This is a genomic window from Actinopolymorpha sp. B17G11 (genome assembly GCF_040196095.1).
Taxonomy (GTDB): Bacteria; Actinomycetota; Actinomycetes; order Propionibacteriales; family Actinopolymorphaceae; genus Thermasporomyces.
In genome coordinates this window covers 173014-230684 of the sequence record NZ_JBEFTW010000007.1, presented here as the reverse complement: position 1 = coordinate 230684, position 57671 = coordinate 173014, and the positions used below count along the sequence as shown (strand labels likewise).

Genomic DNA, 57671 nt, shown 5'->3' with positions numbered 1-57671 from the left:
TCGTACGTACGACCGGGTGGTACGCGCGAGGCGACGAAGGCGTCGGCCTCGCCGAGCCCCGCCTGCTCGCGCAACTCGGCGTACGCCCCACCCATGTAGTAGGACGTGCCGCACCCGACGGCGGCGAGCCGACCCTGCGCCGCGGACACGGTTTCCGCAATCGTCGGGACCAGGGCCGCGGCCGTCTTCCAGGCGGCGGGCTGGTCTTCCAGCTCGGCCTGCGTCAGTGTGCCGAGGCCATCGGTCGCAGCGCCATGGGTGGTGGGGCCATGGGTGGTGGGGCCATGGGTGGTGGGGCCATGGGTGGCAGGGCCCCCGGTCACGCGGCCAGCGGTGTCGGTCACAGGGCCACTTCCGTCGTCAGCCGGGCGAGCGCTTCGGCGAGCTCGCGTTCATCAGGTTGGGCGGCGGTGCCGCCGCTCGCGCGTGCCGACAGCGACCCGCACGCGGCGCCGGCTGCCAGGCACTCCGGCAGGGAGCGTCCGGACAACGCGCCGTGAATGAATCCGGCGTCGAACGAATCGCCGGCGCCCGTCGTGTCCACGACCCCGACTCCGAGGGCCGGGACCGACCAGGTGTCGTCGGCCCGCCCCGCCCGGACGGCCAGGGCGCCCTTCGCGCCGCGTTTGACGACGACCGTGGAGTCCGGACGCATCTGCCGGCCGAGCGCGACGGCCGCATGCGCGGCGGCCTGGCCGCCGGTGAGTGCCGCGGCCTCCTGCTCGTTCACGAAGATGATGTCGGCGTGGGGGAGCAGCGGCAGCAGATCGCTCCAGCGACCCGTCGGATCCCAGTTGGGATCGAACGACGTCGACAGTCCCGCGGCGCGCGCGTCGTCGAAGAGCCGGGGCAATTCGGGTCGGAGGTCGCGCTGAAGGAAGACACTGCCGACATGCAGGTGCCGCGCGCCCCGGAGCAGCGCGTCGGGCACGTGGTCGCGGCGGGTCGCGCCGATGCTGCCCGGGAAGGTCAGCAGGGCACGATCATGGCCAGGGTTGAGGATCACGGTCACCCCGGTGGGAATCGACGGGTCGACGACGACCGCCGAGGTGTCAACCTGCCGTTGCCGGAGTGCGTCGCGGACCGCCGTACCGAAGAGGTCGTCGCCGATCACGCCGACCATTGCGGTGGTGTGCCCGAGCCGTCGTACGCCGCACGCGAAGATCGCCGACGACGAACCAAGGGTGACGCGGCAGTCGTCGACGAGCTGCTCGTGCTGGCCGAAGGTGGGGACTGCCCCGGCGCCGGAGACGACGATGTCGACGTTGAGTTCGCCGACGACGAGCACCTCCGCTTTGACCGTCCCCGCTGCGCCGGCCGCGGCTGAGCCCGTCGCGGCACCCCCAGGTGCGGCACGTCCTGTTGCGGGTTGGCCGGTCACAGGGACGTCCCGGCGGCGGGGGCGAGGAGGGTGGCGCGGAACCGGTACCGGTCGCCGCGGTAGATGATGCCGCCGAGCTCGATCACCCGGCCGTCGGCGGCGAAGGTCACTTGCCTGGTGGAGAGCAGGGGCTGGCCGGGCTCGAGGTCGAGGAGTCGGGCCTGCTCGGCGTCGGCGGGCAGTGCCTCGATGCTGTAGTCGGCCCGCTGGGGAGCGACGCCCGCGTCGGTGAGCACGGCGTAGAGCGATCCGCGGGAGTAGTCGTGTGCGGCTAGGCCGGGGGCGATCGCCAGGGGCACCCGGCTGCGGTCGAGCGCGACGGGCAGGTCGTCGAGCATGCGCAGGCGGCGTAGGTCGAGGACGTCCGCCCCTGGCGCCACCCCCAACTGCTGGGCCTCGTCGAGGTCGGCGGGGCGCACTTCCTGGGACAGCACCTTGGACGACGGCGTCAACCGCTGCGCCCGCGCCATGGCGGAGAAGCTCATCAACACGTTGGCGGGTTCACCCACCGGCTCGACCGCGACGTACCAGCCGCGGCCGTGGGACGGCGCCAGCAGGCCGTCGTCGGCGAGTTGCACGAGCGCGCGGCGAAGCGTTACCCGGCTCACGTTGAGGCGCGTACACAGGTCGCGCTCGCTCGGCAGCCGGGTGCCGCGTGGATAGATGCCCGCCGCGACGTCGCCGGCAAGCTGTTGGCGCACGCGTTCGTGCAACGGGACCAACGTCTCGACCATGACCGCACCCTACAGCACCACCGAATACCAGTAGCAGGCCCGAATGGTGGACCACTTCTACCAAGAGGTCTCTTGTGGTATTGTCCAGCCGCGCTGGACGGATCGATTGTCGCCTCTCCACCCGACGAGCGCAGCCGACAGGCGAAGGACCGAGGAGCCCCTCGAAATGACCAAGGTCGACGTGGACAGGTACCTCCGAGACGGTTATCTCCTCAGCCGCTCGGTGCTGGACTCGGCACGAGTGGAGGTCCTGCGGGAGGAAGCCCGCCGGCTCCTCGACCTCTGCACGCGAGAGTCGACGCAGTACGCCGCGCGGATCGAGTGGGAGGTCGACCACCTCGCCGAGACCGACCAGACCGGCATGCAGGGCGTGATCCGCAAGCTCGAGCCGGTGTCGGACCTCAGCCCGATGTTCGCCGACCTTGCCCGCGACCCGCACATCACGACGTCGGCGGCGCGGATCTTCGGCGAGCCGGTCGAGTTGTTCGAGGACAAGCTCAACCTCAAGCTCCCGGGCGGTTCGCCCTATCCGTGGCACCAGGACTGGAGCTGCTGCTGGCGCGCGCACACCGACGAGCTCGTCACCTGCTTCGTCTATCTCGACGACGCGGACGAGACCAACGGGTGCCTGCAGGTGGTGCCCGGCAGCCATCGTGGAAAGCCGACGCATCCGTTCAAGGCCGGCGGGCACTTCGAGGTCGATCCCGGTGTCGTCCCGCAGGACCAGATCCGGCCGGTGCCGCTCCGGGCCGGCGACATGATCGCGTTCGATCCCTATCTCCTGCATTACTCCGACCTCAACCGGAGCCGGGAGCCGAGGATGGCCATCATCTACACCTTCAACCCGGCCCGGCTCGGCCAGATCAACGAGCAGCGGTTCCCACCGTTGCCATCCACCGGACGCAGGTGACGCCTCCGCACCACCGGTCCGCATCGTCGCCCACTGGTGCCCACTGGAGCACGCTCACCGGGATCAAGTGAGGGGTTGTTTATGACACAGGTCAAGGTGGTGCTCATCGGGGCGGGCAGCACGGTGTTCACCCCGGGGTTGCTGGCCGATCTGGCGGCGTCGCGGGTCTTCGACGGCGCGGCGGTGCATCTCGTCGACCTCAACGAGGACGCCGCCGTGACGATGGCACGGCTGGGTCGGCGGATCGCCGGTGAGCGCGGGTCCGGCATGACCGTCGAGGCTCATGTCGGCCGCCGGGAAGCCCTTCCCGGGGCGACGCTGGTCGCGACGACGATCGCGGTGGGGGGCGCCGGCGGGTGGCGCGCCGATCTGGATGTACCCCTGAAACATGGAGTACGCCAGACCGTCGGTGACACGGTGGGGCCTGGCGGGGTGCTGCGGGCGCTGCGGCAGGTTCCCGAACTGGTCGCGATTGGTCGGGACGTCGCCGAGCTCGCGCAGGACGCGTGGCTCGTCAACTACGCCAACCCGTTGACCGCCAACGTCCGCGCCATCAGTGGCTGGGCGCACGAGCGGGTCATCGGTCTGTGTCACGGCACGATGCACACGCGGTCGATGCTCAGCTCGGTGCTGGGTGTGCCGAGAAAGGAGCTGACCACGGTGTTCGCGGGCGTCAATCACCTGTGCTGGTTGCTCCAGCTACGCCACCGCGGCGTCGACGTCTATCCGAAACTGCGTTCACTGGTAGCCGAGGCGACGGTTCCGGGCAACCACTCGAACAGCCCACTGAGCGAGCCGGTCTCCGCCGACCTGATGGACCTCTTCGGGCTCTATCCCGCACCCGGGGACCGGCATGTGGCGGAGTTCTTCGCGTGGTACCTCGGCGGTGCGCCGGACGGGGCGGATCTCCCGTGGGGACTGCAACCCGGCCTTGACGCCACCCACCACTACATCGATGCGAAGTCGGACCTGTGGGACAAGCTGCACGCGCAGGCGTCGGGCACCGAACCACTCGACGCCGCGCCGGAAGGCCAGGAGGCCGAACGTCTGGTGGCGATCGCCGAGGCTCTGCTCACCGGCACCGACCTCGTCGAGCTCGCGGTCAACGTCCCCAACCGCGGCAAGATCTCGAACCTCCCCGACGAGGCGGTCGTCGAGGTACCCGCCGTGATCGGCGGAGCGGGCGTCACCGGCCTCGCGGTGGGAGACCTTCCCCCCGCGCTCGCCGCCGTCCTGTCGGCCCGCGCCTTGCAGCAGGAGTTGACGGTGCAGGCGGCGATGAGCGGCTCACGCCACCTAGCTCTCCAGGCGCTGGCGACCGATCCGCTCGTCCCCAGCCCTGAGGTCGCGCGGTCGATCCTCGACGACGCCGTCGTCGCTCACGCGCCCCTGCTCGACGCGTACGGCCCGACTCGAACCGCCTGACTCGAACCGCCCGACTCGAACCGCCCGACACGAACCGGCCCACTACCTGCGGGGCGTGCCGGTTCCGCGCTTCCACAGCGGAGCGATCTGCGCCTCGGTCGCGCTCTGTTGGGTGGCCGCGCTCAATGCCTCGATCGGCCCAGCCCAGTGCAGGCCGTACTGGTCGAAACGGTTGCGGTCCTTCTCGTACGCCGTCTCCGCCTGCTGGTCGAGGTAGACCTGGTACGGCCGGCCGCGTAGCTCGGCGTTGAGCTCGCCGAGGTTGCGGACGTAAACGCCCTTGAACGTCGGACCGTCGGCACCACAACCGTTCGCCTCGCACGGCTCGGTGAGAACTCCTGCGGGGTGGAGATAGTCGCTGTGGGTGGACGCGTCGGCGAGAACCTTCGCCTGGGTGAGGTACGAACGGTCACCCGTCGCCCAGGACAGCTCCGTCAAGGCGCCAAGGATGATGCCCTGGTTGTAGGTCCAGGTGACGTCACCGTTGTTCTGGCAGGTGGCGCCGTCGAGGCCGTCGTTGATGAGGTTCTCCTCGTTGATCATCCCGCTGGCCTCGAACCACTCCCAGTTCTCCAGCGCCTGAGCGAGGTACTCCGTATCGCCGGGGATCCGGTTGTGCAGGCTGGCCGCGACCTTGATGAAGAGCTCGTTGGTGACCGCGTTCTTGTAACGCTGGTTGATGTTCCACACCACACCGCCGCCGCAGATCTCGTCCCGACTCGCCCACATGTAGTCGGCGTCGAACTTCGCCGTCTCGAGATAGCGCGGATCGCCGGTCAGGTCGTACGCACGGATCCACGCCAACGCCCACCAACCGGTGTCGTCGATGTAGTCGTTGGTGAAGTTGCCGCCCTGGGCGTCGATGTTCTTCTCGTAGGTGTTGGCGATGATCCAGTCGTAGCTCCGGTCGCCGGTGGCCAGTTGGTAGTCGAGCACGGCGGTGAGGGCGTTGGCGGAGTTCCACCAGCCGGTCGTCTTCCACAGGCCGGTGTCGGCGTTGTAGAGCTTGACGAGTGCGGCGATCGCGCGCTTGCTCGGAGTGCCCTTGGTGCTGGGCTTCTCGACGCCGATCCACGCCGTGCAGACGATGTCGTCCCGGTTGCCGGCCTTGCCGCAGGCGCGCAGCACCCCCTTGGTGCCATCGGCGGCGTTGATGTCGTACGCCTCAGTGGACGTTCCGCGTGTCCCGTCAGGGATCGTGGTGTAGCCAAGCCGCTCGTCGGCGATGGTCTCGCCGCCGTCGTATGACCGGTCCAGCCACACCTCGTCAGTGGGATCGCCGTTGTTGATGGTGGCCCAGCCCAGCGCGTCCCGGTCGGAGATGTGCAACTCGATCGAACGCCCGAAGATGGTGTTTCCGTCGGCCAGCCGGTCCTCGGTGGGTGCTGCGGCCGCGGTGCCCGCGGTCGATGTGCCGGCGGTCGATGTGCCGGCGGTCGACGTGCCGGCGGTCGATGTGCCGGTCATCATGCCCACCCCCAGGGCGAACGCGCCGGCCGCTGTCAGCAGCCGTACCCCAGAGCGGGTTCGCATCGTCGTTGTCATGGAGCCTCCACCTGCGTCGCGTCCGCCCACGGGACTGACTGCTGAACGTTTCGGGCGGAGACAGCCAACAAGATCGGCTTGATGCATGGGAACGAATCCACCCAGGATGACCGTGGCCGGCCAGCGTCGGCCTACTGCTGCCACATCCACGTGTCGGCGGTGAACGCGGACTTCCTGTCCGTGTGGACAATGCCGCCGAACGCGACGAGGCGGTCGCCCACCCATACGGCGGCGGGGTCTTCGGCAGCGCCCCGGACCGGTTGCGGTAGACGGATCCACCGGCCGTCCTTCCCGGCTCCTGGGTCGAGGACGAATCCGCGCACGATCGCGAGTTCCGGCCCACCGGTCGCCGGACCCTGCCACAGATCGTCGGTGGGTTCCGCCGGCACGGCGGGCAGCGGGCGCCACTGCCTTGCCCGCGGGTCGAAGATGCCACCCTCGGGGTAGACGCGGCCGTAGTTACCGGTCTGTCCGCCGTCGGCGCCACCGATGGACGGGTCGACGAGCAAGCCGTCGGTGTGTGACCAGTACCAGCCGCCGATGATCTCCGAGTCGGGCAGCCGCCGCCATGTCTGCTTCGCGAGGTCGTACTCGGCGGCTTGCACGATGCTGGGCTTGTCCGCCCCAGGGTTCGTCACCAGTTCGTGCGCGAAGAGGACGAGCCGCTCGTCGCCCACCGCCACCATCACCCGGTCGAACGACGGCGCCAACGGATCGGGCGGCAGGTCGCGCCACGTTCCGCCGTCGAGGATCCGATCGGGGACGAGGCCTTGCTCGTGGCTGGTCTCGTATGCAAGGAGCTTTCCGCCGGAGGATGTCAGCGCCGCACCGATGGAGTTCGCCGGGGCGGCGGATTCTCGCCACTGGTCGGTCGCGACGTCATAGCTCAGCAACCGGGCGGGCTTGTCGTAGCCATCGGGGCCGTGATTCTGGGCCAGGACATGCACGACGCCGTCGATGACAACGGCCTGCTCGCCGAGTAGTGGGCGCGGCGCCGGTGCAATCGTCCGCCAGGTACGCGTCGTGAGGTCGAGGGCCGCCCCGTCGCGGGTGATCCGTCCGGGAGCGCAGTCAGCACCCGGCGGACAGGGGGCCGTGTCCTGGCCGCCGATGACGAGCACCTCCGTGCCGCTCGACGCCATCACCGACGACGCGCGCGGGCTCAACGGAGCGTCCGGGAGCCGCTGCCAAAGCGCGCCGGACGTCGTGGTCGTACCTGACCCGGCCGCTATCTGGGTGGCGGGCTCGTCGCCGCAACCGGCAGTTCCCGCGAGTACGACGAACAGTCCGGTGCTGGCTGCAATCCGACAGAAACGGTTACCGACCATGCTGCCTCCCGCGTGAGTGGTCTGCGGCACATGACGCCACGGGATGCGCCGTTGGTTGTCCACCGCCGACCGTGGGTCAGTCGACGGAGAAACGTTCCCAGGCCGACTGCCGGCTGACGCCGAGCGCCTTGCCGATCTCCTCCCAGGACGAGCCGTCCTTGCGGGCGAGGTGGACGGCCTCGCGGAGGGTGCCGTCGAGAGACTTGATGCCCTCGGTGATGCCGGAGATCACCTTCAGCGGTTGAGCTCTCCAGTCACCGGTGATGCCGAGGGTCACCTTGACGTTGAACTTGTCGTCGCCGTCGTCGTCGATGCGTTCCGTGTGCTCGAACATGCCTGTCAGGATGCCCTGACGAGATCGCATGTGTCAAGGGATCCTGACGAGGGCCGCTCCACCACGCCGGCGCAACACGCCGGTACGGATGAAATCCCTTTGCCCCCGGTTAGGCGCGATCCGTAGCGTCTGGACCTTGCCCATGACTCCCTCCACCACTGCCCGTCGTACCGTCCTGCGCTGCCTCTGGCCAGGGCGGCGTCAGGCGTGCGCTCTGGGCGCGGCCATCGTCCTCGCGACCGTGTTGCCGCTCCTGGCGCCCCAACTCACCAAGCGCTTCGTCGACGACGCGATCGCGGGCCATCCCGCGACCCAGCTCACCCTCCTCGCGGTGGGCTACCTCTGCCTCGCGGTTTCGGGCCAGGTGGCGCGGATGCTGACCGCCTGGCTCGCGAGCCGACTCGCGTGGGACGGCACGAACCGGCTGCGGGAGACCCTCGCCGAACACGCGCTCGGCCTCGACATGGCCTACCACGGTCAGCGCACGCCCGGGGAGATGATCGAGCGGGTCGACGGTGACGTGGTCGCGGTGGCCGAGTTCGTTGTCGCGTTCCTGTTGGACATGGTGGCGAGTCTGCTGCTCCTCGTCGGGGTCATCATCATGGTGTTCGCGGTCGACCTGCGGATCGGCGCGGTCCTGCTGGCGTACTGCGCGCTCATGGGTTTTCTCATGATCCGCGCCCAGCGGTGGGCGATCCCGTCCGCGACCAGGGTGCGGGAGAGGTTCGCCGCGCTGTTCGGCAACCTCGAGGAACGCCTCGCCGGCGCGGAGGACATCCGGGCCAACGGCGCGGGCGAGCACGTGGTCAACCGCTTCCACCAGGCGAGCGCCGATGTCTACCGCGCCGACCTGCGAGCCGAACGGATCGGTGGCGGCCTCTTCGCCGGCACGACCGTCGGGTTCGCCGCCGGCACTGCACTCGTGCTGGGGATGGCCGCCTGGACGCAGCGTTCGGGCGCGTTGAGCGTCGGCACGGTGGTGCTGCTGTTGCAGTACACCCAGATGGTGCGGGCGCCGTTCGAACGCATCATCGACCAGCTCCAGCAGTACCAGAAGGCGCTCGCCGCGATTGCCCGGATCGGTGGCCTGCTCGCCGAACCCCGCACCCTGCCCGAGCCGCCCGACCCGCGTCCCCTGCCGGCGAGCGGTCCGCTGAGCGTCGACCTCGACCACGTGAGTTTCGCGTACTCCGACGATGACGAACAGGTGCTGGCCGACGTCAACCTGGCGTTGGCACCCGGCGAGACGCTGGGCCTGGTGGGCCGCACGGGGAGCGGCAAGACGACGATCGCGCGGATGGTGCTCCGGCTCTACGACCCGACCGAGGGTGTCGTCCGCCTGGGTGGCGTCGACCTGCGCGAGACCGACCTCGCCTCTGTGCACCGGCGGGTGTGTGTCGTGACGCAGGACGTGCAGCTCTTCGCGGCGAGCGTTCGGGACAACCTCACGCTGTTCCGCGGCGGTCACTCCGACGACGAGCTGCGGGCCGTCCTCACCGACGTGGGCCTGGGCCGGTGGCTCGCGACGCTGCCGGACGGGCTCGACACGGTGCTCGCCTCGCAGGCGGGTGGGGTGTCGGCGGGGGAGGCGCAGCTGCTGGCCTTCGCCCGGGCGTTCCTCACCGACCCGGGACTCGTCGTGCTCGACGAGGCGTCCAGCCGGCTTGATCCGGCTACCGAACTGCACATCGAGGCGGCCGTCGACCAGCTGTTGACCAACCGGACCGGCGTCCTCATCGCCCACCGGCTGTCGTCACTGTCACGCGTCGACCAGATCGCGGTGGTCGACGACGGTCGGGTGGTGGAGTACGGCCGGCGCGAGGACCTGGCCGCCGATCCCGACAGCCGGTTCGCCCAGCTGCTCGAGGCGGCGGGTGTCCGTCGGGTGCCCGCCGAAGTGGGCAGCGTCGGCTCGCCGACCGGTCGGGTGGTCGATCAGGTGGGTCCAGGCAGCGGAAGGGAGGTACGCAGATGACCGCGCGACGCGACCAGGACGCGCAGGCTGCCCAGTCCTGGTGGACCTCGATGCGGCCGGCGTTCCTGGTGATCGGCCGGATGGTCCGCGTCGATCCCCGTCGTTACCTGATCGGCGCCGTTCTCTGGGCGCTGTTCATCGTCGTACCGCTGCTCACCGGGCTGGTGCTGAAAGGGCTCTTCGACCAACTCAGCGGCCACCAGCCCGCCTCGCTCGAAGCGTCACTGTGGCTGTGTGCCGCGTTCGTGGCCGTCGAGGCGAGTCGGGGCGGGATCTTCTGGGCCGCGCTGAACGTCTGGCCGTACTGGTGGAACGCGGCCGAGACCACCTTGCGTACCAATGCGCTGCGGTCGATCCTCACCGCCCGCGGCCCGGCCGCCAGTCGCCTGCCGCACTCGTCGGGGGAGGCCGTGTCGCGGTTCCGCGACGACGTGCACGACGTGGTGGGTGTCACCGACAACCTCGTCGACCTGCTGGGCGCAGTCCTCTTCGGCATCGGGGCATTGACGATCATGGCGTCGATCGACCCGGTGATCACACTCGTGCTGGTCGTTCCGTTGACCGTCGTGGTGTTCCTGACCCGGGCCCTCAGCACGGTGATCCGGCGGATCCACGCCCGGGCGCGTGAGCTCGGTGCGATCGTCACCGCGTACATCGGTGAGACGTTCGGGGGCGTCCTGGCGATCAAGACCGCCGGCGCCGAGGCGGCGGTGTTGGAGCGCCTGCGGGAACACAACCGGCGCCGCCGCCAGGCCGCCGTCAAGGACCGGTTGGCGATGGACATGCTCGACACGGCGACCGGCGCCACCGTCGAGCTGAGCATCGGCCTGGTGCTCCTCCTCTCCGCTCCGGCCATGCGGCGGGGCGACTTCACCGTCGGCGACTTCGCGCTGTTCACCAGCTACGTCGGCTGGCTGACGTGGCTGCCCCGAGTCATCGGCCGGATGCTCTACAAGGTGCCACAGGCAGCGGTGGGGACCGAGCGGCTGAGTCGGCTGATGGCGACGCACGAGGATCACGACCACCTGTCGCGCCGCGGCCGCGTGTGGTTCGACGAGGATCCCCCGCCGGCGATGACCGCGCTGCCCGAGCGTGCCGACGTGGACCGACTGGAAGTACTCGAGGCCCACGGTCTGTCCGTACGTCATGACGCCAGCGGGCGCGGCGTCCACGCCGTCGACCTGCGGATCGAACAGGGCTCGTTCACGGTGGTCACCGGTGCCGTCGGTGCGGGCAAGACGACGCTGGTCCGCGCACTGCTCGGTCTACTTCCGCTGGACGGCGGGACGGTCACGTGGAACGGGCGGCGCGTCGACGATCCGGGCACCTTCCTCGTGCCGGACCGGGCCGCCTACGCCGGGCAGGTGCCCCGGCTGTTCTCCGAGTCGCTGCGGGAGAACCTCCTCCTGGGGTGGCCTGTCGACGGCGACGTGCTCGACCGGTCGCTTGAGCTGGCGGCGTTCGAGCAGGACCTGGCCGACATGCCATCCGGGCTGGACACCGTGGTGGGTCCGCGCGGTGTCCGCCTCTCTGGTGGGCAGGTACAACGGGCGACGGCGGCACGGGCACTGGTCCGGTCGCCGGACCTGATGGTGGTCGATGACCTGTCGTCGGCCTTGGACGTGGAGACCGAGCAGCTGTTGTGGGACCGGATCGCCGACGCGGCAAAGAACGGGCAGGGACCGTCCACGCTCCTGGTGGTGTCCCACCGGCGGGCGGCACTCGAACGGGCCGACCAGGTGGTGGTGCTCGACCGCGGCGAGGTGGTCGGGTCGGGCGCGCTCGGCGAGTTGCTGCGTACGTGCCCGGAGATGCGGCGGCTCTGGAGCGAGGAACTCGTCGTCGAGGCGGAGGAGCACGCCACCTCCGGGTAGTGGCGCCTGACGCGCCCAGATCCGCCGGACCCGGACGCACCATGATCATGCGTCACAGGTGAGGTCCGTCAGCCGGATGTTCCAGACGCGCGGCTACCCTGCAAGTGCCTGGCGTCGGCGGGCTGTCGACGGGGCTACCAGCAGAGGTCGCGCCCCAGATGGTGGAAGAGCTCCTTGTTGTACGGCGCGAAGTAGGCCTCGAGCCGCTTCCGCGTGGCGGGTGCCATCGCTTCCTTGTACGTTCCCAGGTTCCGATTCCTGACCGATGCCGTGTCGAGGTCATGGTCCGGCAGGCCGACGAATCGTTGCACGTCCCGCGCGACCACGCCGGGGTTGGCGAAGAAGTCTTCGCTCCTGATGACAAGGATCTGGTCAGAACTGAAGTACTTCTGCCACTCCCTGAGCTGGTGGACGTAGATCCCGCGCGCCAGATGGAAGTGGTGGCGGCGCACTCGCCTTCCCCGGGCATCGTCGGCGACCGCCTGCCCCGTGTCGAGAGGATTCGGCTCGCCCTGCCTCTCAGCCGCGATGGCGTCGTCGAAGGAGAGGCTTTCCTCGCCGCGCCTGCTGTGGTGCATGTGGCCCGAGTAGGCCCGGTCGATGGGGTTCCTCAGCATGACGACGAGCTTGGCCCCGGGAACCATCCGCGCGGCGCGCTGCGGAGCGAGGCCGTGGCACAGATAGTAGGGAGTCGCTTCGCCGGTGATCTCCTTCTGGCCGTTCCTGATGTCCGGTTGAGGGAACTGGGACATGTACCAACTCAGGCCCTTGGCGTAGTTGGCGTCGCGGTCGAAGAAGTGGAGCTCCTTGCGCTCCGCGGGTTTGAAGTAGGGATGCCGGCGAAGCAGGTCGTAGAGATACGTCGTGCCGCACCGCTGTGCCCCGATGATGATGAAGTCGGGGACGGCGCCACGCGTCCCGGCTGAACTGCGGAGAGTCCGGCGAAGGTCGGCTGCCTCCCGTTTGGCGCGCGCCAACTCCGCTTCGAGCTGGTGGACCTCCTCCTGGGGGAGCGATCCGCGGGTAAGCCCACACTCCAAGCCGACAAATGCTCGGGCCCCGTTTCCAGCCTTGATGGCCTTGTTCAAACTGAGCCTCGGCACCTGCACTCCCAACTCAGCGCGCCTACTTGGGAAGATGTTTGCCGGATTGTTGCAAACTCGTTACCGGTGGGCAAGGGTGGCGGTAGTCCAAGCCGGTGCTTGTCCCACGCCGGTCACCCCGTGCAGTGAGGAATCGGCCGACCATGATCGAGGATCGTCGCGACCTGCGGCAACGTCGACTCACAGTGCTGAACCGGCCAGCCTCTCAGCGCTGCCACGACCGTGCCGCTTCCGGTCAGTTCAGAACTCGATCCCGGCTTGTTTCGCTCGATCCGCCCGATCAGGTGGACTTGATCAGGTCCGCGCATCGCTCGCCGATCATCATCGTCGTGATGTTCGGGTTCACCGTCGTGAGCTCCGGCATCACCGAGGCGTCGGCGACCCGCAGGCCCGCCACACCCTTCACCCGCAGCGACGGGTCGATCGGTGACAGGTCGTCGTCGGCCGCTCCCATCCGGACCGTGCCCGCCGGGTGGTAGACGGTGTTGTGCGTACGCCTGACGTAGTCCGCGATCTCGTCATCGGTCCGTACGCCCGGCCCCGGGTAGAGCTCCCGCCCGGCCCAGTCCGCCATGGCCGGCTGGCCGACGATCCGCCGGGCGAGCCGGATACCGGCGACCATCACCTCCATGTCGTACGGATCGGTGAAGTAGCGCGGGTCCACCCGCGGCTTGTCGCGGAAGTCGATGCTGCGCAGCCGGACGGTCCCGCGTGACCGGGCGTGGGTGACGTTCGGCGTGAGGCAGAAGCTGTTCTCGGCGGTGGGATATCCCTGCCGCACGGTGTGCATGTCGAACGGCACCGAGCCGTAGTGGAACATCAGGTCGGGCCGGTCGAGGCCGTCTTCCGTCGTGGCGAAGATGCCGATCTCCCACCACTGCGTGGACTCTGTCACCATCGGCTGCCGCGCCTCCCAGCCGATCACCCCTTCGGGATGGTCCTGAAAATGGGAGCCGACACCGGGCGAGTCGACGACGACGTCGATACCCAACTCCCGAAGATGTTCCGCCGGCCCGATGCCGGAGAGCATGAGCAGCTTCGGCGAGTCGATCGCCCCGGTCGAGACCACCACCTCGCGGCGGGCGTAGATCCGGCGAGTGTGGAGGAGATCGGTGTCGAGCACATCGACGCCGACGCACCGACGATCACCCGTGCTGTCGTCAAGGACGAGTTGCTTCGCCCGCAACCCGGTGTGCAGCGCGAAGTTCGGTCGTACGTTCATGATCGGGTGCAGGTACGACACCGACGACGACGCGCGTACGCCGTCCTCACGCACGTTGATCTGGAAGAAGTTGGCGCCGTTGACGACGGTCTCGCCAGCGTTGAAGCGCACCCGCGGGATCCCGGTCTGCTCGCACGCGTCGAGCAGCGCAACGCCGCACGGATCCACGGCAGGGACGGTACGCAGCCGCACCGGCCCGTCCTTCCCGTGGTGGTCGCCGTCGTCGGCGTTGTTCTCCAGCCGCTGATAGAGCGGGTAGGTCTGTGCGGACTCCCAGCCGTCGGCGCCGAACTTCACCGCCCACTCGTCGAGGTCCTCGCGCGGCGCCCAGAACGCGATGCAGGAGTTGTGTGACGAACACCCGCCGAGTACCCGTGCGCGGGCGTGCCGCATGAACGAGTTGCCGTGCTGCTGCGGCTCGATCTGGTAGTCCCAGTCGTACCCGGACTCCAGCAGCGCCATCCACCGGTCGACCCGCAGGATCGCGTCGTCGCCCACGTCGCTGGGACCCGCCTCGATCAGCGCGACGGTGACGTCGGCGTCCTCGCTCAGGCGCGCGGCAACGGCGGCGCCCGCCGAACCGCCGCCCACGACTATGTAGTCGTACTCCTCGCGTGCCGGGTTCACGATCCTCCGAACCAGCCGGTCTCCTGCGGATCGATGTTGTGGTAGATGTGCTTGGCCTCCTGGTATTCGGCGAGCCCGGTCGGCCCCAGCTCGCGCCCGACACCGGACTGCCCGAACCCGCCCCACTCCGCCTGTGGCAGGTAGGGGTGGAAGTCGTTGATCCAGACCGTGCCGTGCCGCAGCCGCCCGGCGACCCGTTGCGCCTTGCCGGCGTCCTGCGTCCACACGGCTGCGGCGAGGCCGTAGTGCGTGTCGTTGCCGATCCTGACGGCTTCGTCCTCGGTGGTGAACGTCTCCACGGTGACGACCGGGCCGAACCCCTCGTCGCGGAGGACGGACATGCCCGACCGCACACCGTCGAGGACCGTGGGTGCGTAGAAGAATCCCTGAGCGAGGTCGCCCTCACCCCACGTGCCGCCACAGCGGAGCACCGCGCCTTCGGCAAGGCCACGTTGCACGTACGCCGTCACCTTGTCGCGATGGGCCGCGGAGATGAGCGGGCCGATCTCGGCGGCCTCGTCGAACGGGCCGCCCATCCGGATCCGCTCCGCGCGGCGGACCAGCTCGTCGACGAAACGGCCGTGCAGCGACTCCTCCACGACGAGCCGCGCGCCGGCCGAACACACCTGCCCCGCATGGACGAACGCCGCGTTCAGTGCATTGTCGACCGCCGCGTCGAAGGCGGCGTCGGCGAAGACGACGTTGGGGTTCTTGCCGCCGAGTTCGAGTGCGACCTTCTTCACGGTGCCGGCGGCCGCGGCGGCGATCCGCCTACCCGTCTCCAGGCCACCGGTGAACGACACGAGGTCGACGCCAGGATGCTCGGCGAGCGGGGCACCCGCGACCGAGCCGGCCCCGAGCACGAGGTTGGCGACACCGGCCGGCAACCCGACCTCGCGGAGCACGTCCATGAGCAGCATTGCCGTGTGCGGCGTCAGCTCGCTCGGCTTGAGCACGAACGTGTTGCCCGCTGCCAGCGCCGGTGCGACCTTCCACGCGGCCTGGAGCAACGGATAGTTCCATGGGGTGATCAGGCCGCACACGCCGACCGGTTCGTAGCTGATCCGGCTCACGACCGTGGGGCTTCCGGCATCGACCAGCCGACCCGCCTCGGTCCCGGCGAGCTTGCCGAAGTACCTGAAGCAGTTGGCGATGTCGTCCATGTCGATCCGGCTCTCGACCAGCCGCTTGCCGGTGTCGAGGGACTCGGCGCGGGCGAACTCCTCCTTGCGGTCGCGGATCCTCCCGGCGACGGCGAGAAGCAGGTCGCCGCGGGTCCCGGCCGGAGTCCGCGGCCAGGCGCCACGGTCGAACGCATGGCGCGCGGCCGCGATCGCCCGTCCGACATCGGCGACGCCGGCCTCGGCGACCGCACCGACGAGAGACTGGTCCGCGGGGCACCGGATCTCCCTGGCCCCGCCTGCTGCCGCGGAAACCCATTCCCCGTTGACGAACAGGGTCGCGGGCGGGTCGATCACGTCCTTCATGTGGGGATACCTGCCGACTCCTCGCCCGGGATCGCGGTGCTGCTGGCAGGCTACCGGAGCAGCTTCGCGTGACGACCAACTTGCTGAGCGTGCTTGTCGAACTCACCGCGCATCAGGCCGTGCAGGATCTCGCGGACGGCGGAGCCGAACTCGGGGTTGTCGTGTTCGTAGGTCCAGACGAGGTGCCAGACGGTCGTCAAGGCGTACGAACCGAGCAGGAGAGCGAGATCGGCCTCGTCGGGCTGCCGACCGTACCCGTCGAGAAAGGCCTCCCGCAGGTCGGGCCGGGTCCTCCACAGGCCGAAGAAGAGCCGGCCGAGGTCGTTGACCCACACCTCCGGTTGCGCCCACTCGAAGTCGATGAGATGGACGCGGCCCACGTCGACGAGCCAGTTGCGTGGGCTGTAGTCGAAGTGACAGGACACCCGGGGGGGCGCCGGAATCCCTTCCAGGGAACGAAGTGTGGACCGCACGAAGTCCAGTTCGGGCCGGTCGAAGAGTCCGTCCGCGCGGGCGACCCAGGCGTCGAGTTCGGCGAGCTTGTGTGCCACCAGATCGGTCCACGGCGGGAAGGTCTCGATCTCGTGGAAGCGCCGGAGCAGTCGGCCCGCCTGATGGTGGACCTCGACATCTTCACCGGTGAACGCGGCACCCGGGACGGCGGAGATCACCAGGGCCGGGAGATCGTCGGTCGCGGCCCGCAGTCTCGGTGCCCGGTCGCCCAGATGCGGGACCCAGCGTCGGTAGGCCGAGACCTCGCGGGCGTGGACCTCGTGGTGCGGGTTCTGTTTGGCGTACCACGCGGTGCCCTCGCGGTCGCGCAGGCGCAGGACGAGAGCGCCGCCGTGGTCCCAACCGCAGTCCGCTTCGACCGTGCAGGGCCCGAGAACCTGTCGGGCAAAGCTTTCCAGACGCGCGCGCACAGGAGTGTCCTTTCGGGTGCCACAGAGAGAGTCGTCGCCCGAGCGGGCGGAAGGCGGCACTACTACGCGCATGGGACAGGCAGGTTCAGGCATGTGCGTCCGAACAAGATCTGCGGAGAGGCACGCCGATCACGAACGTGAGCGCTGACGCGGATGTGCCGCCTCACCATGGTGGCACACCCGCGCCCGAGCCTCGAGACATAGGCACGACTTCCTGTGCCGGTAAGGCGCGCGGCGGGCGCGGCCGCTTGCTGCAGGCCGGCGTACCGGACCGTGGTGTCAGATCCAGAGGTAGGCGACGGAGGCGACGAGGATGATGGCCAGAGCGATGCTGAGGAGGCGATGTGTCCGGTCGCTCGTGACGAACCGGTTGATGACCGTCCCACCCGCGGCCCACGCCGCCGCCGTCGGGACCACGACGATCATCATCGTGGCGACGACGAGCGCACTCCCGAGCGCGACATGGAGGTCGTCCGGCCGGAACGCGCTGACCGCTGCCAGGACGAAGATCCAGGCCTTGGGATTCGCCCCCTGCAACACCGCTGCCTGGGCGAAGCCGAGCGGCCGCGCGATCTCGGCACGTCGCATCGCGTTGCTCGCGGCGATCTGGTACGCCAGGTACAGCAGGTAGAGAGAGCCACCGACCTTGAGGGCCACCTGGACCTCGGGCACGGTGGCGATGAAAGCGCCGACCCCCGCGGCCACCGCGATCGCCATGGCGCCGATCCCTGCCGACGTACCCACGATGTGGCGGAGTGTCGGGCGGAACCCGAACTGGATCCCGGACGCCCACAGGAGAACATTGTTCGGGCCCGGGCTCCCCGAACTCACGGCAGAGAACACGATGAGCGGAACCAGGTCCCTCATCTGGCGCCGTCCCGTGGCGCCGGCCGTTTCACCCGTATGGAGTCCACTCGCATGGAAGCGAACGTACGACCGTCGGGCGGCGCGGGTCTTGTACGTTCTTTGCACGCGAGCGGGCCCTTTTCGGCGGGCTATCCTGGCCGAAGCGGTACCCAGTATCCCCGGTCCGTATCCCCGGTCCGTATTCCCGGTCGGTTGAGCAGTATCGAGGGCATGATCGAAGGCACCGAAGGTCGAAGCGCGGACGGGCCCGAGCAGGTCCGGGCCTGGAAACCGACGGTGCCCGGGATCAGCGAGGTCTTCCACGCGCGTTTCACCCGTTATGCCTATCCGGCTCACGCCCACAGCACCTGGACGCTCTTCCTGGTCGACGATGGCGCGATCCGTTACGACCTTGACCGTCACCCGCACGGGTCGGACTCGTCGACGGTGGGCGTGCTGCCGCCGCACGTCGTGCACGACGGTCGACCAGCGACGAGCCGCGGATTCCGAAAGCGGGTGCTGTATCTGTCCGACCGGATGTTCGGCGAGACCTTCATCGGCCCGGCGGTCGACCGGCCGGCGATCGTGGATCCGTTGTTGCGTGGGCGGATCTCGACCGTGCATCAGGTTCTCGACTGCACCGACTCGGCGCTGGAAGCCGAGAGTCGGCTCGCGTTCATCGTCGAGCGGCTTCGCCACCACCTGCGACGTTCCGCGGACGGCCAGGATCGAAGCCACCGCACCGACACGCTGGCAGAAGGCCTACGTGCGCTGCTCGACGCGCACCTGCTGGAGCCCGTGACACTCGCCGCCGCGAGTGAGCGGCTCGGCGCCAGCCCGGCCCATCTTGTCCGTTCGTTCACGAAGACGTTCGGGGTGGCGCCGCATGCGTACCAGGTCGGCCGGCGGATCGAGGTCGCTCGCCAGTGGCTGCTCGAGGGCCGTCCGGTGAGCGACGTGGCCGTGGGCGTGGGGTTCCACGACCAGTCACACTTCACTCGGCACTTCAAGCGGCACGTGGGGACGACGCCTGGCCGGTACGCAGCCGATCCGAGGCGGGCGGTCGGCGACGGCAGGAGGTAGTCGACGCTGAGGCGGCAACGCCAGATCAGCCGAGGGGGGCAGCGGGATTGGCGAGCAGCCACTCGCTGATCCGCAGGAACGCATTGCCGTCCCGGTCATCGCGGAGCTGCGCCACCGGGTCGGCGTGGAAACCGACGGTCGCCGCGTGATAGAGCGGAACGGCCGCGATATAAGGCGTCAGTGCCTTCCGCTCCACAGGTGTGAGCACGGTGCCGGCGGCGTCTTCGTACTCCTCCACCAGGGCTGGCACCTTGTCCCAGCAGAAGGTGTCGGCGGTGCCGCTCCCATCGGGGCGGAGGATCACCCACGCGAGGGCGTACGCCAGTTCGTGGATCCGCGGCCGAACGGCGGCGAAGCCGAAGTCGAGGTAGGGGGTCTCGATCTCCGGTGTCAAGCCGATGTTGCCCAGGCGTACGTCGCCGTGGATCAGGTGCCGGGGAAGCACGGACGCCGGAACCCACCGGCGGCGCAGCACCGGCAACAGCCGCCGGACCAGGGCGGCCATGTCGGTGGCCACAGGGTCGTGCGCGACAGCGCGCTCGGCGGCGGGAAGCCAACGGTGCAAGGAACCTGGTGGTGCGTACGTCGAGACCACCGGCCGTGGCAGCGCCACCTCGATCTGGGCGAGCTCCCGGTGCAGCCTGCCCATTCCACGAAACATCCACGTGTAGGACTCACAGGTAGCTTCGGGTTTCGCGTGCGGCACGTAGGTCTCCAGCTCGACCAGGCAGCCCCGACAACGCAACAGCGGACGACCCCGCCAGGTGCGTGGCGTCCCGACGAGGAGGCCCCGGCGTGCGAGCTGGCGGCGGATGTCCTGCAGGGCAAGGACCCGCTGACGTGACACGAACCGCGGCTGCACGCGCACCACGAGTCCGGGCTCGGGCAAGCGTACGTTGACGCAGAAGCACCCGCCGAGGTCGCTGGTCTCGGAGCCGGGGGCAACCCGCTCGAGCAGTCGCCGGAGGTCGGGATCGTCGGGTGAGGTGACCTCGGGACTAGCCGGGTCACCCTGCCACCAGCGTCGCATGCGTGCGTTCATCAGACCTCAACCCTGCCTGCGTCACGCTCCTGCGCACCACGGGTTTTCACTCCGGACGGAAAAGCCGCCAGGAGGTGTCGGAATTCGCTGCCACGCTCGCCACCACAAGATCGACCGAACGAACGAACGACGAGGAGGGTTGCCATGCGTCTTGCGGGCAAGGTCGCGGTTGTGACGGGAGCGAGTCGTGGTGCCGGGCGAGGAATCGCGAACGTGCTGGGGGAGGAGGGCGCGACGGTCTACGTCACCGGCCGCACCAGCCGTGAGTGTGGGAGCCCGACCGGACGGCCGGAGACCATCGAACACACGGCCGAGATGGTGACCGCCCGAGGCGGCAGGGGTGTTGCGGTCCGCTGCGACCACACCGATGATCGGCAGGTGCGGGCGCTGTACGGCCGGGTCGGGGAAGAGCACGGACGGCTCGACATCCTCGTCTCCAACGCCTGGGGTGGGTACGAACGCGACGTCGACGACGCACCGGTGTGGGAACTCGCCCCGGAGCATCTCGATCTGATGCTGGCGGCGGGCCTGCGGGCGCACATCCTCAGCGTGCAGTTCGCGGCGGGACTGCTGCGCGCCACTCGGGGCGGTCTCGTCGTTCTCACCACCTGGAGGATCGACAAGCCGTACCACAAGCATCTCTACTACGACGTTATCAAGACGGCGATCAACCGGACGCCCGTCGGGTTGGCCGAGGAGTTCCGCCCCTACGACGTGACTGCGTTGGCCGTGTCACCCGGTGCGTTGCACGATCATGATGTCGACCAGACGTCGGAGTGGGCGAGGCGTACGGAGACGACGGAGTTCGTGGGGCGGGCCGTCGCCGCGCTCGCGTCGGACGCCGAAGTGGCCAGGCACTCCGGCTCGGTGCGTACCGTCGTCGAGTTGGCCGCGGAGTACGGCTTCACCGATCTCAACGGTCGGCCGACCAGCGAGTGGTGGGAGACCACCCTCGCTCGCAGGAATGAGCACGCAGGCACGCAGGACGCTCACTGATAGAGGGCGCTGAGCCGGTCGGCGGCGCCGGCGAGGCGGGCTCGCAGCGCCGGCGGGTCGAGCACCTCCGCCTCCGGCCCCAGCGCCACCAGTTGCCCGTAGGCGATGCCCAGTGACTCCACCGGCAGCATGACCGTCACCCAGCCGTCGCGGTCGGGCAGTCCGGCGGACGCGATCGCCTCCTCGGCGGCCAGGCGTTCGACGGCCGACCAGAGCCGTCGCACGCCGGCGGGGCTCAGGCGTACCCGAGCGTGCGCGGTGAAGATGGAGCGCTCGAACTCGGCGGACCGCTCGCGCCAGAAGGCGGCCAGGTTGAAGGTGCTGTCGCGGTGGAACGGCTGGTCGAGGACGTCGATGCCGGTGAACCTGTCGATCCGGTAGACCCGGATGTCACCGCGTACGCAGCCGACGGCGTACCACCGACCGGCCTTGAGCACGAGCCCGTACGGCTCCAGCAGGCGGACGAGGGTCCGCTCCCCGCGTTGGTACGTCGCCGACACCACCCGGTCGCTCCACGTCGCGGTCGCCAGCGCTGCCAGCACGGAAGGCGGTGGCGCGTCGCGGAACCAACGGGGTACGTCGAGGTGGAACCGCTGTGCCGCGACCATGCCGGAGTCGCGCAGGTCCCGCGGCAGTGCGGCGAGCACTTTGAGCTGGGCAGTGGCCGCCACGTCGGCCAACCCCATGTCCTGCAGCGGCCCGGAGACGCCGGAGAGGAAGAGCGCCTCCGCCTCGTCCCGGTTGAGCCCGGTGAGCCGGGTCCGATAGCCGCCGACCAACCGGTAACCGCCAGCCCGGCCGCGGTCGGCGTAGACCGGCACGCCCGCGAGTGTCAGCGCTTCGACGTCGCGGACCACCGTGCGTTCGGACACCTCGAGCGCGCGGGCGAGCTCGCGCCCGGTCATGGCGCCGCGGTTCTGGAGCAACAGCAGCATCGAGATCAGCCTTGACGCCCGCACAAATCCCTAGTGTCGCCGCGACCACCGACAGCACAATGGGCCGATGGACGAGGTGAACCAGGACCTCTCGCCGGCGTCGATGATCCACGCGATCGAGGACAACGCGGCGGAGTTGCTGCTGGACATGGGCCGGATCGGCGGGGGAGAACAACGCGTCGACGCGGCCCTGACGTGGACCATCGGCGGTTCGCCGATCGACTACCACAACTGCGTCGTCCGGGCCGATCTCGACCCGGCCGGCGCCGACACCGCGATCGCCGAGTCCGTGCGGGCCATGCGGGACCACGGCGTACCCGGAACCTGGCACGTCGGCCCGTCCATGCGCCCTTCCGACCTCGGCGACCGGCTGCTCGCGGCGGGCTTCGAGGCCGGAGCAGAGGCAGGCATGGCCGCCGATCTGCACGCCCTGCTGGAGGACCTGTCAACGCCGGACGGGCTCGAGATCGCCCGCGTGACCGACCGCGCCACCCTCGCGAGGTGGAAGGACACCCTGGCACAGGGTTTCGGTGAAGGTGAGAGCGAGGCCGCCTGGGTGGCGCAGGTCTACGCACGCATCGGCTTCGGCGACGATGTGCCTTACCGGCACTACCTCGCCTACCTCGACGGCGAACCAGTCGGCACGTCCACGTTGTTCCTCGGCGCCGGAGTGGCAGGCATCTACTTCGTGATGGCCGTACCGGCGGTACGCAGACAGGGGATCGGCGCAGCCGTCACGCTCGCGGCCCTGCGCGATGCCCGCGCGCTCGGCTACCGGATCGGCGTCCTCGGCTCGTCGAAGGCGGGGCACTCGGTCTACGCCCGGCTGGGTTTCCAGGATTACTGCGAGATCCGCGTGTACGAATGGGCGCCGCCGCAGGCCTGAGGCCGTCACGGACGCGGTGCCATGGACAGTGCCTGTGGGATGGCCGCCTGACCTGCCCGACCTCGCGCCGCCGGCTTGACCTCGACTTCGGTTGAGGTTGCAGGCTCGTCCTCGAACAGTCGACAGGCCCGGTCGAAAGCCGCCTGCGACGGACGGGATCGGAGAGGGTGCATGCGCGCGGTGTGGTTGCGGGAGTTCGGCGGTCCGGAGGTGCTGCGGGTGGAGGAGACGCCGGAACCGCCCCTGGGACCTGGCCAGGTCCTGATCGACGTGACGTACGCCAACATCACGTTCGTGGAGACCCAGGTCCGCGCCAACGCCGGACCGTTCGAGGTCGAGCTGCCGATGATCATGGGCAACGGCGTCGGCGGCATCGTCACGACCGTCGGAGAAGGCGTCGACAAGGCCCTGATCGGTCGACAGGTCGTCAGCAGCACGGGTGGGTCCGGCGGCTATGCCGAACGGGTCGCCACCGACGCTGCCGGGCTGTTCGACGTGCCGCCCGGGCTGGATCTCGACGCCGCGGTGGCGCTGCTCGCCGACGGGCGTACCGCCGTGATGCTCGTCCGCACGGTCGGCATCGCCAAGGGCGACCGCGTCCTGGTCGAGGCGGCCGCGGGTGGCGTGGGCACGCTGCTGGTCCAGCTGGCGCGGACGGCCGGGGCCACGGTCGTCGCGGCCGCGGGCGGTGACCGGAAGGTCGAGGTCGCCCGCGATCTTGGCGCCGAGCACGTCGTCGACTACCTCCGGCCGGACTGGGCCGAGCAGGTACGCGAAGCCGTCGGCGGGGTCGACGTCGTCCTCGACGGGGTAGGCGGAACCGTCGCCCACGCGGCGTTCGACCTGCTCGACCGGGGCGGGCGGATGCTCAGCTACGGGCTCGCAAGCGGCGCGTGGGCCGGCATCTCCGCTGACGCAGCAGCGGAACGTGGCGTCGCCCTCGTGACGTCGGCACCCACCCAGGAGGAGTTGCGTACGTTCACGATCGACGTCCTGGCCGAGGCGGCGGCCGGACGGGTGCGTCCGCTGATCGGGCAGCGTTTCCCGCTGGAGCGCGCCGGCGACGCGCATGCCGCGATCCAGGGAAGGGCCACCGTCGGCAAGACCCTGCTCGAGGTGCGGTGAGCGGGATCGGGTGGTTGTCAGGGTTCGCGTCCACCGATCCGGCCGGCTGACCTCGAACCCGGCGGCACGCACTCCCACCTCTACCCTCGTGGGGAAAGGAGTGTGACCGTGAGAATCGTGCTCGCCGAGCCCCTGCTGTACGACTACCTCCCCCAGCTCGAACGCGCGACGAGGGACCGCCACGACTGGCACCTCGCCGAGGACCTCGACGCCGGCGTGGTCGCCGACGCCGAGGTGCTGGTGGCGAGCGGCCTGTCCAGCGATCTCGCCGCGGCGGCCAAGCGGCTCCGCCTCGTCCACGCTCCGGGCGCGGGCTACGAGGCGATCGCCCTCGACGCGCTGCCCCGCGGAGTGCTCGTGGCCAACACGTTCCACCACGGCCGGTCGATCGCGGAGCACGTCGTCATGGTGATGCTGGCGCTGACGCGGGACCTGCGCGGTACCGACAGTGACCTTCGGGCGGACCGGTGGCGGTCACCGCGGTACGTACGCGAGGCGGTCCGCCCTGCCACCCTCCGCGGCAGGACCCTGGGCGTCATCGGCCTCGGCGAGATCGGGTCGGAGACCGCCCGCATGGCATCGGCGTTCGGGATGCGTACGATCGCGGTCCGCCGCCACGCCGGCCGCACGCCTCCGGACGGCGTGGCTCTCGACTGGGTGGGCGGCATCGACGACCTCCCTCGCCTGTGCGCGGAGGCCGACGTCGTGGTGGTGACCGTACCGCTCAGCGCGGAGACGACCGGGCTCATCGGCGCGCCGGAGCTGGCGGCGATGGGGCCGGGGACTCTCCTCGTCAACGTCGCGCGCGGACCGGTCGTCGACGAGGACGCGCTCTACACCGCGCTCGTCGAACGCCGGATCGGCGGCGCGGCTCTCGACGTCTGGTGGCACTACCCGGACGAGGCCGGTCACGGCAGCCCGGCAAGTCGGCCGTTCGCCGACCTGGACAACGTCCTGCTCACCCCCCACGTATCCGGTGTCACCACCGAGACGTTCACCCGGCGGGTGGCCGACATCGCGGGCAACATCGACCGGCTGGCCGCCGGGGATCCGCTCGTCAATGTCGTTCACGGCGGAGACGATGGCTGACCCGACGGGCTTTCCGCCGGGTTTCCCGATCGGGGCGGACGTGACGGTCGCTCAGCTCGAGGGCACCGACGCGCACGCCGTGCTGGCCCGACTGCGGGCGAGCGAACCCGTGTCGTGGGTGCCGGCGCTCGGTGGCTGGCTGGTGACCCGGCGCGATCTCGTACTGGCGGCGATGCGGGACCCGGTGTTGTTCACGGTGGACGACCCGCGCTTCTCGACCGCCCGCGTCGTCGGCCGGAGCATGCTGTCGACCGACGGCGCGGAGCACGAACGGCATCGACGGCCGTTCGACCCGTCGTTCGGGCTCGGTGAGGTTCGTACCCGGTTCACGGCCGCGGTCGAAGCGGAGACGGAACGGCTCATCTTCGCGATGTACCACTCCGGCGCCGCCGAGTTGCGGCGCGGGTTCGCCGGACCGCTCGCGGTCGCGGTGGTCGCCGAGACGCTCGGGCTGGACGGGGTCTCCGCGCCGACCGTGCTGTCGTGGTACGACGCGATCGTGGCGGCGGTCTCGGGTGTAGCGGCCGGTCAGGAGGTGAGCACGGCGGGCCGGGAGGCGTTCGACGCGCTTCGGACGAATGTCGAGGCGATGGCCGCCCGCGGACCGGGCGACGGCGCCGGTGGGCCGTCACTTCTCGCTGCCGCCGGTGCTACCGGAGGTCTCCGTACGGACGAAGTGGTCTCCAACGCCGCTGTCCTCATGTTCGGCGGCATCGAGACCACCGAGGGCATGATCGCGAACGCGTTGTGGCACCTGCTCAGCCATCCCGACCAGCTCGCTCTGGTGCGCGCGGACCCGGCGCTAGTTGGTCCGGCCATCGAGGAGTCGCTACGACTGGAGCCCGCCGCCGCGGTGGTCGACCGCTACGCGACAGCCGACGTCGAACTCGGGGGAGCACCGATCCGGCGAGGCGACCTGATTGTCGTATCACTCGCCGGCGCCAACCGGGACCCCGCTGTCTTCGCCGACCCCGACCGGTACGACGTCCGGCGTGGCAACGCCCGCCAGCAGGTCGCCTTCGCCCACGGTCCGCACGTGTGCCTGGGCATGCACCTTGCCCGGCTGGAGGCAATGACCGCGATCCGTCAGCTGCTGGGCCGGCTGCCGGGACTCCGGCTCGACCCCGCCCGCCCGAGTGCGCCGACCGGTCTGGTCTTCCGCAAACCCCCGACCCTCCACACCCTCTGGGGCTAACCGAACCCCCCCACCACGTGATCATGATCGTGATCATGAAGGACTCGGGGCGCATGGGCGACTTTTCCTTCATGATGGTGCGACGGCGACGGACCCGGCTACCGCGCGGGAGGTCGCTCCGGCTACATCCCGGTGAAGCCGGTCGAGAGTCGGGCGAGTGGCTCGACCAGTTCGCGTTCCTCGTACGACAGGTGTGACAGCAACGCATCGGTGAGCACGTCAACCGCACGTTGCACCTCGCCGATCGCGCCGGGACGCTCGACCATGCCGACAAGTGCTGCGTCGACGTCGTTGAGGATGCGGGCGATGACCTCGTGTTCCTCGGCAAGCCGGTCGATGACGGGCGCCAGCCTGGTGTCGGCCTGCCGCAGGCCCGGGAACATCGCCTGATCCTCGAGGCTGTGATGGAGAGTGAGGATCCGGCAGTACGACTGGCAGTAGGCGCCGAGCGTCCAGTTGTTCTGACGCATGGTCATCGCGTTGATCAGGGAGCGGGCGGCGCCCGGGTCGGTCGTACCGTCGGCGACCTGCTCGACCACATCGCGCACCTGGTCCAGCTCGTGCCGGAGATGGTCGTGGATGTCGATCAGGTGCTGGCCCTGAGCGCGACCGGCCGGGGTGTAGCTGGTGTCGGCGTCCGCCCCGGGTCCGTGCGGACGGGTCGCCTCGTCCCAGGGGCTGGTGCCCACCAGCCGCCGCGCGGGAGGCGGGGTGGGCACGACGCCGAGTCCGGTCGCGCCGGCGTATTCCGCCGGAGTACTCCCGGTCGGTCCGCTGGCGGCTGGCCCCACTTCGGTGGCCTCGGGGCTGGTGGACTCGGTGCCGGTGGGTCGGGTGCTGGTAGGCGGTGTCCCAGCCGGCGGTGTCCCAGCCGGCGGTGTCCCAGCGGGCGGCGACCCAGCGCGTTCCCGGTCCACCAGGTCGCGGACGGCCGGCGCCACCTCGTGCGCGAACCGCTCGACGTCGGCGGTTCCTCCCGACTCGATCGCGAGGATGAAGCCGCTGATGCCGTCGGTCACGGCGAGTTCGGCGAGTTGCTCGACCCACACGCTCGGCGGTCCCTGCAGGAACTCGGCACCCGTACCCGTGAAGCTGCCGGTGATGTTGTAGAGCCGACGTACGGCACCGGGCGAACGGCCAGCCGTCTCAGCAGCATCGTCGATGATGTCGTTCATCGCCGCGAGCGTGTCCGGCGCGGCGTACGGCTGGCTGGGCAACCAGCCGTCGGCCGCCCGGCCGGTGAGCCGGAGCATCCGCGGTTTGTACGCACCCAGCCAGATCTGCATCGGATGGACCGGGAACGGTCCCGGCTTGGCGCCGGCGAGGCGATAGTGGCCGCCCTCCAACCGGACCCCACGACCCGGAGTCCACAGGGCCCGGATCACGGCGATGGCCTCCGTCAGAGCCTCGACTGCCTGTCCGGGCTTGCGGCGCGGCCCGCCCATGGCTGCGATCGCGTCCCACATGGCGCCGGCGCCCAGGCCAAGCTCGACACGGCCGCCGCTGAGGATGTCCAGGCTGGCCGCGCTGCGGGCGAGGACGGCGGGGTCGCGGAGGGGGAGGTTGGCGACATTGGGGAAGACCGTGGCGCGGTTCGTCCGGGCGGCGATGGTCGACAGCAGTGTCCAGGCATCGAGAAACCCTGGATGGTACGGATGATCCTGGACACTGATCAGGTCCAGGCCTCGGCGGTCGGCTGCGTCAGCCAGCGCGAGCAGCGCAGACACCTGGTCAGTGCTGGGCGACAGGAAGACGCCGAACCGCAGGTCGTGGCCGTAGTCGGGCATCGTCGATGGTCACTCACTCTCGGCTGGCCGGCGGCAGGGCGGCCGATGGCCGGGTGGTCCGGTGGCCGGGTGGTCCGGTGGCCGGGTGGTCTGGTGGACGGCTGCCGGTGGCCGGTGTCTGGGTGGTCGGGTGTTCGGGTGGCCTGGGTGGAAGGTGGTCAGCGAACACGGTAGCCGCGGCTTGCACCAGCACGTCGGGCCGGGCGTCAGGCGCCCAGTGGGCCGATCGGAAGGTCCCTCGCTCACGACGAGCACTGACAATCCTCGCCGAGCCCACCACCGGAAACCTCCATCCCTCGGCGAGTCCGACCCTGCTCCCCACAGCCCCGGCCGAGGACGTGCGAAGACAAGCGCCGCTGACAGGCCTTTCTTTGCAGCTTCGAAAAAACGAAAATCGCGGGAGCGGTATCCGGACGGCTACAGTGGTCGACGGAAACTGGCCCGACGTCGCAGACGCACGGGGGCCAAGGAAAACCGGTGCGCCAGGCGATCTCTGGCGCACCGGGAAACGTTCGGGGAAAAACGCTATCCGGGCCGAGTGGAACAGGAGCGCTGGTGAAGAGACCGCGATCTGACGCGCCTTTGGACGTATCGCTGCCGATACCGGAGATCGCACAGACGTTGCCGATTACCGGACCGGCGTTCAATCGTCCGGATCCGGACCTCATCCGCCGGATGAAGGTGGTCAGCAGCGCTACCGCGAGTGCCGTGATGCATCGGATGGGCATACGCCAGACCTTTATCCAGGGCCCGCTTCCTCGGCAACCGGGTGCCAAGGTCGTCGGTCCGGTGGTGACCTTGCAGTTCATGCCGAAGCGCGAAGACATCGTGACCGGTGTCGGATCCGGTGCGGCCGAGGAGCACGTGGAAAAGCGGAGTGCTCTCTGGTCGGTGTTCGAGACCGTCCAGCCGGGCGACATCCTTGCTGTGCAGGCCTTTGGAGACCTCAATACCGGGTGTATGGGCGAAATGCTCGTCACCTACTTCAAGGGACGCGGTGGCGCGGGGATCGTTGTCGATGGTTGTGTCCGCGACTGGCCGCACATTCAACAGATCGGTACTCCGATCTGGACTCGTGGATTCACTCCCAATTACGCCTCGCAGGGCACGCTTTTTCCCTGGGCCATCAATGTGCCCATCGCCTGCAGTCGGGTCCTCGTCATGCCGGGCGACATCATGATCGCCGACGACGACGGCGCGGTTCTCGTTCCCGCCCAGATGGCCCCACTGGTCCTCCAGCACACCGTGGATCACGAGGAGTGGGAAGAGTTCAGCCGGCTCAAGCTCGCCGAGGGGGGCGCTCTGCGCACCTATTACCCGCTCAGCGACGAGGGGTGGGCCGAGTACGAAGTCTGGCGTGCGCAAAATCCGACCGGCAGCCAGTGACGCCCTCCTCCTCAGGCAGAGACAAAGACGCAGCTAGAGGGATGTGGATATGAAGATCACCGCAGTGAAGACTGCCGCGACGGTCGGACACGGTATGCACCTGTGGGTCAAGGTCGAAACAGATGAGGGCATCACCGGCATCGGCGAATGCGTGCACGGCGGTGTCCAGGCGATCGCGCTCATCCAGCAACTGCAGGCCAAGCTGGTGGGGCGTGATCCGTTCCAGATCGACGCGATCTTCGAACAACTGCGCCGGCAGAACGTCTTCAACGGCGGCTTCGCCGGTGCGCTGATCACCGCCCTCACCGGCATCGAGCTCGCCCTCTGGGATGTCAAGGGCAAGGCCCTCGGTGTGCCGATCTACGAACTCATGGGCGGCAAGTTCCGCGACGAGATCAAGGTGTACGCGGACTGCCAGGTCGAGCCCGGCATGGACTTCGATGACATCAAGCGGGTACTCGACGACATGCTCGCCCGAGGGTTCACCGCATTCAAGATCGACCTCGACATCTTCGCCTACGGCCACTCCGGCAGCGAGGTGGAGGGATTCCGCAAGGACAGGTTCAACTACACCGCCGGGCCGTGGGAGCACGAGCGGATGGTGCGCCTCGCCGAGATGGCGAGAGAGCTTGCTGGCAAGGAGATCGACTTCGCTGCCGATGTCCACACTCGGCTCGACGTGCCGAGCGCCATCCGGCTGGCGAAGGATCTCGAGCCCTTCCACCTGATGTGGCTGGAGGAGCCGGTCCCGCCGGAGAACGTCGACGCGATGCGCGAGGTCAAGCAGTCGACCACCACGCCGATATGCGCTGGCGAGAACCTCTATCTGCGCCACGGTTTCCGAGACCTGATCGAGAGTCAGGCGGTCGACATCATCATGCCTGACATCCCGAAGTGTGGCGGGCTCTCGGAGTGCCGGAAGATCGCGCACATGGCCGAGATCTACTACATGCCGTTCGCCCCGCACAATGTCTCGTCGCCGATCGGGACCATGGCGTCGGCGCACGTGTGCGCGACGGTGCCCAACTTCCTCGCGCTCGAGTTCCACTGGCTCGAACGTGACTACTGGTCGACGATCATCACCGACAAGGAAGACATCATCAAGAACGGCTTCATCAAGCTTCCGGACCGTCCCGGCCTCGGAATCGAGCTGGATGAAACGGTCGGCCGCCAGTATCAGTACCCCGGCACGACCTGGTTCGAATAGACCAGCCGCTGCCATGACGTGGGCAGTGTCCAGACGAACGCGGCGGCGTTTCGTTCTGGGCTGCCAAGGGCTCTGGCCGGGACGTCGGGCCACGGGGTTCGCCGGCACGCGTCGTGCCCTACGGCGGGCCGAGGTGGTGCAGGTCGATCCGCTGAACGTGGTGGCACGGAGCCATGATCTGGTTCTGCACAGTCGGGTGGTCGACTACCGTCCTGAGTACCTCGATGCGTTGCTGTACAGGAAACGGGAGTTCTTCGATTACGGCGGCTGTGTCTATATCCGCCCGATGGACGAGCTTCCGTACGTACGGCTGGCGATGGAGCAGGTGCGGTTAAGCGACCGGTGGCGATCCTACGAAGACGAGCACGCGGACCTGCTCTCCCGGGTTCGCGGTCATCTGCGTGATGACGGACCGCTTGCGGCGCGGGACTTTCCGGGCGTGGGGAAGACCGGCTCCTTTCGTTCGACCAAGGACACGTCGGTCGCGTTGTACTACCTGTGGTTGACCGGTGAGGCCATGACCTACGGCCGGAGGAGCTTCGAGCGGTTGTACGCACTGCGGCCCGCGGTCGCCCCTCCTGCCTACGACCATGTGGCCACGGACGCGGAGGCGGACGTCTTCTCGGCACACAAGGCTTCCCGATGGGCTGGCCTGTTCGACGCACCAACGTGGGCAGCACGATTTCATCGGCGGATCGGACGTCAGGAAAGGGCGAAAGCGCTCGCGGACCTGGTGGACTCAGGTTTTCTGACGCGCGTTTCGGTGGAAGGCGTGCGAGAAATGCACTACGTGCCGACCGACCGACTGGCCCTGCTGGAGCAGGTCGAAGCGGGCGGCGTGCCTCGTCCCTGGCGCGCTTCGGGACCTGACACGACGCAGGAGGCGGCACTGTTGTCGCCGTTCGACGTCGTCCTGCGCGGACCGCGAGGTCTGTTCGATTTCGAGGCAGTCTTCGAGGCGTACAAGCCGGCAGCGAAGCGGCGGTGGGGTTACTACACGATGCCCGTGCTGTATGGAGACGACCTCGTGGCACGGGTGGATCCAGCATTCGACCGAGCTGGTGGAACCCTTCAGATCAGGGGATTGTGGCTCGAGACCGACGCTCTTGCTCGCGAGGATCACTTCGTCGATGCGCTCGGCGCGGGCCTCCTCCGGTTGGCCCGCTTCGTCGGCGCGGATCGCGTCGATGTCGACTCCGTCCAACCTGCACACATGCGTCAGCGGCTGAAGTACGTCGTCCGCAGGTGAGCCGTGCCCGGGCTTGTAATTCTGAACGCGGTTCTCCCCTCACGCAGAGTCGGCGTCGAGTTTGCCGGAGGAGTGCGCCGCTGCGGTTGGGTCGTCAGCGCTCAGGTGCTCGATGTCCCAGGTGGAGCGCGCCGACGGAGAGGAACGCGCCAGCCCAGCGGGCATCAGCTGACCTTGACGCCGAGCTGCCGGAGATCGGTGGCGCACTGGTCGGGAGAGCGGAAGTGGATGCTCTGTATTCCGACCTGGCGCGCACCTTCCACATTCGGCAGACGGTCGTCAATGAAGACGCACGCGTCAGCCGGCACACCCGATCGCCGCAGTGCCTCGGCGTAGATCCGTGGATGCGGCTTCATGACGCCCATTTCGTAGGAGAGGATGAGCTCGTCGAAGATGCCTACGACGTCCATCGTCTTCCTGACGAAGCCGAAGTGGATCTCGTTCGTATCGGACAACAGGTACAGCGGATACCGCGTCGTCAGTTGGCGAAGCAGGGCGACCGTCCCGGGAATCTCGGTGAAGATGTCGCCGTACATCGGAACGAACTCGTCGTACGCCACGTGCCTGCCGGCCGCGTCGTTTTTGCCGGCACCGCTGCCCACGTCGGCCCCTCGAGCGCCGACCAGATCCATGACGCGGCGGTGGTATTCGGGACCGGTGAGCCGGCCGGACTCGAAGTCCGCCTGCAGCCCGCCCTCATGCACCGTGGCGTGGATCTCCTCGGTCGACCACCCGACTCGTTCGGCCAGCCGCGCGCAGAAGATGAGGTAGTCGAACCGGCAGATCACGTTGCCGAAGTCGAAGATGACGAGTCGGATGTCTGCGGGAGTATTGGTGGTGGGAGTGATGGTGCGGTCCTTTCAGCGGCCGCCGCCGACGTCGAGCAGGGCGCCGGTCACGTAGGAGGCCTCGTCCGAACACAGCCAGACGATGGCATCGGCGACCTCGCCGGCCAGTCCGCCTCGCTTCATGGGGATCCCCGGCGCGAGCCGGGCGACCCGGTCCGGTTCGCCGCCACTGGCGTGGATGTCGGTCTCGATGAGCCCGGGACGCACCGCGTTGACCCGGATGCCTTCGCCGCCGACCTCCCGCGCCAGGCCGACGGTCATCGTGTCGATGGCGCCCTTGCTCGCGGCGTAGTCGACGTACTCGCCCGCGCCACCGAGCGCCGCCGCCCGTGACGAGACGTTCACGATCACGCCGCCGGATCCGTCATGCAGGGTCGACATCCGGCGGACGGCCTCGCGGGCGCACAGGAACGCACCGGTGACGTTGACCGCGAGCATGCGTTCGATCCGTTCCGGGGTGATCTCGTCGACGCGGGTGTGTGCCTGGTAGACGATGCCGGCGTTGTTGACCAACGCCGTGACGTCGCCGAGTCGGTCGGCGGCGGCGAAGAGGGTGGCCACGCCCTCCCAGGCGCCGACGTCAGCCCTGACGGCGGCCGCCCGCACGCCGCGGCTCTCGCACTCCCTGACCACGGCGTCGGCCGCTTCGATGGCGTTCTGATAACCGATGCAGAGCGACCAGCCGCGTTCGGCGAGCAGCAGTGCGGTGGCGGCGCCGATCCCTCGACTTCCACCGGTGACGACGGCGACCCCACGTTCCTTTGGCACGCTTCCAGAGCCTACGGAGGGCGTCGCGGGCGTACGAATGGGACCCGGCCGGATCCGGAAGGTGCCTTGCCTCGTTCCCCCACTCCCGTCTTAATAGGTCTGGAATTCCAGTCCACATCTCTACCAATCGGCGCCGTGGAGTAGGTGAGTCCGTGCTGCGGAGCGTGCGCAAGGGGAGCGACGGTCAGCCTCCGTCGCTGCAGGTGTATCGGATGATTGCGAGCGCGATCGCCCGGGGCACCTTCCGCCCCGGCACCCGCCTACCACCTGAGCGGGACCTCAGTTCGTCCCTTGCGGTGAGCCGGGCGACACTCAGAGTCGCCCTCCGGGCACTCCACGACGACGGCCTGCTGGAACCGACGCACGGCAGTGGCTGGCACGTTGTCGCCCCGAGCGTGGTCGAGGAGGGGCAGGAGCCGCCGTTGAGCTTCACCGAGATGGCGGCACTGCGTGGACTGCGCGCGTCCGCCGAGGTTCTCCATCAGGGCACGCGGCCCGGCACGATCGACGAGGCCGACGATCTCGGCATCGCACCCGGGTCGGAGGTCTTCTGCCTCGACCGGCTGCGCAAGCTCGACGATGTGCCGGTGGCGCTGGCGAGCACCTGCATGCCGGCCGCGATGGTGGAGGCCGCGGTCTCCCAGGACTACTCGACCGGCTCCCTCTACGCCACGCTCCGCGAGCGCTGCGGGATCAACCCGGACCGGGCCGACTACGTACTTTCCGCACGTGGAGCCACCTCCGACGACGCCGAGCAGCTCGGCATGCGGGAGGGGGAGGCCGTGCTCGTCGGCAAGTACACCTGCTTCGACGACCGCGACCGGCCGTTCGAGATCGGCCAGATCATCTATCGGGGGGATCGCTATCGCTTCAGGACGGTTCTCCGCAATCGGCGAGCCGCTCTGCCACCGCACCCGTAGGAGAAGGAATGGCCACCAGGACCAACGATCCCCGCCAGCCCGGCCGCAGCGCGCCCATCCGCAGCGCACCCGGCCGGCACGATCTGAGCCGGCGCAGCCTGCTCGGCATCGCCGGACTGGCCGGAGGCGCGTTCGCGTTGCCGGGATGCTTCTCCACCGAAGGGACGACCGCGAACCAGGGGAGTACGAAACCTGGAGGCAAGGTCGACTTGACATTCTGGCTGCCAGGCGGCGCGGACGGGTACCTGAAGGTGCACGAGGACGTCGCCAAGGAGTACGGAAAGCAGCACTCCAACGTCAACGTCTCGGTCACCCGGCTCACCGGTGAGCAGAACTTTCTCGAAGTGCTGCTCGCCCGGATCGCGGGAGGTAATCCACCTAGCGCCACGGTGTTGTGGGACACGCCGGTCGCCCTGGGCATTCGCGGTTCCCTGATGGAGCTCGACGCCTTCATGGAGAAGTCGGAGAACTCCCAGCTCGCCAACTGGCCCGAGGCCGTGCTCGCGAGCTGCCAGTTCGACGGAAAGACCTATGGGCTGCCCTTCACGGCGGGTTCGTACGCCATGTACTACAACCAGGAGTGGTTCGAGGAGAAGGGGATTCCGGCCGACCGCGAGAGCTTCCCCAAGACCTGGGACGACCTGCGCAGCCTGTCCAAGGAGTTCACCAGGTGGAAGGGCGACAAGATCGAGGCGGCCGGTTTCCTGCCGCCCTTCGACCAGTACACGTTGCCGGTCTGGTCGGCCCTCAACGGCGGGCAGATCTTCGACGCGTCGGCTGGCAAGTACACCATCGACTCCGAGCAGAACATCGAGATGATGGAGTACTTCGTCTCCTGGATGAACGAAGAGTACGAAGGCGATCTGCGCAAGGTCACCAGGTCCTTCGAGGCCCTGCTCGGCGAAGCGCCGCCCACCTTCCAGGAGAAGCGGCTCGCGATGCGCTTCGACGGCACCTGGCTGATGGGCGACTTCTACAGCGTCGAGGCGAAGTTCGAACGCTGGGAGGTCGCGAGCAATCCGGTTGGTCCGAGCGGCGGCAGCACGGTGTCGGGATACTGGCCGAACTGGATGGCCATCCCCACCGCCTCCAACAGCCCGGAGGAGGCCTTCAACTACCTCGACCACATCGCGGTCGACGGAGCGCAGGCACAGTTCGCGGAGTTTCCCGACCTGCCGACCAATGCGAAGGTCCCCGACGACATCGTGCCCTCGAAGCTCGTGGAGAGGCGCGGACAGGAGTATGCCGAGGACGCCACCGCGTTCTTCCGTGAGCAGTTGGACATCGCCACACCGATGTGGGACTCACCGGTGCAGACGTTCGCGATCGACCAGCTCACGCGCGTGCTCGAGCAGATCTCGACCAAGGCGGCGAAGCCCAAGGACGCGTTGGCAGAGGCACAGAAGGCCTGCCAGGCCGAGTTGGACAAGGTGCTGTGAGGTCCAGCCCGATGCGTCGGCGGGAGGCACTCGCCGGGGTGGCGTTCACCCTCCCGTGGATCATCAGCCTCGTGGTCTTCACGGCCTATCCTGTGCTGGCGTCGGCCTTCTACTCGTTCACCGAGTACAGCATCGTGCAGCCACCGAAGTGGGTCGGCCTCGACAACTACGAGAAGATGCTCACGGCCGATCCGTCGTTCTGGATCGCGGTGCGCAACAGCGCCTACTTCGCGCTGGTCTCGGTCCCACTCGGTCTCGTAGCGTCACTGATCCTGGCCCTCATCCTCAACCTGAGCGCGAAGGGGATCGGCTTCTACCGCACGCTCTTCTACCTTCCGGTCCTCGCACCGCCGGTCGTGAGCACGATCATCTTCATGCTGATGTTCAGCCCGGAGAGCGGGCTCGTCAACACGGCCTTGCGCACGGTCGGCCTGCCGACACCTGGATGGCTCACCGATCCGGCCTGGTCGAAACCCACGCTGGTCATCCTGAGCCTGTGGGCGCTCGGTGCCTCCACCCTCATCTTCCTTGCCGGGCTCAAGGAAATTCCCCAGTCGTTGTACGAGTCGGCGTCGATCGACGGCGCGGGCCCCTGGTCGCGACTGCGCCACATCACCGTCCCGCTGCTCAGTCCGGTGATTCTCTTCAACCTGGTCATGGGCGTGATCAGCTCGTTCCAGGTCTTCACCTCGGCCCTCATCGTCGGTGGGACGACCGGCGAGCCGCTCGAGTCGACGCTGATGTACGTCGTGCTCATCTATCGCAATGCCTTCAGGTACTTCGCGATGGGATATGCCTCGGCGCTCTCCGTCGTCCTCTTCCTGTCCATTCTCGCCGTGACGTTGCTGATCTTCGCGACCTCACGCAGGTGGGTCTTCTACGCGGGACGTGACCAATGACACCGGTCGTACGCCGCCGACTCCTGGCGCTTGCCCGACACCTGTTGCTGATCGCCGTGTCGGTGCTCTTCATGATGCCGTTCTACTGGATGGTGAGTTCGGCGCTGAAGGACGACAACCAGATCCTCAGCCTGCCGATCCGGTGGTGGCCCAACCCGATCCGCTGGGAGAACATCCCCGCTCTGATGGACTATCCGGGTTTCCCGTTCTTCCAGATGTTGTGGAACAGCGTGTTCTACGCCGGATCGGTCACGGTCGGAACGGTGCTGTCCTCGGCGCTCGTGGCCTACGGCTTCGCCCGGCTGCGCTTTCCCGGCCGGAACGCGTTGTTCATGGTCACCGTGTCGACGCTGATGATCCCGCCGCTCATCATCTTCATTCCGACCTACGTCCTCTTCAAGGTGATGGGACTGATCGGTACGTATGCACCGCTGATCATTCCGCAGTTTCTGGGCAGTGCGTTCTTCATCTTCCTGCTGCGGCAGTTCTTCCTCACGATTCCGCGCGAGTTGGCCGACGCGGCCCGGGTGGACGGTGCGGGGGAGTTCCGGATCTTCGCGCAGATCATGCTGCCGTTGGTGCGCCCAGCGCTCGCGGTCGTCGCTGTCTTCACCTATCTCTACACCTGGCACGACTTCTTCGGCCCGCTGATCTACCTGTCGAATCCGGACACCTATCCGCTGAGCCTCGGGCTCTTCGCGTTCCACGCGCAACGGACGACCGAATGGGCGCTGCTCATGGGTGCGTCGACGCTGGTGACGATCCCCCTGATCATCCTGTTCGCGTTCACGCAGCGTTACTTCCTCCGCGGCATCGCCCTGACCGGCATCAAGGGATGATCAGGGCTGTCTTTTCTTGGCGGCCCGGCGGTACGTCATCGAAGGCGTGGCGCGTGCCGAACTGAAGACGGTGGTCGGCGACACGGCCCCATGGGTACGGCGCGGCAAGACATGGGCTCCTGAGGTGCTGGCACGTGCCGAGGACCGGTACGTGGTCCACTACCCGGCCGGCTCGGTCGTACCCGGCCGGCCGATGTGGCTCCATGAGTGGTCTGGACCGACGGTCGGCCGGACGTCCACGGCCCGACGGTCACCATGAGTCCATAGCGGCCAGGATCCAGCTGCGGCAACGGGGCCGGTCCGACTCCAGACGCCCCGGCTTGGCGGGTGCGGCCTCGGAGCCGGGCCGGCGGAAGTATGCTCGGGCCGAACCCGCCGTACCTGTGTCGCACCTGCCCGCGAGGCCGAGGAGTTTTGCCCGCGTGATCGACTCCAGCAGTCCCGCCGCCGTCATCGTCCTCGCCGCTGGCAAGAGCACCAGGATGAAGTCGCGGACACCCAAGTTCATGCACGAGATCGGCGGCGTCAGCCTGCTCGGCCTTGCGGTCGGGACAGCTCGCGCGCTCCAGCCGGATCATCTCGCCGTCGTCGTCGGGCACGGCCGGGAGCAGGTCGTCCCGCACCTCGCCGAGCTCGACCCCGACGCCCAGCCGGTGGTGCAGGAGGTGCAGGGGGGCACCGGGCACGCCGTCCGTACCGCGCTGGAAGCACTGCCCCCGCTCCGCGGCACGATCGTGGTGACCTACGCCGACGCACCGCTGCTGTCCGCCGAGACGCTTCGCGAGCTCATCGCCGGCCGGGCCGCGGGCGACGCCGCCGCGACCGTGTTGAGCGCCGAGGTGACCGACGCCACCGGCTACGGCCGGATCGTCCGCGACGAGCGGGGCGTGGTCACCGGCATCGTCGAGCACCGTGACGCCACACCCGAGCAGCGGGCGATCACCGAGATCAACTCGGGGATCTATGCGTTCGATGCGAGCCTGCTCGCCGACGCGCTCGCCCGGGTGAAGGCGGACAACAGTCAGGGCGAGGAGTACCTCACCGACGTGCTCGGAATCCTGCGCGAGGACGGTCACGAGGTGACCGCCGTGGTCGCCGAGGACTTCCGCGACATCCTCGGCGTGAACGACCAGATTCAGCTGGCCGAGCTCCGGCGCGTCCTCAACGACCGGATCCTCGCCGGGTGGATGCGCGCCGGCGTCGCCGTCATCGACCCGGCCACGACCTGGGTCGACGCCACCGTGACGCTGGAGCCCGACGTCACGTTGCACCCGAACACCCAGCTACGCGGCACCACCTCGGTCGCCGCCGGTGCCGAGGTCGGCCCCGACACCACCCTTACCGACACGCGGGTGGGCGCTGACGCGCAGGTCGTCCGTACGCACGGATCCGGCGCCGAGATCGGCCCTGAGGCCAATGTCGGCCCGTACGCCTATCTACGTCCGGGCACCAGGCTCGCCGCAAAGGGCAAGATCGGGACTTTCGTCGAGACGAAGAACGCCGAGATCGGCCCCGGCGCCAAGGTGCCCCACCTGACCTACGTCGGCGATGCCACGATCGGTGAGGGCGCCAACATCGGAGCCGGCACGATCTTCGCCAACTATGACGGCGTACACAAACACCACACCGACGTCGGGCGGCATGCGTTCGTCGGAAGCGACTCGGTGCTGGTCGCGCCGCGCCAGATCGCCGACGGGAGCTACGTGGCGGCCGGTTCGACCGTGGTCAAGGACGTCGCGCCGGGGGAGCTCGCGGTCGCCCGCGGACAGCAGCGCAACATCTCCGGCTGGGTCGCCCGCAAACGAGCGGGTACGAAGACCGCCGCGGCCGCCGAGGAGGCGCAGCGCGGCGAGGGCGGCGACCCGACGTCTGACCCGCCGGTGAACCCGAGAGAGACTGACGGTGTCGAGGACCACGGGAGGAGCGGTCAGTGAGCGGGCTCAAGCGCACCACCCACAAGAACCTCATGTTGTTCTCCGGGCGGGCGCATCCGGAGCTGGCTCAGGAGGTCGCCGAACTCCTGGGAGTCGATCTCGTCCCGACCACGGCGTACAACTTCGCCAACGGCGAGATCTATGTGCGCTTCGACGAGTCCGTCCGAGGGTGTGACGCCTTCGTGATCCAGAGCCACCCGGCTCCCATCAACGACTGGATCATGGAGCAGTTGATCATGGTCGACGCGCTGAAGCGGGCGTCGGCGAAGCGGATCACGGTGGTGACGCCGTTCTACGGCTACGCACGACAGGACAAGAAGCACCGGGGTCGGGAGCCGATCTCCGCGCGACTGATGGCCGACCTGCTCACCACCGCCGGCGCCGACCGGCTGATGGCCGTCGACATCCACACCGCGCAGGTCCAGGGCTTCTTCGACGGTCCGGTCGACCACCTGCTCGCGCTGCCGGTGCTGGCGGAGCACATCGAGTCGCGGGTCGACACGTCGCAGGTCACCGTCGTGGCACCGGACTCGGGGAGGGTTCGCGTCGCGGAGCAGTGGGCCGAGCGGCTCGGCGGCTGTCCGCTGGCGTTCATCCACAAGACCCGTGATCCGAACGTCCCCAACCAGGCGGTCGCCAACCGGGTCGTCGGGGACGTCGAAGGGCGTACTTCCCTCATCGTCGACGACATGATCGACACCGGCGGCACCGTCGTGAAGGCCGCGGACGCGCTGATGGCCGCGGGGGCGCGCGACGTCATGGTGGCAGCCACCCACGGCGTACTCTCCGACGCCGCGGTCGACAAGCTCAAGAACGCCCCGATCCGCGAGGTCGTCGTCACCAACACGCTCCCGATTCCCGCCGAACGCAGGTTCGACAGCCTCACCGTCCTGTCCATCGCGCCACTCATCGCCCGGGCGATCCGCGAGGTCTTCGAAGACGGCTCGGTCACCAGCCTCTTCGGCGGAGCCAACTGATCGGCCGGTAGGCGAGTGCAGGGGTGCGTCCGCCGGCGCGGCGCTCCGCTCGTCGGGTGAGTCGTTTCGGCCCATAACGCGAGTGCCCGGGGCAAATGAGGCTCACCGTCCCGGCGGCGAATGACCACGCTGCCCATGCGTACGAAACCCGGGACAGGTGGCGGCGCCTCGTCGGCGACCGCCGGCATGGGTAGCGTGGTCACTCGCCGCCGGCGCGGCGACCGCCGGCATGGGTAGCGTGGTCACTCGCCGCCGGCGCGGCGACCGCCGGCATGGGTAGCGTGGTCATTCGCCGCCGGGACGGTGGACCTCAGGTGCCCTGGGTGGGTCGTGACGATCGTTGCCGGGTATTCTGTCCCGGTTGCCTCGGCGAGGGACGCCCGGTCTCCGGCTCCGTGATCGACGCGGTGCCGGCCAGGTGCGCCGCCGAGCAGCAAGCCGCCGCCCGCCGACACTGTCATCGACACCGTACGCAGACATCGTTCGAGGAGTAGCTTCCGTGCCCGAGGTCAAGATCAAGGCCGAATCCCGCAACGAGTTCGGCAAAGGTGCGGCCCGCCGCATCCGACGCGCGGGCCTGGTGCCCGCGGTGTTGTACGGCCACGGCAGCGCTCCGGTCCACATCACGCTGCCTGGTCATGAGCTGATGCTCGCGCTCAAGACCGCCAACGCTCTCTTCGACGTCGACCTGGGCGACCGCAGTGAGCTCGCGATCCCGAAGCAGGTCCAACGCGACCCGATCAAGGGGTTCCTCGAGCATGTCGACCTGCTGATCGTCCGGCGTGGCGAGAAGGTCGTCGTGTCCGTGCCGGTCGTCCTCGTCGGCGACGCCGCTCCTGGTGGACTGGTTTCCCTCGAACACACCGCACTGTCCGTCGAGGCGGAGGCCACCCACATTCCCGGGCAGATCGAGGTGTCGATCGCCGACGCCGAGATCGGTACGCAGGTCCACGCCAGCGACATCACGCTGCCCCGCGGCGTCCTCCTGCAGGACGACCCGGAGGTACTCGTCGTCAACATCACGGCTCCTGCCGCGGCGGAGGCCGAAGAGGAAGCTGAGGCGGCCGAGGGCGAGGGTGTCGAGGCGGCCGAGGGCGAGGCCGGTGGCGGCGAGTCGCGCGAGGACACCGACTAGTCCTCGACGGCTGGCAGCGCATCCTTCGTACGGAATGACACATGGCCGACGACGCCTGGTTGGTGGTGGGACTCGGCAACCCCGGGCCGACCTACGCCGCGCACCGGCACAACGTCGGACACCTGGTTCTCGACCTGCTTGCTGAACGCATGGGCGGGAACTTCCGCCCGCACCCGCGCGGCAGGGCGGATGTTCTCGAGGGGCGGCTCGGCGGCCTGCCGGGCCAGCGTGTGGTGCTGGCCAAGCCGCGGTCGTACATGAACACCTCGGGTGGGCCGGTCGCGAGCCTCGGTGCTTTCTACAAACTGGACCCCGCGCGGTTGGTCGTGGTGCACGACGAGTTGGACATTCCGTACTCCACGCTGCGGCTGAAGTTCGGCGGTGGTGACAACGGACACAACGGGCTCCGGTCGATCCGCCGCTCCATCGGCACGGGCGAGTTCTTCCGGGTGCGTTGTGGGATCGGACGGCCTCCGGGGCGGCAGGACGCGGCCTCTTTCGTCCTCTCTCCGTTTTCGAGTGTCGAACGCAAAGAGCTACCGCTTTTCGTCGAACGTGCCGGCGATGCGGTCGAGACGCTCACACTCGAAGGCCTAGAAAAGGCGCAGAACGCCTTCCACGGCGAGGGCATGCGTTAACGCCGGGTTCGGTTTGGACGTGGGACGGGCACAGTCCTGACGTGTGAGTGATGCCATGTCGCCTTTAGATCGGCGACCTGGTGGGATTTCTTGAGTATGCGGGTGGACGGCGTGGTCACGGTTCGATCTCACGTGCAACCGATGGGGTGGCGGACAGGTCTAGTGCTTCGAAGGCGCTGGCTTCACACCCGGGGGGTGTGTGGAGCCGGCGCTTTCTCTCTTGTCCATCGCCACACCTGGCAGTTGTCGACACGGCGCCGCACGCGTCGATGGATCGGCGGAGGGGATGGGCGTCATGCGACGGAAGTTCACCAGTGCCGTCATCATAGTTGCCGCGCTTCTTCTGGTCGCGGCATGCCAACAGCCGATTGGCGGAACAGGTGAGGAAGCGCCGGGACCACTTGTCAACAGTACCTGCGGTGTAGGGCCGAAACTGGTGCCCAACTGCGGGGCCTGGTGGGGAGTCGCCGCCAACCCTCTGGGAAGTGAAACCTGGGAGCAGGCCCTGGTGAATTTCGAAAGTCGAATCGGCAGGACCGTCAATGTCGCGCATTTCTACAAGCGTGCGGGACAGCTTTTCCCGACCAAGCAGGAAATCGCTCTCGCCAACCAACCTGGAAAAGAACGCATTCTGTTCTTCAACTACAAACCGGAGGCCGGGCACACCTGGCGTGAAGTGGGCCGAGGTGCCACCAACGCCGAGATCGACCGGCTGGCCGCCTATATCAAGGCGAACTTCACCAAGCCGTTCTTCTTCACGGTCCACCATGAGCCCGAGGACGAAGTGAGGCAGGTGGCCGGATCGGGATACACCGCCCAGGACTACGTGTTGATGTACCGGCACGTGGTGATCCGACTGCATCAACGCGGGTTGCGCAACGTCGTGCGGGTCATGAACTACATGGGCCTTCCCAAGTGGGGCTCGCAGCCGTGGTTCAACGCGCTGTATCCCGGTGACGATGTCGTCGACTGGATCGCGTCCGATCCGTACATCTTCGGGTCGGGACAGTACTGGGGAGGCGTGTCCGACCTGATGAATCGGCGCTTCCCCGAGTATCCGAGCTGGCCGGGCTTCTATACGTGGGCGACGGTCAACCATGGCAGCAAGCCGCTCATGCTGGCCGAATGGGGAGTGGTCGAGAAAGTCGGCAGTCCCGGTGCGAAGGCGAACTTCTTCCGGATGCTGGGTGACCAGGTCCAGCAGTGGCCGCGGGTAAAGGCGTTGGTGTACTGGAACGCCGCATCCGACCGGACTGTCGGTGCCACCCGGGTCGACTCCAGCACACCGTCGTGGAACGAGTACGCGAGAATCGGCCGGCTGCCCTACTTCAACCGGTGAGACAAGCCGCCGGAGTGCGATCAGCCGCCGGAGTCCCGCGCCGGAGTGCGATCAGCCGCGGGAGACGAGCCGGCGCTCACGGCGGGCGCGGATCGTGATGCCCGGCAGGGCCCCCTGGAACGCCGCGAGTTCCAAGGTCGTGCGACCGCGCCAGAGCATCGCCGCATAGGCCACACACATGAGCGGCAACCAGATCCCCACCACCGGGAGGGACATCGGAAGCACCAGGGCGATCAGCAATGGGACACCACCGAAACACAGGCCCGCGCTGAACGCGACCCAGCCGACACCGGGCCCGAGCGAGGTGACGCCGAACGCCCGGCGTACCTGGATCATCGGCAGCACGTTGCGCACCAGGAGCGCGGCAGCCCAGGCCAGTGCGGCGCCGGTGATACCGAACGGAGGAACGAGGAGCACGACGAGGATGACGTCGATGACGAGCGCCGAGGCGTTGTTGACCAGGCTCTGTCGGCTTCGGCCGGCCATGAGCAGGACGACATCGACCGACCCGGTGGCGGTCGTCGCCAGCATCGTGAGGGACAGGATGACGACCGTCGCGAGGCCCGACTCGTACCCGCTGCCGAAGATCCGCAGCAGGAGAGGTGCCGCGATCGCGCTGGTGAGGTAGACCGGCCAGGTGATCGCCATCAACCATGCGGTCGACGTCGAGAAGACCTGCCGCACGCCGGGGAGGTCGCCGCGCGCGAAGAGCTTGGACAGTTGAGGAGCGAGAACCTGCTGGATCGCCTGCATGCCCATCTGGCCCACCACGAGGAACCGGGTCGCCGCGGTGTAGACGGCCGCGTGGCGGGGGGACAGTAGTGCCGCGACGAGCACGATGTCGGTGCGCTGCAGCGCGACCTGGCAGATCCGGCCGAGCGCGCGGGGTGCGGTGAACGCCCAGAAGTCCTTGGCGAGCTCCGCCCTGGTGGGTTCGGCGGCGAGCGCGGGAGCATCCTCCGGTGGCGTTGACGCAGGAGAGGCCGTTGACGACGGCGAGGGCGACAGGAGGGTCGACGTCGAGGGCGTGGACGTCGGGGGTGTGGACTGGCTCATGGAGAACCGGCCGCGGGCGATGCGGCGGCACCACCACGCGACCGCCACCAGGCCGAGAAGATAGGGCGCCGCCCAAGCGATGGCGAGCCCCGTCGGTCCGACCCCGAGAAGCAGGGCGACGAGCACACACAGGATCTGTCCTGGCATCCGCCCCAACTTCTCGACTACGACGTTGGCCCGGGTCGTGCCGTAGGCCAGGGTCGCCGCCACCACCGTGTCGTACGCCGTCGCGATCGGAAGCGCCAGCGCCAGCACCCGGAGCATTCCGGTCATCGCGACCTGATCCGTGCCCCGGCTGATCACGGCGGAGAACCACGGCGCGGCGACCCAGACGACGACGGCGACCGCCACGCTGAGCGCGATGACGGCACGCAGGGCGATCCCGACCGTCGCCAGGGCGCTCGCCGGGGATCCGGCGACCAGGCGGCGCTGGATGGCGTGGGCGAGTCCCACGTCGGTGCCCAGGGCGGAGACCGCGGTGACGATGAGGAAGAACGACGTGGCCGCGAACAGCATCCCGGCGATGTCCTGGCGTACGCCGTTGGTCACCAGGACGACGAGGGCAATGCCGGCGCCACCGCCGATGACCGTTCCGGCGACGTTAAGGACGCCGCCTCGAGCCAGTTGCCGGATGGGAGCGGTGCTGGTCACCGATCGTCCGCCCGGAACGCGCGAACGTTCGCCGCATCGCGGTGTCCGCTCGCTGGCTCGGAGCGGTCAGGAGTCGGAGCCGGGAACGCGTTGGCCGCCTCGCCGAGGCGTCCGTTGGTCGCGGCAGACCGTCCGTTGGCCTCACTGGGGCGCCCGTTGGCTGCCTCGCTGGGACGCCCGTTGGTCGCAGGGCCGGAATGCCCGTTCGCACCGCCCGGCCACCCGTTGGCGGTGCGACCAACCGCGCCGCTCCCGGACGCCGGGCCCGCCGGATTCCCAGTCGCTGGGTGCCCAGTCGCTGTCCCGCTACGCCGGCCGGTGCCAGCGACGCCGGAGTGCCCGCGGCTTGCGGCATCCCTCCCAGCCGGATCGCTCCTGGCGTTTCGGCGTTCGTACGCAGGAGCGCCGTCGTTGGCCTCGGCCCTCCTGGGATCAGGCCGGTCGGCACGCGCGGAGGTGACATCCGGCCCGGGGACCGCGGGCCCGGGGTGGTGGACCTTGCCGGTGCGGCCGTCGACGACGATGACACCGACGGCGGCGGACTGCAGCCTCGCCAGGAGCGCGGCGGAGTTCTGCAGCTCCGTGCGCGTGGTCAGCTTGCGGGCCGCGACGAGGACCACCGCGTCGGTCAGCGCGGCGAGTGCCTGGCCGTCGGCGGTGGTGACCGGCTGTCCGGTGAGCAGGACGTAGTCGTACCACTCGCGCAGCTGACCGACGGTCGAACGCATCTGCGGCGACAGCAGCTGGTCCATGGTGGTGCGCTGCGGCCGGCCGAACGGCAGCAGCACGAGGTTGTCCTCCGGCTGGACGAGGAGATGCCGAAGGTCAATGGACCCGGCCAGCAGGTCGGCCAGGCCAGGCAGGGACTGCGTTCCGGTGAGCAGCTCGCCGGCGGCGCCAGCGGTGTCGACGAGGACGACGCTGAAACCCGCGCGGGCGAGGCCGGTGGCGAGTCCGGCCGCCTCGGGTGCGGAGGAGACGTCGGGGGAGAGGCTGGCCACCGTCATGACGACGGGTGGCGTGTCGACCGAGCCGACGACGGCCGTACGCAGCTGGCGGTACGGCTCGGGCAGGCCCCGCCCGCGTCGGTCCGTACGCCCGGCGAAGCGATCGCGCTCTCCGATGACGCCGAGCAGTCGGACGTCGAGATGCTCGACCTCGCCAGGATCGAGCAGTCGGTCGTCGGCGCGGGTGCGGAACAGCGCCAGCATGGCGCCGAGAGTGAGCCCTGCGATCGCGCCCGCCCCGCCGAAGAGCACGGCGTTGGTGCCGCCTGCCGTGAGAGGCATGGTGGCCGGGCTGATCACCTGGCCGGGCGCGAGGTCGGTCGCGGTGAGCGTGCTGACCTCGGTCTCGAGGCTGGCGATCTGGGAGGCGAGCGCGCTGACCCGCTCTTCCAGGTAGGCGTGGCGGGCCGAGCCCTCGTCGGTCTTGCCCAGCTCGTCGGTGGCGTCGCCGAGGGCGGACTGGATGTTGGTCTGCTGCTTGCGGATCCGTGCCAACCGGGAGTTGGTGAGGGACTTGGCCCGAGTGCCGCGGTAGTCGAGGTAGCTTTCCGCGAACGCCTGGGCACCGTGGAGGGCATCGGTCCGGCTCTCCGCCGTGAACGAGATCCGCAGCACCTGGGTGTTGGTGGGGATCTCGACCTCGACCAGCTCATGCAGGTCGTCGGCGCTGAGTTCGGTCTTCAGCTCCCGCGAGACCAGGGCAGCCACGCCTTCGGTTCTGACCAGCTGGGCCTCGGTCTCGAGGTTGACGAGCTGCTCGCCGCGGCCGTCCGGCGCGAACGGGTTCCCTTCGAGCGGGTTGAGCAGGACCGAGGCGGTGGCGGTGTACTGGATCCCCTGACGCAGCGCGCCCGCGACACCGGCGGCGGCGCCGAGGAGGGTCAGGACCAGGATCAGCAGCAGGTGTCGGCGGAGTGCGCTTGTCACGAACGCCACTGGCGAATACGCCTCGCGGACCTCACGCATAGCTGTCCCCCACCCCCTTCACCACTGCTCAAGAGACGGTAGACCAGACCCTGCCCAGACCGAAGCGGTTTCGGTGGGTTGTAGTGAATCGGCCGGGAGTGTGCCAACAGTCTGGTCCGTACGGGTTCGGCCCTGCAACAATTTGGCATATGTCCAGCAAGTCGGGCATGCGACGGGCTAGGCCGCACGCGGAGAATGACACTGAGTAGCCAAACTGGGGGATGCGGATGACGGAACATGGTGGATGTACGCCTGATGCGGCAGGACGCCCGCAGCGCCCGCAGCGCGTGCTGCTCGTCGGATCGAGCGGTGGGCACCTGGCCCAGCTGCTCGCCCTGAAGCCGTGGTGGGAGTCCCGCGACCGGACCTGGGTGACGTTCGCCACCGAGGACGCGAAGTCCAGGCTCCGCGACGAGCGGGTCGTGTGGGCGCACTTCCCGACGACCCGCAACCTCCCCAACCTGATCCGCAACTTCTTCCTCGCGATCAGTGTGCTCCGGCGGCACCGTCCGGACGCCGTGGTCTCGACCGGCGCCGGCGTCGCCGTACCGTTCTTCCTGCTGGCCCGCGTACTCCGGATTCGTACCGTCTATCTCGAGGTCTACGACCGGCTCGACACGCGCACGCTCACCGGCAGGCTGTGCCGCCCACTGTCGTCCCTCTTCTGCGTCCAGTGGGAGGAGCAGGCCCGGCTCTACAAGGGGTCCCACGTCGTCGGAACCCTCCTCTGAGCCGTCGACATCCGGCTATCGAGACCTGTGCTGCAGAGAGAAGTGAACGCATGCACCTGCTGGCCATGGTGGGGACCGACTACCACCCGTTCGATCGCCTGGTCCGCTGGGTGGACGCGTGGAGTATCGGACACCCCGAGGTGGAGTGCCTCATCCAGTACGGCACCGCCCCGGCGCCGCGCCACGCGGCCGGCGTCGCCTATGCCGAACACGATGAGCTCGGCGAGTGGATGGACCGGGCGGGGATCGTCGTCTGCCACGCCGGGCCGTCGACGATTCTCGAGGTCCGTCGTCGTGGCCTGCTGCCGATCGTCGTTCCGCGCTGTGGCCAGTCCGGTGAGCACGTCGACGACCACCAGGAACGGTTCGCCAGCCGGCTCGCCGGCACCGGCCTCGTCCTCACCGCCGGGTCGCAGCGGGAGCTCGGCGTCCTGCTGGACAAGGCCCTGGATGACCCGACGGTGGTACGGCTGTCCGAGGTGGCCGACGGTGCGGTGACAGATGCCGCCGTACGCCGGTTCGGCGAGCTCGTCTCTGGCCTGTTCAGCCCCGTCCGCACAGGGAAGCGTCGCTGACCCCGGCCGCGCCCTCCCCGTGTTCATGATCACGGGAGACTGGCAGGCGGTGGAGCCGGGATCGGGCGCCTTGCGCCTGTCGGCCTCAGATGCCGCGGCCGAAGGAGTTGGCGGTGGCGAGTACCCGGTCGGCCGACAGGAGGCGGAGGGCGACGACGACCGTGACGTACGCCCGGGGCTCGCGCCAGTTGAGCCGGAGCACCCGCCCCACCGCGCGAAGTGCCGCCCGCGGCTGCCCCAGCGCCGCGTAGGCGAAGGCCTTCTGCCCCTCCAACCGGGCGAGTCCGTGCGGATCCTCGCTCAACACCGGATGCTTCGCGAGGACGTAGTCGATGGCGTCGATGATGGTCTGCCAGCGCCGGTTGAAGAACGACGTACGCCCCCACAACACGCGCACCAGTGGGCGTTCGACGACGGCGATGGGCCCGGCCTGGGCGGCGCGCAGAATCCAGTCGTAGTCCTCGCCGTAGCTGCCGGGGATGTCCTCGTCGACGACGCCGATCCGCATCCGGAGGGCGTCGGCCCGGACGACGACGGTCGACGGGTGCGCCTCCATCACGCGGCGGCGGGCGAGCGTCGCGACGCTGAGGTCGGCCGCGGTGGGTACGCGCTGGACGACCCGATCGCCGTACCGCACCTCGATGCCAGTCACCGCGACATCGCTGCCGGTCGCCTGCAGCCGCTCGACCTGCAGCGCCAGCTTGCCTGGCAGCCACTCGTCGTCGTCGTCGCAGAACGCGATGACCTCTCCGTTCGCGGCGTCGATCCCGGCGTTGCGCGCGCCGGCCAGTCCGGGCGTACGCGAGTTGGCGATCGCGCTGACCCGGCGTCGTGGTCCGTACGTACGACCGGCGCACACGGACTCGTCGACCGGCGCCTGGTCGAAGACCACGACGCACTCGACGGCGGCCGGGTAGTCCTGGGCCATCACCGCGTCGATCGCGCGGCGCAGGAGTTCTGGCCGGTTCCTGGTGGCGATCACCACCGTCACCGACGGCGCTGCGTCGTCGGCCCTGTCTGCGGTCATCCGGGTGTGCCTTTCCTGGTGCGCCCGCACTATCCGGGTGGGGTGGCCGGGACCAGGGTGACGATCCCGGTGGCCGTCGTGGTCCCAGCGGAGCCCGGGCGGCCATGGGGAGCGCGCACTGCCCGGGCGAGTGCACGCCGCGTGGTGGTGCCGAACTCGACGAGCACGAGCACGATGTCGGCGGTCTCGGGGTGCGTGTCGGCGGTGCTCGAGCCGCCCCGGCTCGCCGCCACCACGACGTCGGGATCGTACGCCGGACCAAGGGTCGACGCGGTGAGGGCGCGCTGAAGCACGGCGACGAAGCCCGCCGTCAGCGAGTCGGCGCAGCATCCCAGGACGACGATCCGCCCACTACCGCCGGCAAGGGCCCGCTCCAGCTGTGTCGCCAGTCGTCGCATGTCGGTATCGACGGTCGCCCGGTCAACGGCTGCCTGGTCGACGCTCGTCCGGTCAGCGCCGGCGCCATCAGCGCCTGCCCCATCAGCGCCGGCCCGGTAAACGGTGTCCCTTCCGCGGAGTCCCGTGAGCAGAGTCGAGTCGACACTGGCGAGGATCGGCAACCCGGCGACGTCGCCGACGTCGAACGCGTCATCTACGTGGGTCTTCCGCCGGCGTCTCAGATAGCCGACGCCGAGGCCCGCCGCGAGACCGGACAGGAGACCCGAGAAAGGAGCGACCTCGGCGTTCGCCCGGGTCGAGTCGGTCGGGAGGCGCGCGTGCTGCACGATCTCGGCGGCGTTGGCGGCCGTCGACCCGGCGCCGGCCAACGCCTTGTCGATGGCGGCGATCTGGCTACGGATCTGTGCCCGCAACGCGCGGTTGACAGGCAGCGCGGACGGTCCGGAACGCTCCGGCACCCCGTCGGTCTCGGGCGGTGCGTCGGCGATGATCTCCTGCAGGGTGGCCCGCCGGTCCCGCAGCGCCGAGCCCACCCGGCGGGTCCGATCCGCGATCAGTGCCGACCGTTGTCGCACGTACTCCCGTGCCACGGTCTCGGCCCCCAGTCGTGCCTCGGCAGGCGTACGTCCGGTGAACGAGAGCGAGAACGTCCGGGCGCTGGTCGGCACGCTGATCTGGATCCGGTCCGAAAGGCGCGCGACCGTCCAGTCCGCGCCGAGGCGTTCGGCCGCGTTCCCCAGCACGACGTCGGAGCGGATCAGTTCGGCTTCGGTGTCCTGCGTCCATTCCCGCGGCGGTGGCGTGCCCTCGATCGCGAACGGTTCGATTTCGAGCGCGAGATAGGTGGGTGTCGCCGGGGCGAACACGGTGGCGGTGGAGTGGTACTCCGGTGGAGTGACCCAGCTGACCACGAGTCCGCTCGCCAGGCCGGCTACGCCGAGCAGGACCGACGCCCGCCAGTGCGAACGTACGAACCGGCGGTAGCTGCCGAGCGCGACGGTCATCGGTGGACGTCCGTGGAGACGGGGTGCGGAGCCAGGGTCATCGGCGGAGTACGAGGTCGTCGAGCAGGTCGAGCAGCCAGGTCGTCCTGGCGCGCAACGGTGCCCCTTCGGCGGGCTCGGACGCGAGGGTGTAGCGGCGCGCCAGCTCGACGAGGTACGCGATCCACACCGCCTCCGGGTCGTTGCCGGAGAAGACGATGTCGTCGGTCGGCACCCGGTGGGCGGGATCCGTCGCGAACTGTCGGCGGACATGGCGGCCGGCGCCTTCTTCGCCGGCGTCGCGCAGCGTGGCCTGGAGGCGGTAGTGGGTGAGGTCGTAGCCGAACGGGACTCCGGTGGCGAAGCGTTCGAAGTCCCACAGCAGGACGTGGTCGCCGCTCCACGCCATGTTCCACGGCGTCCAGTCACCGTGCCACGCGCCGAGCATGAGCTTGGTGTCGCCGTGGCGTGCCCCTGCCTCCGCGAGGATCCGGTCGAACCGGCGGGCGCGGTCGGCGTCACGCAGCGCGTCGGGTGTGTCCTGGGCGAGCCCCCAGACCGGGCTCCGCGCGAGCGTGGACTCCGTGGTGCCGAAGTGGCCCGCGAGCTCGCACATCGCGGAGAGGGGGACGGTACGACGCCGCCAGCGACCCGACTCGGGGCGCAGCGGTGCGAGGACGAGTACCTCGAGGCCACGCCACCGCCCGTGATGGAGGACGCGCGGCACCCGCAGCGTCGTCGTCGGCCGGTCGGCTGACCAGAAGCTGCCCAGGGCGGCGGCCTCGTCACGGACCAGCACCTTCGTCGGTTCCTTCGTACCGACCTTCACGTAGGCGACGGTGTCGCCCTCAGGGGTGAGCGCGTGCAGGACGGGCTTGCGGTTGGCGCGTGGTTGCCCGACCCCGATGGCGACCACCACCTCGTGCCCGAGGATCCCGGCGAGATGGTCCTCGAACGACTCGGCGCTGCGCCCCTGCGGAACACTCACCCGGATCCGGTGCGGAGCGACCCGCGCCAGTCCCGGATGTACACCTGGTAGCCGGACGAGACCGGACAGGGCCGTACGGACGGCGCGTTCGCCGAGGGAGAGGGCCTGACTGTGCTTGCGAAGCGCCTCGGCCGTCACCCGGGCGGTGCTCACCGGGAGGGCCACGCGGGGATGCCGCCGATCGGGGAGTACGAGGAACTCACGGACCACGCGGTGCCCCCCGGGGACGCCGGCGGCGGTGCGTGCCCGCTCTCCTTGGTCGCCGTGTCCCTGGTCGTGCGGGTCGGGGGCGACGCCGATCGTTGCGGGCGTCGGCCAGAGCAGCCGCATCGTCTCGATCAGCGCGTCCCACGTCGACTGGTAGGTGGGCGGCTGGTGAACGGGTTCTGTCGTCACGGCGAACCTCCGGCCTGGTTCGGCTCCTGCGCGGCCGAAGGTACACCCCGAGCCAACAGACCCAGCGTGATCATCACGGTGACCATGGGGGAGTCGAAGGTGTCGTAGACGAACAGCTCGATCCCGAAGAACGCAAGGACGCAGCACCCGGCGATCGCCAGCGGTGTCCGTTCGCGCCAGTGCGCGAGGAACCGTCGGCCGAAGAACGCCAGGAACAACGCCAGCCCCACGATCCCCTGGGAGAAGACGACCAGCCACAGCTGCCCCTGCGTACCGAGTGGTGGCGGTTTGCACGCCGGACACTCCGGTGTCGCGCCGCCGGCGATGGAGAAGAAGCTCCCCTGGACTTCGCGGGTGGAGCCGAACCCCAGCAGCGGCGACCCCTCGACGACGGCGCGGACGCTTGCGACGGCGAGGTCCGCGCGTCGGTCGTTGGAGTGCGGCGCGTCTATGCGCTGCTGCACCATCGTGCCCAGGGGACTCAACGCGAACGCCAGGCCGCCGATGACGACGACCGCCCCGATGAGGTTGAGCGCCCAGAACTTCCCCATGGCCGCGAGCCGGACCGCCAGGTAGCACCCGCCGACTCCGAGAGCGAGCCAGAGGCCGCGGTTGAGGGAGTAGACGGCAGGTACCAGCGCCGCCAGCAGGACGAACGGCGCGACCCACCGCCGCCACCCTGCGCCCCGACCCAGCCACGCCAGGACGAAGAACGGCAGGTAGAGGGAGAAGTTCGCGCCCCAGGAGTTGGCGAACGAGAACGGCGCGATCGGCCGTGCTTCGTCGTAGCCCAGGATCGACTGCACGTCGGCCGCCGCCGGGTGGATCATCGACGTGACGAACTCGTTGGAGGCGATGCCCTCCGGCAGCACCAGCTCCATCGGCGAGCTGAAGGCGAACCCCGGCGCCACCACGCCGAGCAGCCCGCCGCAGGTGGTGACGACGAACATGAACCCGAGCAGCCGGACCACCCTGCGCGTCGGCAGGTCACGTTCGGGCATGTTCAGGACGTAGAGCAGTGCGATCGTCGCGGAGATGTACATCGCGGCCCGGTAGCCGAAGACGATGATCCGACCCGCGCCCCCACCGCCAGGCTCGGCGCCCGGCGCATCGACCCAGAGCATCGCCGCGCTCGCGAGGAGCCAACCGAGAAAGACGAGCCACATGCCGAATCCGCTCGGTGCCCGCAGCCCGCGCCGGGTCAGCAACTCGATCGCCATCGGGACCGCGAAGAGGATGAACGCGAACGTCGCCAGTCCGAGCATCCACCACAGCGGAAAGCCGAGGAACAGTGCGGTGAGCGGCCATCCTGCGGGGAGCAGCCGCGGCGCCGCCGACGAGCGCGTGGCCTGCGAAGTCCACGCTCCGGTGGTGAGGCTCCCGACGCTGGACGCGCCCGTCACGTGTGTCCTCTCTGCGGGTTGCCGGGTCTGGTCGAGTGTGCGGTTTCTCGGGCGGCTCGGCGGGGAGGATGCGCACGAGAAGAGGGGGTCTCCGGCAGCCCTTGAGGATACGAGACGCCGGCACTCGTCGAGGATCCCTTGGAAGATCTGCCGGTCGATGTCGCCGTTCCACTTGCACGCGGTGGTCATCGGCCGGCAGGATGCTCTACGCATTTGGACAGGTTTACGCATTTTGGCACGTGTCGACAGTCTGCCGATCGCTCCCTCCCCGTCGTGTCGTCGGAGCGCGGCCCGCGCTTTCCGTTGGGGGAACGTTGTTACTGCGCCGCTTGGGCGTGGCGGCCACCGTCTTGTGTGTCGCCGTGCCCGTCATCGGAGTCCCGCACGCCGCCGAGGCGGTGCAGACCGCCCAGCCGAAGGTCGTCAGCGCCGACCCGGCCAACTCCACTCCGCACGTGCTCGACGGACATGTGAAGGCCATCGTCCAGGTCGGCGACACGGTGGTGCTCGGTGGTGCGTTCACCCAGGTCAGCTCGGCCGACGGCAAGACCGTCTACAACCGCTCCAACCTGGTCGCGTTCAACGCCCAGACGGGTGCGGTCAGCACGAGTTTCGCCCCGAACGTCGACGACGAGGTGGCCACCCTCGCCGTCTCCAGTGACGGCAAGTCCGTCTACGCGGGTGGCTTCTTCGACGCGGTCAACGGCAAGGCGGTCAAGAGCCTGGCCCGGATCAACATCGCCGACGGGCAACTCACCTCCGGGTTCACCACCCCCGCCCTCAACGGCAGGGTCAAGGACCTGAAGCTGGTGAAGGGCCGGCTCTGGGTCGCCGGCACCTTCGGCTATGTGGCGGGCCAGAAGCAGGCGGCGCTCGCCACCCTCAACCCGGCAACCGGTGCTCTCGACCCCTTCCAGGGGGCGGTCTTCTCCGGCACCATGACCGCGGGCGGCTTCCTGCAGATCCTCAAGATCGACATCACCCCGGACGGTTCGCGGCTGGTGGCGATCGGTGACTTCACCGCGGTCGACGGCCAGCCGCGGGCCCAGATCGCGATGCTCGACCTCAGCGGGTCCAGGGCCGCGGTCGCCAACTGGCGGACCGACTTCTACGCCTCGCCGTGCAACGCGGTGTTCCCGACGTACATGCGGGACGTCGACCTCGCCCCCGACGGGTCGTACTTCGTCGTCGTCACCACCGGCGGTTACCAGGGCGGCCCGCCGGCATCCTGCGACACTGCCGCCCGGTTCGAGACCGGTGCGAGCGGGTCGGGGGTGACGCCGACCTGGGTCGACTACACCGGCGGTGACACCCACTTCGCGGTCGCTGTCACCGGCACCGCGGTCTACGTCGGCGGGCACTTCCGCTGGCAGAACAACCCGCACGGTCCAGCCGACCGGGCAGGTGCCGGCTCGATCGGCCGCGACGGCATCGCGGCCCTCGACCCCGCCAACGGCATGCCGTTGCGCTGGAACCCCGGCCGCACCCGCGGGGTCGGCGTCTTCGACATGGTGGCCACGTCCGCGGGCCTCTGGGTCGGCAGCGACACCGACCGGATCGGCAACTGGGAGTACCACGGGCGGATCGCGTTCTTCCCACTCGCGGGGGGCACGGACGTACCGCGGCCGGCCGCCGGCGAGCTGCCGTCCGACATCTACTACGTACCGACCTCTGGCACCAACCTGAGCCCCCGCAAGCGGCACTACGACGGCACCACCGTCGGCGCCGCCGCCGCCGCTCCGACGGGTGGCCTCGCCTGGAGCAACATGCGGGCGGGGTTCATGCTCGGTGACACGCTGTATGCCGGCTGGTCCAACGGTGCCTTCGACCGGCGTACGTTCGACGGGTCGACCTATGGCACGCCCACGACCATCAATCTCGCCGACCAACTGGTCTCCGACTCCGCCTGGCACGCCGACGTCGCCGCCGCCACCGGAATGTTCGCCTCCGGCGGCAGGCTCTACTACACCCGCACCGGATCGAGCTCGCTCTACTACCGCTACTTCTCGGTGGAGAGCCAGGCGGTGGGGGCCGAGCGGTTCACTGCGAGTCCCAGCGTCACCGGCGTCGACTTCTCCAAGGTGACCGGCATGTTCCACGTTGGCGGGAAGCTCTACTTCGCCTCGACCATTGACGGCAACCTGCGCAGGGTCACCTTCAGCGCCGGCAAGCCGGTCGCGGGCACCGCGACCGTGGTGAGCGGCCCGGGCGTCGACGGCAACGACTGGCGTTCCCGGGCGATGTTCCTGTTCACCGACCCGAGCATGGCGGCCGAAGGAGCGCCGACCGCGGTGGCCTCCAGCACCTGCGAGGGCCTCACCTGCACCTTCAGCTCAGTGGGTTCGACCGACCCAGACGGCACGATCGAGTCGTACGCCTGGAAGTTCGGCGACGGGTCGACCGGCACCGGCGCGACGCCGCGGCACACCTATGCCGAGGGCGGCACCTACACGGTGACGCTCACCGTCACCGACGACTCCGGGGCGACCGACAGCGTGGAAAAGACGGTGACCGCCGCCGATCCGGACCAGCCGCTGGCGGCGAAGTTCTCCGTGTCGTGTGACGGGCTGGCCTGCGACGTCGACGGCGGCGACTCGACCGACCCCTCCGGTGCGGTGCAGTCGTACGCCTGGAACTTCGGTGACGGGACCACCGCCACAGGGGCGACCGCCTCGCACAGCTACTCGTCCACCGGGCGCTTCACCGTCCGGCTCACGGTGACCGGCAGCGACGGCAAGACCGCGCAGTCGGAACAGGTGGTCAGCGTCGCCACGCCGGTCAGCTCCGTACGGTTCGTCGGCCAGGCCGGCAGCAACGCCAACGTCAAGACCCACCAGGTGACCATCCCGGCGAGCGTCGCGGCGGGCGACCGGCTGCTGCTCCTGTCGACCGTCAACACCACCACGCCCACCGCCTCCGCACCGAGCGGTGTGGGCGGCTGGTCGAGCGTAGGTACGAAATCTGCCTCCACCATGGTGACCCGGGTCTGGCAGAAGGAAGCCTCGGCGACCGACGCCGGGTCGACAGTCCAGGTGGCGCTCTCCGACTACGCGAAGGGTGACCTGACGGTGGTGGCCTACCGCGGTCCCGACCCGGTGGTGCGTACCTTCGCCAGCGCGGCCGAGACCACCTCGCGGACGACCCACACCACGCCGGGCGTCCAGGGAGTCGACGGTGCCTGGCTGGTGAGCTACTGGACGGACAAGTCCTCCGCCACGACGCAGTGGACCGCGCCGGCGGGTCAGACGACGCGGCGCAGCTCCTACGGCACGGGCAGCGGAAGGATTTCCATGCTGCTCACCGACGGCGGTGCTCCGGCGGGCACCGGGGCCAAGGGTTCACTGGGCGCGACCGCCGACGCGGCGAGCGCCCAGGCCACGATGTGGTCGTTCCTGATCGGACCGGGCGGATGACGGCAAGGGACGGGATCGGCTGGATCCGTGCAAGGGCGGCCCACCGCGTTTCCGTGTGCGCCATGGTGGCGGTCCTCAGCCTCGCCGGTAGCTCGTGTTCGCTCATCGAATTGTGGGGCGACGGCGGAGCTGCCGGCGGGCCGGGTCCGGCAGCTGGTTCCGGTGGCGGAGAGGGCGTGCGTTCGGTGTCGACCGGGAACGATGGCGCGTTCGCCGAGTCGCCAGTCGGCAACAAGAGCGACGCGTCGGCCCGGCTCGTCGGCCTCGATACGGACACGGCCGAAGGCGTGGAGACGGTGACCTTCACCTTCGCCGATACCAAGGTCCTGCCGAAGTTCCGGGTGGGCTACATTGACGCTCTCCGGGCCCATCCCGAAGACGAGCCACTTCCGTTGTCTGGCAACGCATTGCTCGAGGTGGAGTTCAGCCTGACCAACCCCAACACCAAGAACCGGTTGGCGGTGCGTCCCGACCTCACCCCCGAGCAGCCGCAGGTCAAGGAGGTCCTCCTGGCCCGCAATCTGGGCGGCAGCCTGACCTTCGGAGTGGGACTCGACCGCAGGGCCCCGTTCCGCGCGAAGCAACTGTCCAACCCGACTCGACTGGTCGTGGAGGTGCGCACGAGGTGAGCGAGACGAGTCCGCGG

49 protein-coding genes (2 of these 49 only partly in view) are annotated in these 57671 nt (G+C 69.0%); 27 read left to right on the top strand and 22 right to left on the bottom strand.

The annotated features are described in order from the left end of the window. The 3 genes in view from ABN028_RS10595 to ABN028_RS10585 are tightly spaced (each overlapping or abutting the next) and all read right to left on the bottom strand, a layout consistent with a single transcriptional unit that may run on beyond the window. Nucleotides 1-344, bottom strand: partial view of an SIS domain-containing protein gene (locus tag ABN028_RS10595; protein WP_349696469.1) — the 5' portion only. The gene continues 637 nt to the left of window position 1, outside the view; 344 of the gene's 981 nt are visible here — the first part of the coding sequence; its start codon is at nt 342-344; the stop codon falls past the left edge of the window. Then, nucleotides 341-1381, bottom strand: coding sequence for a carbohydrate kinase family protein (locus ABN028_RS10590; protein ID WP_349696468.1), 1041 nt, complete (start codon nt 1379-1381; stop codon nt 341-343). The genes ABN028_RS10595 and ABN028_RS10590 overlap by 4 nt, the downstream gene beginning before the upstream one ends. After that, nucleotides 1378-2115 carry a GntR family transcriptional regulator gene (locus ABN028_RS10585; RefSeq protein WP_349325511.1) on the bottom strand — a complete coding sequence of 246 codons (738 nt, stop codon included), beginning with the start codon at nt 2113-2115 and terminating at the stop codon, nt 1378-1380. Before ABN028_RS10585 ends, ABN028_RS10590 begins: the two co-directional genes overlap by 4 nt. Before the next feature lie 166 nt (nt 2116-2281). Between ABN028_RS10585 and ABN028_RS10580 the strand changes: the two genes are divergently transcribed. Then, on the top strand, nt 2282-3025 hold the full coding sequence (locus ABN028_RS10580) for a phytanoyl-CoA dioxygenase family protein (protein ID WP_349696467.1): 744 nt from the start codon (nt 2282-2284) through the stop codon (nt 3023-3025). Between the two features lie 81 nt (nt 3026-3106). Next, the gene (locus ABN028_RS10575; protein ID WP_349696466.1) at nt 3107-4450 is read left to right on the top strand and encodes a family 4 glycosyl hydrolase; all 1344 of its coding nucleotides are present in this window, start codon (nt 3107-3109) and stop codon (nt 4448-4450) included. Nucleotides 4451-4492: 42 nt separating this feature from the next. Here ABN028_RS10575 and ABN028_RS10570 read toward each other — a convergent pair whose 3' ends face one another. The 3 genes from ABN028_RS10570 to ABN028_RS10560 form a co-directional block, all read right to left on the bottom strand. Continuing rightward, nucleotides 4493-5995: a glycoside hydrolase family 76 protein gene (locus ABN028_RS10570; RefSeq protein WP_349696465.1), complete on the bottom strand. Its 1503-nt coding sequence runs from the start codon at nt 5993-5995 to the stop codon at nt 4493-4495. Between the two features lie 131 nt (nt 5996-6126). Continuing rightward, complete coding sequence (locus ABN028_RS10565) at nt 6127-7323, bottom strand: Kelch repeat-containing protein (protein ID WP_349696464.1); 1197 nt, start codon at nt 7321-7323, stop codon at nt 6127-6129. A gap of 76 nt (nt 7324-7399) precedes the next feature. Beyond that, entirely contained in the window at nt 7400-7657 is a 258-nt protein-coding gene (locus ABN028_RS10560) for an RNA polymerase sigma factor sigma-70 region 4 domain-containing protein (protein ID WP_349325506.1), read from the bottom strand. A gap of 142 nt (nt 7658-7799) precedes the next feature. Between ABN028_RS10560 and ABN028_RS10555 the strand changes: the two genes are divergently transcribed. Together ABN028_RS10555 and ABN028_RS10550 are read left to right on the top strand one after the other, a co-directional pair. Beyond that, the gene (locus tag ABN028_RS10555) at nt 7800-9632 is read left to right on the top strand and encodes an ABC transporter ATP-binding protein (protein WP_349696463.1); all 1833 of its coding nucleotides are present in this window, start codon (nt 7800-7802) and stop codon (nt 9630-9632) included. Next, nucleotides 9629-11506, top strand: coding sequence for an ABC transporter transmembrane domain-containing protein (locus ABN028_RS10550; protein WP_349325505.1), 1878 nt, complete (start codon nt 9629-9631; stop codon nt 11504-11506). The genes ABN028_RS10555 and ABN028_RS10550 overlap by 4 nt, the downstream gene beginning before the upstream one ends. Before the next feature lie 134 nt (nt 11507-11640). On the opposite strand, the gene ABN028_RS10545 is transcribed toward ABN028_RS10550, so the two are convergent. The 5 genes from ABN028_RS10545 to ABN028_RS10525 form a co-directional block, all read right to left on the bottom strand. Further along, complete coding sequence (locus ABN028_RS10545) at nt 11641-12609, bottom strand: sulfotransferase domain-containing protein (RefSeq protein WP_349696462.1); 969 nt, start codon at nt 12607-12609, stop codon at nt 11641-11643. A gap of 280 nt (nt 12610-12889) precedes the next feature. Further along, nucleotides 12890-14458, bottom strand: coding sequence for a GMC family oxidoreductase (locus ABN028_RS10540; RefSeq protein ID WP_349696461.1), 1569 nt, complete (start codon nt 14456-14458; stop codon nt 12890-12892). Continuing rightward, nucleotides 14455-15945, bottom strand: coding sequence for an aldehyde dehydrogenase family protein (locus tag ABN028_RS10535; RefSeq protein WP_349696460.1), 1491 nt, complete (start codon nt 15943-15945; stop codon nt 14455-14457). The genes ABN028_RS10540 and ABN028_RS10535 overlap by 4 nt, the downstream gene beginning before the upstream one ends. Nucleotides 15946-15995: 50 nt before the next feature. Further along, nucleotides 15996-16868 (bottom strand): phosphotransferase enzyme family protein, encoded by an 873-nt coding sequence (locus ABN028_RS10530; protein ID WP_349696459.1) that lies wholly within the window; start codon nt 16866-16868, stop codon nt 15996-15998. Nucleotides 16869-17147: 279 nt separating this feature from the next. Continuing rightward, entirely contained in the window at nt 17148-17735 is a 588-nt protein-coding gene (locus ABN028_RS10525; RefSeq protein ID WP_349325500.1) for a LysE family translocator, read from the bottom strand. A 210-nt stretch (nt 17736-17945) separates the two neighbouring features. Between ABN028_RS10525 and ABN028_RS10520 the strand changes: the two genes are divergently transcribed. After that, on the top strand, nt 17946-18797 hold the full coding sequence (locus ABN028_RS10520; protein WP_349325499.1) for a helix-turn-helix domain-containing protein: 852 nt from the start codon (nt 17946-17948) through the stop codon (nt 18795-18797). A gap of 25 nt (nt 18798-18822) precedes the next feature. On the opposite strand, the gene ABN028_RS10515 is transcribed toward ABN028_RS10520, so the two are convergent. After that, on the bottom strand, nt 18823-19839 hold the full coding sequence (locus ABN028_RS10515; RefSeq protein ID WP_349696458.1) for a phosphotransferase enzyme family protein: 1017 nt from the start codon (nt 19837-19839) through the stop codon (nt 18823-18825). Between the two features lie 144 nt (nt 19840-19983). Between ABN028_RS10515 and ABN028_RS10510 the strand changes: the two genes are divergently transcribed. After that, nucleotides 19984-20835 carry an SDR family NAD(P)-dependent oxidoreductase gene (locus tag ABN028_RS10510; protein ID WP_349696457.1) on the top strand — a complete coding sequence of 284 codons (852 nt, stop codon included), beginning with the start codon at nt 19984-19986 and terminating at the stop codon, nt 20833-20835. On the opposite strand, the gene ABN028_RS10505 is transcribed toward ABN028_RS10510, so the two are convergent. Next, nucleotides 20829-21770 (bottom strand): helix-turn-helix transcriptional regulator, encoded by a 942-nt coding sequence (locus ABN028_RS10505; RefSeq protein ID WP_349696456.1) that lies wholly within the window; start codon nt 21768-21770, stop codon nt 20829-20831. The two genes, ABN028_RS10510 and ABN028_RS10505, sit on opposite strands and share 7 nt — an antisense overlap. Before the next feature lie 67 nt (nt 21771-21837). Here ABN028_RS10505 and ABN028_RS10500 point away from each other — a divergent pair, with 67 nt between their 5' ends. From ABN028_RS10500 to ABN028_RS10485, 4 genes are all read left to right on the top strand, one after another. Then, complete coding sequence (locus ABN028_RS10500) at nt 21838-22656, top strand: GNAT family N-acetyltransferase (protein ID WP_349696455.1); 819 nt, start codon at nt 21838-21840, stop codon at nt 22654-22656. Between the two features lie 171 nt (nt 22657-22827). Further along, the gene (locus tag ABN028_RS10495) at nt 22828-23781 is read left to right on the top strand and encodes a zinc-binding dehydrogenase (protein ID WP_349696454.1); all 954 of its coding nucleotides are present in this window, start codon (nt 22828-22830) and stop codon (nt 23779-23781) included. 108 nt (nt 23782-23889) lie between these two features. Next, nucleotides 23890-24870 (top strand): 2-hydroxyacid dehydrogenase, encoded by a 981-nt coding sequence (locus ABN028_RS10490; protein ID WP_349696453.1) that lies wholly within the window; start codon nt 23890-23892, stop codon nt 24868-24870. Then, nucleotides 24863-26065: a cytochrome P450 gene (locus ABN028_RS10485; protein WP_349696452.1), complete on the top strand. Its 1203-nt coding sequence runs from the start codon at nt 24863-24865 to the stop codon at nt 26063-26065. Before ABN028_RS10490 ends, ABN028_RS10485 begins: the two co-directional genes overlap by 8 nt. Before the next feature lie 122 nt (nt 26066-26187). On the opposite strand, the gene ABN028_RS10480 is transcribed toward ABN028_RS10485, so the two are convergent. Beyond that, nucleotides 26188-27852, bottom strand: a complete 1665-nt coding sequence (locus ABN028_RS10480; protein WP_349696451.1) for an LLM class flavin-dependent oxidoreductase — start codon at nt 27850-27852, stop codon at nt 26188-26190. A gap of 555 nt (nt 27853-28407) precedes the next feature. Here ABN028_RS10480 and ABN028_RS10475 point away from each other — a divergent pair. From ABN028_RS10475 to ABN028_RS10465, 3 genes are read left to right on the top strand one after another with little or no spacing between them, the layout of a single operon-like run. Next, the gene (locus ABN028_RS10475) at nt 28408-29238 is read left to right on the top strand and encodes a ribonuclease activity regulator RraA (protein ID WP_349325490.1); all 831 of its coding nucleotides are present in this window, start codon (nt 28408-28410) and stop codon (nt 29236-29238) included. A 49-nt stretch (nt 29239-29287) separates the two neighbouring features. Then, nucleotides 29288-30445, top strand: a complete 1158-nt coding sequence (locus ABN028_RS10470) for a mandelate racemase/muconate lactonizing enzyme family protein (RefSeq protein WP_349325489.1) — start codon at nt 29288-29290, stop codon at nt 30443-30445. Next, nucleotides 30393-31694, top strand: coding sequence for a winged helix-turn-helix domain-containing protein (locus ABN028_RS10465; protein ID WP_349696450.1), 1302 nt, complete (start codon nt 30393-30395; stop codon nt 31692-31694). The genes ABN028_RS10470 and ABN028_RS10465 overlap by 53 nt, the downstream gene beginning before the upstream one ends. A 164-nt stretch (nt 31695-31858) precedes the next feature. Here ABN028_RS10465 and ABN028_RS10460 read toward each other — a convergent pair whose 3' ends face one another. Further along, nucleotides 31859-32500: an HAD family hydrolase gene (locus tag ABN028_RS10460; RefSeq protein WP_349696482.1), complete on the bottom strand. Its 642-nt coding sequence runs from the start codon at nt 32498-32500 to the stop codon at nt 31859-31861. A 54-nt stretch (nt 32501-32554) separates the two neighbouring features. Next, nucleotides 32555-33310: an SDR family oxidoreductase gene (locus ABN028_RS10455; RefSeq protein WP_349325487.1), complete on the bottom strand. Its 756-nt coding sequence runs from the start codon at nt 33308-33310 to the stop codon at nt 32555-32557. A 152-nt stretch (nt 33311-33462) separates the two neighbouring features. Here ABN028_RS10455 and ABN028_RS10450 point away from each other — a divergent pair, with 152 nt between their 5' ends. From ABN028_RS10450 to ABN028_RS10410, 9 genes are all read left to right on the top strand, one after another. Then, on the top strand, nt 33463-34230 hold the full coding sequence (locus tag ABN028_RS10450) for a GntR family transcriptional regulator (protein WP_349696449.1): 768 nt from the start codon (nt 33463-33465) through the stop codon (nt 34228-34230). Nucleotides 34231-34238: 8 nt separating this feature from the next. Continuing rightward, on the top strand, nt 34239-35669 hold the full coding sequence (locus tag ABN028_RS10445; RefSeq protein WP_349696448.1) for an ABC transporter substrate-binding protein: 1431 nt from the start codon (nt 34239-34241) through the stop codon (nt 35667-35669). A gap of 11 nt (nt 35670-35680) precedes the next feature. Continuing rightward, on the top strand, nt 35681-36568 hold the full coding sequence (locus ABN028_RS10440; protein ID WP_349325484.1) for a carbohydrate ABC transporter permease: 888 nt from the start codon (nt 35681-35683) through the stop codon (nt 36566-36568). After that, on the top strand, nt 36565-37407 hold the full coding sequence (locus ABN028_RS10435; RefSeq protein ID WP_349325483.1) for a carbohydrate ABC transporter permease: 843 nt from the start codon (nt 36565-36567) through the stop codon (nt 37405-37407). Before ABN028_RS10440 ends, ABN028_RS10435 begins: the two co-directional genes overlap by 4 nt. Nucleotides 37408-37832: 425 nt before the next feature. Further along, nucleotides 37833-39341 (top strand): bifunctional UDP-N-acetylglucosamine diphosphorylase/glucosamine-1-phosphate N-acetyltransferase GlmU, encoded by a 1509-nt coding sequence (gene glmU, locus ABN028_RS10430; RefSeq protein WP_502879176.1) that lies wholly within the window; start codon nt 37833-37835, stop codon nt 39339-39341. Further along, nucleotides 39338-40318, top strand: a complete 981-nt coding sequence (locus tag ABN028_RS10425) for a ribose-phosphate diphosphokinase (protein ID WP_349325481.1) — start codon at nt 39338-39340, stop codon at nt 40316-40318. Before glmU ends, ABN028_RS10425 begins: the two co-directional genes overlap by 4 nt. 499 nt (nt 40319-40817) lie before the next feature. Beyond that, a complete protein-coding gene (locus ABN028_RS10420) occupies nt 40818-41453 on the top strand; it encodes a 50S ribosomal protein L25/general stress protein Ctc (protein ID WP_349696447.1) in 636 nt (211 codons plus the stop codon). Nucleotides 41454-41494: 41 nt separating this feature from the next. Then, the gene (pth, locus tag ABN028_RS10415) at nt 41495-42091 is read left to right on the top strand and encodes an aminoacyl-tRNA hydrolase (protein WP_349696446.1); all 597 of its coding nucleotides are present in this window, start codon (nt 41495-41497) and stop codon (nt 42089-42091) included. Nucleotides 42092-42599: 508 nt separating this feature from the next. After that, nucleotides 42600-43430 carry a glycoside hydrolase family 26 protein gene (locus ABN028_RS10410; RefSeq protein ID WP_349325478.1) on the top strand — a complete coding sequence of 277 codons (831 nt, stop codon included), beginning with the start codon at nt 42600-42602 and terminating at the stop codon, nt 43428-43430. A gap of 51 nt (nt 43431-43481) precedes the next feature. On the opposite strand, the gene ABN028_RS10405 is transcribed toward ABN028_RS10410, so the two are convergent. After that, nucleotides 43482-45137, bottom strand: coding sequence for an oligosaccharide flippase family protein (locus tag ABN028_RS10405; protein ID WP_349696445.1), 1656 nt, complete (start codon nt 45135-45137; stop codon nt 43482-43484). Next, nucleotides 45134-47110, bottom strand: a complete 1977-nt coding sequence (locus ABN028_RS10400; protein WP_349696444.1) for a hypothetical protein — start codon at nt 47108-47110, stop codon at nt 45134-45136. Before ABN028_RS10400 ends, ABN028_RS10405 begins: the two co-directional genes overlap by 4 nt. A 227-nt stretch (nt 47111-47337) precedes the next feature. Between ABN028_RS10400 and pssD the strand changes: the two genes are divergently transcribed. Next, nucleotides 47338-47841: a PssD/Cps14F family polysaccharide biosynthesis glycosyltransferase gene (gene pssD, locus ABN028_RS10395; RefSeq protein WP_349325475.1), complete on the top strand. Its 504-nt coding sequence runs from the start codon at nt 47338-47340 to the stop codon at nt 47839-47841. 50 nt (nt 47842-47891) lie between these two features. Next, a complete protein-coding gene (locus ABN028_RS10390; protein ID WP_349325474.1) occupies nt 47892-48416 on the top strand; it encodes a glycosyltransferase in 525 nt (174 codons plus the stop codon). Between the two features lie 85 nt (nt 48417-48501). Here the strand turns inward: ABN028_RS10390 and ABN028_RS10385 are convergent, their stop codons facing one another. From ABN028_RS10385 to ABN028_RS10370, 4 genes are read right to left on the bottom strand one after another with little or no spacing between them, the layout of a single operon-like run. Then, complete coding sequence (locus tag ABN028_RS10385; RefSeq protein ID WP_349696443.1) at nt 48502-49443, bottom strand: glycosyltransferase family 2 protein; 942 nt, start codon at nt 49441-49443, stop codon at nt 48502-48504. 29 nt (nt 49444-49472) lie between these two features. Next, entirely contained in the window at nt 49473-50846 is a 1374-nt protein-coding gene (locus ABN028_RS10380; protein WP_349696442.1) for a GumC domain-containing protein, read from the bottom strand. Nucleotides 50847-50883: 37 nt separating this feature from the next. Then, on the bottom strand, nt 50884-52209 hold the full coding sequence (locus tag ABN028_RS10375) for a hypothetical protein (RefSeq protein WP_349696441.1): 1326 nt from the start codon (nt 52207-52209) through the stop codon (nt 50884-50886). Then, entirely contained in the window at nt 52206-53612 is a 1407-nt protein-coding gene (locus ABN028_RS10370) for an O-antigen ligase family protein (protein WP_349325470.1), read from the bottom strand. The genes ABN028_RS10375 and ABN028_RS10370 overlap by 4 nt, the downstream gene beginning before the upstream one ends. Nucleotides 53613-53974: 362 nt before the next feature. Between ABN028_RS10370 and ABN028_RS10365 the strand changes: the two genes are divergently transcribed. The 3 genes from ABN028_RS10365 to ABN028_RS10355 form a co-directional block, all read left to right on the top strand. Next, the gene (locus ABN028_RS10365; RefSeq protein WP_349696440.1) at nt 53975-57025 is read left to right on the top strand and encodes a PKD domain-containing protein; all 3051 of its coding nucleotides are present in this window, start codon (nt 53975-53977) and stop codon (nt 57023-57025) included. Between the two features lie 62 nt (nt 57026-57087). Then, a complete protein-coding gene (locus ABN028_RS10360; protein ID WP_349325468.1) occupies nt 57088-57654 on the top strand; it encodes an AMIN-like domain-containing (lipo)protein in 567 nt (188 codons plus the stop codon). After that, nucleotides 57651-57671: the beginning of a sulfotransferase family protein gene (locus ABN028_RS10355; RefSeq protein WP_349325467.1), read on the top strand. It continues 897 nt past the right edge of the window; only the first 21 of its 918 coding nucleotides appear in the window; the start codon lies at nt 57651-57653; its stop codon lies beyond the right edge, outside the window. Before ABN028_RS10360 ends, ABN028_RS10355 begins: the two co-directional genes overlap by 4 nt.

Excerpts from the sequence above, each read along its gene's own strand:
- ABN028_RS10360 (WP_349325468.1), top strand. The coding sequence starts at position 57,088 with ATGGTGGCGGTCCTCAGCCTCGCCGGTAGCTCGTGTTCGCTCATCGAA.
- ABN028_RS10575 (WP_349696466.1), top strand. The coding sequence starts at position 3,107 with ATGACACAGGTCAAGGTGGTGCTCATCGGGGCGGGCAGCACGGTGTTC.
- ABN028_RS10390 (WP_349325474.1), top strand. The coding sequence starts at position 47,892 with ATGCACCTGCTGGCCATGGTGGGGACCGACTACCACCCGTTCGATCGC.
- ABN028_RS10495 (WP_349696454.1), top strand. The coding sequence starts at position 22,828 with ATGCGCGCGGTGTGGTTGCGGGAGTTCGGCGGTCCGGAGGTGCTGCGG.
- ABN028_RS10380 (WP_349696442.1), bottom strand. The coding sequence starts at position 50,846 with ATGACCGTCGCGCTCGGCAGCTACCGCCGGTTCGTACGTTCGCACTGG.
- ABN028_RS10480 (WP_349696451.1), bottom strand. The coding sequence starts at position 27,852 with ATGCCCGACTACGGCCACGACCTGCGGTTCGGCGTCTTCCTGTCGCCC.
- ABN028_RS10435 (WP_349325483.1), top strand. The coding sequence starts at position 36,565 with ATGACACCGGTCGTACGCCGCCGACTCCTGGCGCTTGCCCGACACCTG.
- ABN028_RS10520 (WP_349325499.1), top strand. The coding sequence starts at position 17,946 with ATGATCGAAGGCACCGAAGGTCGAAGCGCGGACGGGCCCGAGCAGGTC.
- ABN028_RS10555 (WP_349696463.1), top strand. The coding sequence starts at position 7,800 with ATGACTCCCTCCACCACTGCCCGTCGTACCGTCCTGCGCTGCCTCTGG.
- pssD (WP_349325475.1), top strand. The coding sequence starts at position 47,338 with ATGACGGAACATGGTGGATGTACGCCTGATGCGGCAGGACGCCCGCAG.
- ABN028_RS10535 (WP_349696460.1), bottom strand. The coding sequence starts at position 15,945 with ATGAAGGACGTGATCGACCCGCCCGCGACCCTGTTCGTCAACGGGGAA.
- ABN028_RS10525 (WP_349325500.1), bottom strand. The coding sequence starts at position 17,735 with ATGAGGGACCTGGTTCCGCTCATCGTGTTCTCTGCCGTGAGTTCGGGG.
- ABN028_RS10515 (WP_349696458.1), bottom strand. The coding sequence starts at position 19,839 with ATGAACGCACGCATGCGACGCTGGTGGCAGGGTGACCCGGCTAGTCCC.
- ABN028_RS10470 (WP_349325489.1), top strand. The coding sequence starts at position 29,288 with ATGAAGATCACCGCAGTGAAGACTGCCGCGACGGTCGGACACGGTATG.
- ABN028_RS10445 (WP_349696448.1), top strand. The coding sequence starts at position 34,239 with ATGGCCACCAGGACCAACGATCCCCGCCAGCCCGGCCGCAGCGCGCCC.
- pth (WP_349696446.1), top strand. The coding sequence starts at position 41,495 with ATGGCCGACGACGCCTGGTTGGTGGTGGGACTCGGCAACCCCGGGCCG.
- ABN028_RS10485 (WP_349696452.1), top strand. The coding sequence starts at position 24,863 with ATGGCTGACCCGACGGGCTTTCCGCCGGGTTTCCCGATCGGGGCGGAC.
- ABN028_RS10400 (WP_349696444.1), bottom strand. The coding sequence starts at position 47,110 with ATGCGTGAGGTCCGCGAGGCGTATTCGCCAGTGGCGTTCGTGACAAGC.
- ABN028_RS10505 (WP_349696456.1), bottom strand. The coding sequence starts at position 21,770 with ATGCTGCTGTTGCTCCAGAACCGCGGCGCCATGACCGGGCGCGAGCTC.
- ABN028_RS10560 (WP_349325506.1), bottom strand. The coding sequence starts at position 7,657 with ATGTTCGAGCACACGGAACGCATCGACGACGACGGCGACGACAAGTTC.
- ABN028_RS10565 (WP_349696464.1), bottom strand. The coding sequence starts at position 7,323 with ATGGTCGGTAACCGTTTCTGTCGGATTGCAGCCAGCACCGGACTGTTC.
- ABN028_RS10510 (WP_349696457.1), top strand. The coding sequence starts at position 19,984 with ATGCGTCTTGCGGGCAAGGTCGCGGTTGTGACGGGAGCGAGTCGTGGT.
- ABN028_RS10465 (WP_349696450.1), top strand. The coding sequence starts at position 30,393 with ATGAAACGGTCGGCCGCCAGTATCAGTACCCCGGCACGACCTGGTTCG.
- ABN028_RS10580 (WP_349696467.1), top strand. The coding sequence starts at position 2,282 with ATGACCAAGGTCGACGTGGACAGGTACCTCCGAGACGGTTATCTCCTC.
- ABN028_RS10550 (WP_349325505.1), top strand. The coding sequence starts at position 9,629 with ATGACCGCGCGACGCGACCAGGACGCGCAGGCTGCCCAGTCCTGGTGG.
- ABN028_RS10500 (WP_349696455.1), top strand. The coding sequence starts at position 21,838 with ATGGACGAGGTGAACCAGGACCTCTCGCCGGCGTCGATGATCCACGCG.
- ABN028_RS10570 (WP_349696465.1), bottom strand. The coding sequence starts at position 5,995 with ATGACAACGACGATGCGAACCCGCTCTGGGGTACGGCTGCTGACAGCG.
- ABN028_RS10385 (WP_349696443.1), bottom strand. The coding sequence starts at position 49,443 with ATGACCGCAGACAGGGCCGACGACGCAGCGCCGTCGGTGACGGTGGTG.
- ABN028_RS10440 (WP_349325484.1), top strand. The coding sequence starts at position 35,681 with ATGCGTCGGCGGGAGGCACTCGCCGGGGTGGCGTTCACCCTCCCGTGG.
- ABN028_RS10585 (WP_349325511.1), bottom strand. The coding sequence starts at position 2,115 with ATGGTCGAGACGTTGGTCCCGTTGCACGAACGCGTGCGCCAACAGCTT.